A 54,755-nucleotide genomic window follows, 5' to 3' on the forward strand; every position below is an offset into this window, starting at 1 on the left:
TACTGCCGCCTCCTCAAAACTCAAACCTTCACGTTCTTTGATTTCCAATACTTTCCGGCGAAAATCTACTGAATAGGCCATAAGATTCAACTCATAGGATGAAAATGATTGCTTGATCATTTTATATCGCTGCGGCTATAGCGGCCCGGATGGCGCGGAACAACCCTGGCTTGACTCCTGCTCAGGCAGAGGCAAACCTGCGGGCAGCGAGGCAGGCCATACTGGAGGAGCTGACTGAGGGCAATCGTGTCACCTTGGAAGACTGGTGCACCTTCACCCTGTCGTTCACCGCTCGCTTGGACACCCCGGATGACCCGCTGCCACCGCTGGAAGACTGCCTGCAAGTGCGGGTTTTTGCTTCCCGACCCGCTGTGGACGCAGTGCGCAAGACTGTGCAGACTGAACGCCTGGCCATGAACGAGAAGCTGCCCCAGATCAACACGGCCGAAGACACCGTGCTCAAGCTGGCTGATGTCCTGAATGCAGACGGCGCACTGCGCTTGAAGGGCACTGACCTCTTCTTTGACAGCGAGCTGTACGGCGGTGAATGCGTCATTGCCGGAACACGCAGCGGCAGCAAGGTGCAGACCCGCTTTGTCTCGACATCCGACAGCGAGGTGGTTATCCTACCGAGCATTCCCAGCCAGACCGACCCGTGGAACAATGAGTACACGGTGTCGATCTCCACCCGCTACACCGAGCACGGCACTCTGCGCACCGGCATCTACCGCCGCAGGCTGCGCACCCCATTGGTGATCCCGACTTTAGAGCCAGGGCAAGAGACTGGCATCCTGACTGGCGCAGAGGATACTGCCTATGTCACTGTCACTGGTGGCACGGCTTCCGGCGAGGCAACCCTGCGCATCCAGGTGCTCTTGGATCTGCAAGCAGACTGCCTGCGCTTTAACCTGCTGGATATGACTGAAGGTGGGGTGGCAGGCGCAGCCATAGCTGTCACCACGAACGGCGATATCACCCTGCAAGGTTTTGCGGGTTCGCCAGTTACTAGCCTGGATATCCGCGTGCTGGAGTACGCTAGTTTGAAGGAGATGCTGCGGAATACTTACAATTGCCGCTTGGTGGATGTGCTGGTGGTGCAGTGAGGAGGGCAGACACAGGGGCCTGCCCTCTTGTTTGCCAGAAAATTACTCCACCGTCACGCTTTTGGCCAGATTGCGCGGCTGATCCACATCACAGCCACGGCGGCAGGCGATCTCGTAGGCCAGCAGTTGGGCCGGGATAGTGTAGAGGAGCGGATTCAGCTCCTCATGCACCTTGGGCAGATAGAGCACATCCTCAGTCAGCGTGGCAAGGTGCGTGTCGCCTTCGCTGCCGATCAGGAGCAGGCGGCCTTGCCGCGCCCTGATCTCCTCGACATTAGAAATGCTCTTGTGATACACTGCGTCCTGCGGCACAATGGCCAGCACCGGCATGTCCTTGTCAATCAGGGCAATCGGGCCGTGCTTCAGCTCGCCTGCCGCGTAGCCCTCAGCGTGGATGTAGGAAATCTCCTTCAGCTTGAGTGCGCCTTCTAAGGCAATGGGGAAGTTGAGGCCGCGCCCGACAAAGAGGAAGTCCCGCGCGTCGTAATACCGCTCCACCAGAGCCTGAATCTGCTGCTGCACCGCAGGCAGCACCGCGTTGATCACCGGCGGCAGACTGATCAGGGCCGCTCCCAGCTCCTTGAGCTGCTCTGGTGAGGCCGTGCCGCGCACCTGCGCCAGATGCAGCGTCAGCAGAAAGAGAGCCGAGAGCTGGCAGGTGAAGGCCTTGGTTGAGGCCACGCCGATCTCTGGCCCGGCGTGGGTGTAGATGATGCCGTCTGCCTCGCGGGTCATGGTCGAGCCAACGACGTTGCAGATGGTGAGCACCTTGGAGCCAAGCGAGGCGGCGCGGCGCGTGCCAGCCAGCGTGTCAGCGGTCTCGCCAGACTGAGAGATGGCCACAGTCAGCACCCGCTCGTTGAGCAAGAGGCGGCGGTAGCGGAACTCCGAGGCAATATCCACATCCACCGGCACACCCGCCCATTGCTCCAGCCAGTATTTCGCCACCAAGGCGGCGTGCCACGAGGTGCCGCAAGCAACCAGAGCAATGCGCTCGACTTTGCGCAAGTCCTCGTCAGTGAGGCCGATCTCCGGCAGGTTGACGCTGCCGCTCTCCGGGTCTATCCTGCCGCTGATGGTGTTGAGGATGGCCTGCGGCTGCTCGAAGATCTCCTTGAGCATGAAGTGTCTGTAGCCGCCCTTCTCCGCCATCGCCGCGTTCCAGTCAATGGTGCGCACTTCCTTGTCGATTTGCGCACCGTTCTCGATGCTGATGACTGAGTAGGTGCCTTTGTCCAGGATGGCCAGTTCGTGGTCATCAAGGAAGATCACCTTGCGGGTGTAGGGCAGCAAGGCCGGAATATCCGAAGCGATATGGCAGGCATCGTCGCTCAGACCCATGACCAGCGGACTTTGATTGCGGGCAGCCACCAAGCGGCCTGGCTCCTTGGCCCAAATCACGCCAAGCGCATAGGAGCCTTCCACCCGCGCTAAAGCCTTGCGCACAGCCGCCACGAGGTCATCTGCCAGATACTTCTCAATCAGATGGGCCAGCACCTCGGTGTCTGTCTGCGAGGAGAAGACATGCCCCTCAGCCAGCAGTTCCTGCTTGAGGCTGCCGTAGTTCTCAATGATGCCGTTGTGGACAACCACCAGCTCGCCGGTGCAGTCGGTGTGCGGGTGGGCGTTGATCTCGGTGGGCGCACCATGCGTGGCCCAGCGGGTGTGACCGAGACCTGTGTGCGCATCCATGCCGATCAGCTCGTCCACCGCCTTTTCCAGGTTGATCAGCTTGCCTGCCGCCCGGAAGCGCACCAGCTTGCCGTCCTGCTGACAGACCAGACCAGCAGAGTCATAGCCCCGGTATTCCAAACGACGCAAACCTTCCAGCAGCACCGGAATCACCTTCCGGCTGCCTGTGTAGCCAACTATTCCGCACATGATGACCTCTCTGCGATAATCGTGTTGTCAAGGCCGGACACTCTTACCCGGCAGTTGTGGGAATGGTAGCATATATCCCTGATGAAAAACACTCAACAGTTTGAGATAGGGAAAATAGTGCCTAGCAATGCCGACGAAACTCGGCTCGAATACTACTCGCTGGGAAAGGAGTGCGGCTTGGCCGCAAAGGAGTTCTGCCGACTTAGAGAGGAGTTGTACCGATTAGGAAAGGAGTTTTACTCGGCAGCAAAGGAGTCTTGCCGAGTAAGAAAGGAGTTTGGCCAAGCCGCAGAGGAGTTTTGCCGACTAGGAAAGGAGTTTTACTTGGCAACAAAGGAGTCCGGCTCAGTTGCCAAGGAGTCTGGCCGAGCAGGAAAGGAGTTTGGCCGAGTACAACTCCTTTCCAACCGAGCAGAAAAGGTGCGTCTGTCCTGGCTATTCCTCCACCTTGACCCCCAAGGCTTTCAGTTTCTTGTGCAGGTGGCTGCGCTCCATGCCGATTTTCTCCGCTGTCTTGGAAATGTTGCCGCCACAGTCCTCCAGTTTCTTGCAGAGATAATCATGCTCAAACTGCCGCCGCGCTTCCTTGAAGCCAAACTGGCACCAGTCGGGCAGACTGATAGGCCGGGCGGGCCGAAACGCCCCTGGCTGAAGAAAAAAAGACACATCCTCGGCGGTAATCAGCTGGCCAGGAGTCATGATCACCAGGCGTTCGACCATATTGCGCAGCTCGCGGATGTTGCCCGGCCAAGAATGGCGCATCAGGATGGCCAGCGCGCCGTCATTCAGGCGTTTCTCGTCTAAGCCTCGGCTGCGGAACTGGCGGAGGAATTCCGCAGTCAGCAAAGGGATGTCTTCTAGGCGTTCCTTGAGATCGGGAATGCGCAGCGGAATGACGTTCAGGCGGTAAAAGAGATCAGCGCGGAAGCTACCCGCCTTGATCTCTTGCTCTAAGTCCTTATTGGTCGCTGCCAGGATGCGCACATCCACCTCGATCATCCTGCCGCCGCCCACCCGCTCGAAGTTCTTCTCTTGCAGCACCCGCAGCACCTTGGCCTGGCTCTTCAGGCTCATGTCGCCGATCTCATCAAGAAAAAGGGTCGAGCCGTCAGCTTGATCGAATTTGCCTTTCTTGGCCTTGTCCGCGCCAGTAAAGGCCCCTTTCTCATAGCCAAACAGTTCGGATTCAATCAGCTCCTCTGGGATGGCAGCGCAGTTGACTGCCACCATCGGGCTGGGCGCGCGGACTGACTGACGGTGGATGGCTTGGGCAGCCAGCTCTTTGCCAGTGCCGTGGCCACCGAGGATCAGCACCGAGGCATCGGTGGGCGCAACCCGCTCGATCTGTCGCCGCAGCTGCCTGATGGCTGGAGATTCGCCGATGATCGCGGCTCCGTCGGGCGCAGCTTCGCGCAGGAGGCGGTTTTCCCGCTCTAAGCGGGCTACGCGCAGTCCTTGGTTGACCGCAAGAACTACTTTGTCATACGACAGGGGTTTTTCGATAAAGTCAAAGGCCCCAATGCGGGTGGTCTGGACTGCGGTTTCAATGCTACCGTGGCCGGAGATCATAATTACCGGTACATCACTCCACTCTTGCCGGATACGCTTGAGGGCTTCGATGCCATCCATGCCAGGCAGCCAGATATCTAACAGAACAAGGTGGATGTCCAGCCGCGCCAGTAGAGCCAACCCCTCTTCGGCGGAAGCGGCGGTTAACGACTGAAAGCCCTCGTCTTCCAAGATACCAGACAGGGACTCGCGGATCGCGCTTTCGTCGTCAATGATCAGGATGCTTGGGGACAACATGATGACTCTTCTCCTCGCAGAGGAATGGCAGCTCCACAATGACGGCTGCGCCAGTCGGCGCATTGTCCTGGACTCGGATGGAGCCGTTGTGTTCGGAAACGATGGTGTTGGCGATGGCCAAGCCAAGGCCAGTACCTGATTTGCGGGTGGAGAAATAGGGTTCAAAGAGCCGCCGCTTGACCTCCTCTGGGATGCCAGGGCCGTTGTCACTGACCATAATGCGGACTATCTGCTGGCTCTGGTCAAGACAGATGCTGATATTGACCGTGCCGCCGCTGCTCAGGACGCTGACCGCATTGTCTAAGAGGTTAATCAGCACTCGCCGGATTTGCACTGGATCAAAAGAAAAGGGCGGAATCTGCTCATGCTCGAGTTGGAACTCAATATGTTTGCAGCCCTCGCGATACAGCACCAAGGTATCTCCAGCCAGTGCGACAAGATCCGCCTCTACTTTCTTGATCCTCGGCATTCGGGCAAAATCGGAGAACTCTGTCACCAAGCGTTTGATCTCATCGACCTGATTAATGATCGTGGCGGTACATTGGTCAAATATCTCTCGGTCTTTGCTGATGGTTTCCAGATAGCGTTTGCGCAGCCGCTGGGCAGAAAGCTGAATCGGGGTGAGCGGATTCTTGATCTCGTGGGCGATACGGCGCGCCACCTCCTGCCAGGCTGCGAGCCGCTGGGCCTTTTCCAACTTGGTCAGGTTGTCAAAAACAATAACATAGCCGATAGGATATTCTTTGTCATCTAACAGCCTGGTGATGTTAACCAAAAGGGAATAGGTTTCACCTTTACGGATAGTCAGGCTGAGGTGTCGCTCTATTGATCGCTGGCCAGATTCACGCAGGTCGCTGAAGAACTGTTCGATCACCGTTGCATGAGAGAGTGGCAGCACTTCATGAAAATCGCGGTTGAGGAAGAGCGCGGTATCGACCCGGAGTAGCTTTTCGGCAAAGGGATTGATGATGGTGACATGGTGCTGCTCGTTAATTGCAATGACTCCGGCGGCTACATTCCGCAGAATAGCCTCCAGATAGCGGCGGTGCTGTTCAGAGAGCAGATTGGACTGCTGGAGGGCCTGATGGGCCTCAGCCAGCTGCTGATTGCTGGCCAGGAGATCAGAGGTCATCGAGTTAAAGGAATCCACCAACAGGCCCATCTCGTCGTCTGAGTCCTTTTCAATGGTGAAATTCAGCTCACCGCCCGCCACTCGCTGGGTGGCCTCGGCCAGCTTGTTGATTGAGGCGGTCATGGAGCGGGCGATATAAAAACCAAACCAGATTGCACCGAAGAGGATAAGGAGAGTGATGATCAGCAGCATGATGATCAGACTCAGCTTAATCGGGGCTTTGAGTAGGATAAGCTGTTTGTACCCGGTAATCCCCTGCGAGACCGACTGCATGAGGGCTAACTTCTCTGTCGGAATCAACAGGCTGGTGACAAGAAAGGCCCGCTGCTGATCTTTCAGCCGCACAGGCACAATGGCTTGCACCAGCTCGCCGCTGCCAGTCTGCCGGGTGATGATCTCTGGGTTGCCACTGCTCTCTGCCCGGCGCAAGGCCTCGCTTGGCATGTCTGGTAGCGTGGCCGCAGCCAGTCGCTCGCCTTTAGCTGCTGCCCGGACGCGCAGACTCTGGTCGATCAGCATCAGGGCATCGGGCGTGCCAGGCGGAGCCATCGCCAGAGTTTTGTTAAAGAGCTGCTGGAGACTGCCGCTGTCCTCCAGATTGATGTCAACATTTTCTAGCAGCAGACCAAGTTGCCTGCCCATGTTGGCGGCTCGGTTCTCAGTCTCCTGAAACATATCCTGGGCCAGCTCCAGTGAGGATTCCAGCGAGTCCTCCACATTGGTGTTGAACCAGTAGTCCATCGAGGTTGAGACTGAGCCGAGGGCGAAGAAAAACAGCACAGCAGTGGGGATAATGGACAAAGAGACAAAGGCGGTAGCCAGCTTGGTGCGCAGACGTGCGCCGACGATCCGATTCCGGCGCTCGAAGAGTAGCTCTACCAGATTGCGGAGAATCAGATAGAGCATCAATAACAGGAGCAGACCGTTAATGTTGATCAGAGCAAAGATCAACACCGTACTCGACACTGGCAGGTTTAACTCACCCTGAAGCAGCTGCCGCTGGAGCCAGATCAGCAGAGGGATAAGGAGTAGGCAGAACCCAATGACTAAGCGGATCAGCCGCTGTTTGTGCTTACGCTGTTCAGGGGAAAGTGCCCTAAAATGGCTATCAGTAGATGAATTCGATGACCCGCCAGTCAGTTTCAAAATTCCAAAGCGAGGTAAAAGGAATGATTGAGTGAATACCGAGCGGAAAAGTGTTCTCTTCTAGTGTGGCTTTAACATGGAGAATATACGATGCCCCAGAATAAAGCTGCGTCAGTTGGGCGATGTCTATTCTCTTCAGCTCGGCCATCATTCGTTGCGCCTCATCTAGCGAACGCGTGATGGAGGGCTGTTCTTTCTCAGAACAAGCTACCTGATATTCTCGCCGGATAGGGTCATAGCTCAGGGTATGGTTGATGCCAAGTTCAGCAATGCTTTGATCAAGCCAGTAACTACGGACACGTTCCAAACTGACTTTGAAGCGAAAGGTGATCGGGAGGGCGTTATGGACACCTTCCAGCATCTCTTTGGTGAAACTGTGTTTGACAGCGGCAGAGAGCAGCAGCTTGCCGCCAGAGGCCGTGAGCGTGATGTCGGCAATAACCGGCTTATCCTCGTCAGATCCTGCTGCAGGCCAGGCCAAGAGCAGACAAAGGAGCAACGCGAGCAGGGGGAAAAAACGTGTGCGCATGGGATATAATGGAGGTTCAGGAGCGGATAGCCCGGCCCTGCTTAACACATGAGATGCTGCAAGGTACACTATCCTGCTGCGCTTGTCTATGCGCTGCTACCGGATTCATGCGTTGTAGTATAAAGCGTCCAGCCGATGCCAGGCAGTAGATAGAGCAAAGCCAAGACAAAGACAATGTGGCGTGGGTCAGTACCGGCATCCATGGCTGCGCCAGTAAGCCAGATCGACAAGCTCAACACCAAGGTCAGCATGGCCATCTCAGCTGAAAAGACCCGACCCCGAAAGCGGTCTTCCACGCTGCGATGAATCAAGGTGGTACTGAAGACCCATTGCACGGAGCCACCTGCATGGCCGCAACAAACCCAAAGGGCAGCCCAAAGCATAGTGGGTGCTTGACTAAAAAAAACATAAGCAAGCGCAGAGAGGAAGAAGGCCCAGCCAATTGCTCGCCGCATGGCTGTTGACCCTTCGCCCATGAGTCGCCACGCCAGAATAGGGCCGATGGCTGCGCCTAAGCCCCGCATGGCAAAAAGGATGCCACTGCGTCCGCCTTCGCCTCCTCCGGCAAAGACTTGCTCCCCAAAGACCGCCAGCATCACCAGTATGCCACCCGCCAAGGACCAGCCGCTTTTCACCAAGAGCAGCACCGCAATCTTTGGTTGGGACAGCACATAGAATACGCCTTCTTTCAGATCATCATACCCAGTGATCCGGCCTATGAAAAAACCTTGCCCTGGCTTTTTCTCCCAGCGAGGCAACGCGACAGAAGCCATCACCAAAGCTGAAAGAAAGAAGCTAACACTATCAGCCACAATAGCCGCTTGCCAGCCAAGGCGGTGGGTGAAAAAGCCGCCCAAGGCTGCACCCAAAGCCAGCATCACTGACCACGATGCACCGGACAAGCCATTGGCAATGCCCAGTTCCTCTTTGTTACATAAATTAGGGAGCGAGGCTTGGCGGGCTGGGTTGTAGAACGTCCAGATGGCTTCTTGGGTAAAGGCAAGCAGGTAAATCAGCCAGACCTGTTGCGTGTTCTGCACGAGCAGATAGCCCAGTACCAACACCGCCCGCAGCAGGTCGCAGCTGATCATCACCACCTTGCGGTTGTATCTGTCCGCAATCACACCCGCTGCTGGGCCAAATACAGCCGGAGCTAGATGCTTGGCAATTAAGAACCAGCTCACCGCTTTCCCCGAGCCAGTTAACTGGTTGAGCAGAACAAAGATGGCAATATAATTGAACCAATCACCAATCTGGCTTACACAGCCAGATAACCAGTACCGGCGGTAATGCGTGTTCGTGCGCAGGATGAGGCAATAAGAAGAAAGATGGCCGGCAGTGTAACGCGAGGAGGCTGGTGCTGCCTCAGTTTTTTTGGCCTGCATGGAAGGCAGATTGTTCTTAACAAAGAGGTTAAAGAGGGAGAGCGAGAAGAATTGGACTGCCTTTCTTGATAAACTCTCGCAGAATCATTTGAGTTTGGCTCGGCCAAAGAGGAGTTCTACTCGCCTGTAAAGGAGTTTTGTTAAGCCGCCAAGGAATCTTACCGAGTTGGAAAGGAGTTATAGTCGGCCAAACTCCTTTGCGGCTTAACAGGAAAGCAGTTTGGCCAAGCCGAACTCCTCTTCTGCCGACTAAAACTCCTTTCTGGCCGAGCCAAACTCCTTGGCAACCGAGTAGTGCTTGTTCCTTGCTTAGTTGCACTTCAGGCAGGGTAAGCACGAAGCCCGTGCCTACATGGCATCCAGCATAACGGCAACGTCTATTTGTTTGTCGCCCCGCAAGATCGTCAGGGTTACGGATTCACCGGCCTCGTGCTTCTCCATCTCATCGCGCAGCTGGTTCCAATCCTGTACTGGCACCTTGTCCACAGCCAGGATAATATCACCCAGAATAAGTCCGTCGCGCACCTCGCGGGTGCCACGCAGATCTGCCTGCGCAGCTGAGGAGCCTGGCTCTACGCTTAATATCAAGAGGCCTGGTAAATCCAGTTCCCGCTGGATTTGCGGTGGGGCCAAGTTGAGACCCAAGCCTGGACGTAGCAGCTTGCCGTGCCGGATGAGCTGCGGCACCACCCGATTGACCTCGTGCACAGGTACAGCAAAGCCCACCCCCACGCTGGCTCCAATCCCTGACGGACTATAGATGGCGGTGTTGACACCAATCAGTCGTCCGGCACTGTCGATCAGCGGGCCACCTGAGTTGCCCGGATTAATAGCTGCATCTGTCTGAATCACGTTGCGGATAGTTCGGCCTGTATCTGATGAAATTTCCCGGCCTAAGGCACTGACTACGCCGGTTGTCAGGGTCTGATCTAAGCCAAAAGGATTACCAATGGCAAAGACTTTCTGGCCTACTTGGAGATTCGTTGACTCACCCACCATGATCGGATGCAGTTTATCAGCTGGCGCAGCAATCTGGAGTACAGCCAGATCACAATCCGGGGCAGCCCCGACTAAAGCAGCCTTCCAGTTGCTTCGGTCAGCCAGAGTAACCACAATCCGATTTGCATCTGAGATGACGTGGTAATTCGTGACAATCCGGCCCTTGTTATCCCAAACAAAGCCAGAGCCTGTGCCTTTGGGAATCTCATGCACATTTAGGCTGAAGAGGTTGCGTCGCAGTTCAATGGAAGTGATGAACACCACAGACGGAGAGGCTGCCTTAAACACATTAATGGTGTTCTGCTCATCTGCTCCAAGATCGCTGCGAGGCACGACTGGCCGGGGTTCGGCGTGCCGATCCAGCAAACCTGGATCAGGGTGCAGGGTGTGGTAGAGCAGGTACAGCCCGGCAAAGACCAGCAGCAAGGTGAGCGGATTGGCTGAACGCAAGAAGCGCATGGCCTCACTCTAACCAAAGATCCCGCTACGCTGGGCAATGACGCAGAGGAAGAGACCAATGGCCATAGCAGTCAGTCCCATTGCCCGGAGCTTATCAGGATGGGATTCGACGAGCTGCTTGAGCCATTGCTGCATGGCTTCAGGCGAGGCAACATAGGGGATGCCTTCAATGATCAGCACTAGGCCGATCAGGGTAATCAGTGTTTTCATACGCATCAGCCTACCAAAAGAAACAAACTGCTGCAATCCTCTTGCAAAGATATTGACAATCTCCATGAAAAAAGTAATGTTGACAGGCCGCTTGAGCGGCACAGTCGCGCTCTGATAGTGCTCCGATAGCGCTGTCCCCAATGGACTCAGCATTCCCAACGACATGACCACACCAGAAGTTTCTAGCTCCCGCTACAGTGACGCAGGGGTTGACATCGACAAGGGCAACGCCTTTGTCTCCCGGATTAAAAAGATTGTCCGTGACACACACAGTCGCGCTGTGATCGATGACATAGGCGGCTTTTCCGGCTTGTTTAGTATCGGCAATGCCAACTTGAAGGATCCAGTGCTGGTGGCTTCCACTGACGGCGTGGGCACCAAGCTTAAGATCGCCCATCTCTGTAATAAGCACGATACCATCGGCATTGACTTAGTGGCGATGTGCGTCAATGATGTGATCGTCTGCGGGGCAAAGCCGCTCTTCTTCCTTGATTACTTTGCTTCGTCTTCGCTGGATTTAGAGGTAGCAACGGACGTGATTAAGGGCATTGCCGCAGGCTGCAAAATGGCAAACTGCTCCCTGATTGGTGGAGAGACTGCGGAAATGCCAGGTATGTATCAGCCAGGTGATTACGACTTGGCTGGCTTCACGGTTGGCATGTGCGACCGCGACGCGATCATTGATGGCACCAGTGTCCGCGTAGGCAATAAGATCATTGGCCTTGCCTCAAGTGGTTTGCACTCGAACGGCTTTTCACTGGTGCGGAAGATCGTCTTTGACGAGCTGCAGTTGCATGTAAATGACCACGTGCAGGAACTGGGGAGCACCTTGGGCGAAGAACTACTGAAGCCGACCAAGATTTACGTGGAAAGTGTGCTCCGGGTCATCCGCAATGTCAAGATCAATGCGATGGTGCATAACACTGGCGGCGGCTTTTACGACAACATCCCCAGAGTATTGCCCAGTGGCTGCAAAGCAGTGATCAACAAAGGCAGCTGGACCATGCCGCCCATCTTTCCTTATTTGCAAGCCAAGGGTAAGGTGCAGGAAGTCGAGATGTATCGCACCTTCAATATGGGCATTGGCCTCATGGTTGTGGTCAATGAGGCCGATGCAGAGACAGCCATGCAGCAGTTTCGGGCCATGGGCGAGCAGCCTTTCCTGATTGGCGAGATCGCGGCGGCGAAAAAGGATGAAGCCCAAGTAGTCATTAACGGATTAACTGCTTGATCAAGTCTGTTTGAGCAAGTCGGCGCAATCCACGGTGCTGCCCTGAATCTTGTCAATGCCGTGTGCGAGCACTGGTAGCACGGCTTCCAGATTCTCTTTGGCTGCCTTGGCACTGCCAGGCAGATTGATGATCAGGCATTGGCCACGAATCCCAGCCAGACCCCTTGACCATACGGCCTGGCTGGTCTTGGCCAGGCTGGCCAAGCGCATGGCCTCGCCTATGCCAGGGATTTCCCGCTCAATGACTTGGCGGGTGGCCTCTGGAGTACGATCACTGGGCGAGACACCTGTGCCGCCAGTGGTCACAATGAGATCAAGCTGTTCTTCATCAGCCCAAGCAATCAGGGTGGCAGCAATCATCTCCTCCTGATCAGGGAGCATTTGGTAGGCTGTCACCGCAAAACCCTGAGCGGTTAGCAGCTCCTTGAGCAGAGGGCCAGAAGTGTCCTGCCGTTCGCCCCGTGAGCCTTTATCGCTCAAGGTGAGAATGCCGCAGGTGTAAGAGGAGAGCTTATTAGGCATTTTCTTGCAAAGTTAAAAGAAGCAAGGGAGGAGTACAGTTCGTTTCCAAAGGAGTTTGGCTCGGCAAGAAAGGAGTTATACCTGGCAGCAAAGGAGTTCTGCTTGGCCAAACTGCTTTCCTAGTCGGCCATAAAGGAGTTTTGCCGACTACAACTCCTTTGCAAGTCGGCAAAACTCCTTTTCGGATTAGCCAGACTCCTTTGCTGCCGAGTACAACTCCTTTCTGAGTCGGCAGAACTCCTCTTTGGCCAAGCCAAACTGCTTTGCCAGCGAGTAAAAAAGGAGTGTTTTTAACAGGCAGATGAAAGGTGCGTTCTCTGCTTCAACCTGCTTGCTGCACCAGAAAATGCAACGCTTCTTGTTGAGTTATGGAATAGGGGTCTAGTCTGTTCGCAGGAGCAGCCAATCAGCATACCTATCTTAACGAAAGAAAACAAGGTACCCGTCTCGCTGCTGCCTTGCGCCTGAAAATTCATTTTACAGGTTCTGTTTTCCGTTTTACAATTCGGAATCTCATTTTATAACGGTATTACTGGTACAGAACAGGAAAATATGGCTGACAACATCCTTCTGATCGGCTTCATGGGCGTGGGCAAGGGCAGAACCGCCCGTGCTCTGGCTGCACTAACAGGCCGCTTCACCGTGGACACCGATGACCTGATTGAAAGTATGACCAAGATGAATATCCGGCACATCTTTGCCGAGCAGGGAGAGGCTTATTTTCGCCAGCTGGAACAGCAGACCGCTGATTGGTTAGAATATCATGTCAGCGGCACAGTGGTGTCAGCCGGAGGCGGCTTTTTCATGGTGAAAAACCTGCGGCGGCTGGGACAGGTGGTCTATTTGCATTCCCAGTTGGAGAGTATTTTGGAGACTATGCGCAGCCATCCCAACGCTGCGGCCAAAATGAAGAAGCGACCTCTGCTTCAGGATATGGCGCGGGCAGAGGCCCTGTTTGCCGAACGGCTGCCATTCTACCGTCAGGCAGCGGATATGGAAATTTCTGTCCAAGGCCGAGACAGTGGCGACATTGCCGCTGAAATAGCCACCCGGCTGCGCAGATGAGTACAGACCTTCTCAATATCCTGGTCAATATGCCTAAACCAGGCCAAGATTGGCAGCCACTCCTGAAAATTTTTGATGCGCTGACCTGCCATGCTATCCTGCTCAACCGCAGCGGCACAGTTCGTGCCGCTAACCGGACCTTTCTCGACACGGTTGGCCTGAGTAGCAGTGAGATGGCAGACATGTCTCTGGAGATTCTGGAGGCGCATTTTACCGGTCTCAAGGAGCAGCTCACTGAACTGGGCGGACACAGCTCGCGCGCTTTCCATACCCGCCTGACTGATCGGCGTGGTAAGACCTTTATTGTCGAGCTGACGTTGATCAGTTTGGAGGAGTCAAGCAGTGTGCTTTGTATCGGCCAAAGCCTCCACAAGCTGACTGGCTGCCAGGAGGCAGCGCTCCGGCGCACGGAGCAGCAGCTCATCGCTGCTAACCGCCTGAAGCGCAAGTTCATCGCCAACATCAACCACGCGATCCGCACGCCGATGAATGCCATCATTGGCTACGCGGAAATTCTGGCTGAATCTGGTCTCAATGAGCTGCAACAGCGTTTTGTCAGCACAATCCGCAAGAACGGCACGGCCTTGGTCTCCATCATTAATGATGTCATGGAGCTGTCCAAGTTAGAAAGCGGCAGTGTCAAGGTGCTCAAATCAGCGGCCAATCTACGGGCAGTGGTTGAACAGGCTGTTGACCTCTTTACGGATCAGATCCGGGCTAAGAAGCTGGAGTTCATCTGGGCAATTGAGCCAGGCTTGCCGGAAATGTACGTGATAGATGCAGATCACTGTCGCCAAGTCTTAATCAACCTGATCAGTAATGCCATCAAATTCACCGAGAGAGGTCGGGTATCCCTAACCGTAAGCGGCGCAGAGGCAGCCCAGGGCTGCTGGGAGTTATCCTTTCGAGCAGAGGACACAGGCATCGGTCTCTCCGCTGAGGAGCAAGAGTCGCTGCGTGAGCTGTTTGAGCAGCAGGATGAGCAGGTCAGCATCCAAGACGGCACTCGTCTCGGCCTCACCCTCTGTGCCCGGCTGGCCCGGATGATGGGCGGCGGCCTCCGGCTAGAGAGTGTCAAAGGCCAGGGGAGTGTCTTCGTCTTTACCATGCCTGCTCAGGCTGCGGACAAGTCCTGTAGCATAACGGCGGCAGAACAAAGCTGCGTCAAAGTAGTACAGGAGAAGAAAAGCAATCCGGTGATGCTGGTGATTGATGATATGCCGGAGATGTCGCATCTCGTCAAAATCTATTTTGCTAATTCGCCCGTCAAAGTGCTGGAGGCCTCTACCCCGGATGACGGTTTTGCCCTGGCTCTTACTGAACAGCCGGATCTGATTCTGATGGACCTGGACTTGGCCGGTGTTGACGGTAGAGACCTGGCCCGTCAGCTCAGGGAAGATCAGCGTACCGCTCATATTCCCATCGTGGTCATGACTGGCTTCATGCTGGAAAAAGAGGGACTCCAGCCGCTCTTTGATGACTTTCTCGCCAAGCCCTTCCATCTTCAGGAATTGCAGCGAGTGGTAAGCCGCTACATTCATATTGACAGAAATGGCACAGACCGTCCAAACTGGACTGCTCCAAAGGAAACACTTGACTTAAACGATCTCCAGACAGCGTGGGAAGGCGAGCTGGAGGCAGCCTATTACCAAGCACAAATGAGCGGCAATCTGGAGGATGCATTCGCCTTAGGCCGGAAGATGGAAGACTGCGGGCAGAAGACAGATAAGCCAGAGCTGACAGCAATGGGCAGGGAGATGAAGCGGTTCGCGCAGGACTTAGACATTCGGGGTGTTGAACAGGTATTGGCTGCTCTTCGCAACGTTGCTGAGGCAGAACGATGAGCCGACCAGGCAGGCCACGCATCTTTATTGTTGATGACGTACCAGAAAACATCCAGATCGCCTTGGCCCATCTCAAGAGCCTGGATCTTGAGTTTGCCTATGCCACCTCAGGTGAACAGGCTATCGAGCGCATGCGGAGCCGCACACCCGACCTTGTGCTGCTGGACGTGATGATGCCAGGTATGGATGGCTTTGAAACGCTTCAGGAGCTTCGTACCATTGAAGCAGCGCAGTCGATACCGGTCATCTTCCTCACGGCTCGTTCAGAGCCAGAGGACGTGGCCAAGGGCTTCGAGTTGGGCGGAGTGGATTACATCACCAAACCCTTTCACGGGGTGGAGCTGCGCTCTCGCGTGCGTAACCATTTAGAGCTACACCGCTACAGGATGGATCTCGAGCAGACCGTGCGGGAACGCACGAAGACCTTAGAGGAGCGGACGAAAACCTTGGAAGAGCGCACTCGAGAAGCTGATTTGCTCAAGGATGTAACGATTGTGGCTATGGGAGAGTTAGCCGAGCACCGGGACACTGATACAGGCGGTCATATCCAGAGGACGAGCGACTTTGTCCGAGCCTTAGCACAGAACCTGTATGATACTGGTAAATTCTTGGAGGTCCTGACCCCAGCCTATATCACCCTCCTACACAAGACGGCACCACTGCACGATATTGGTAAAGTGGGCATCCCGGATGCAATCTTGCTCAAGCAGGGTCGCCTTGATCGGCTGGAGTTCGAGATCATGAAGAAGCACGCCGAATATGGTGAAGAGGTCATAGACAAGCTGATTCTGAAGGCGGGCCAGCAGATGGCATTTCTCCAATGCGCTAAGGATTTAGTCGGCAGCCATCATGAGAAATACGACGGCAGCGGCTATCCACGGGGACTGATTGGCACAGCCATTCCCTTGGCAGGCCGCATCATGGCTGTGGCCGATGTCTATGACGCGCTGCGTACCCGGCGTGCCTATAAACCAGCCCTCACCCATGAGCAAACCATGCGGATCATCGTCAATGAAGAAGGCCGCAGTCGCCATTTCGATCCAGAGGTCTATGATGCCTTGATCCGGGTCGAAGAGGAATTTGCAGCCATTGCCCAGCGCAACAAAGATGAGATGATGTGCTAGAAGGACAACTCCCCTCCGCTGTATAACCAATTGTCATCATCCTGACCTAAGTATTCCAAGTAGCTTAGGGAGAGCGAAGCGATCCCTAGTCCCTGCGTTTTCAGAGATACTCAACCCCATCTTATGAGGCTTACATGAAAAAACGAAACGTCTCGTTCCTGACCACCTTTGCTCTGGCTGCCTTATTCTTATTCTCCTCTATCAATGATGCCTTTGCCCTGAGTGCCAATGTCTGGTACACGAAAGCATCGGAGTATGAAGAAGTCTATGAAGGGGCTAAGAAGGAAGACAAGCCCTTCTTCCTGTTCTTCTATGTTGATTGGTGCGGGTACTGCAAACGATTCAAAGCAGATCTGCTGGATAACGCCAAGGTGGAACAATTCCTCTCCCCATATTATAGAGTCAAGATCAACCCTGAACATGGCAGCAAGGAGGATATCATCGCGATGAAATATGGGGTACAAGGATACCCGAACTTCCGTGTAGTCTTTCCCGACGGCAGCAGTACCAGGATTCACCCGTTTAAGAAAGACGGTAAAGTCTCCACTCCCGACGAGTTTATCGCCGAAGTAGAAAAGACCTTGGCAGAGAAGAACTGAACGTATTGCCATCAAGCTGCTCATCAACGTTAATCAGCACCCGAAAAGAAGAGAGATGAACTACATCAGCACACGAGGCGGCATTGCGCCGATTGCCTTTGACCAGGCCGTCATGATGGGCTTGGCGCGGGACGGCGGTCTGCTTTTGCCCGAACGCCTGCCCTCAGTCGAACCTGCCCTGCTGAATGCTTGGCAGACCCTTTCTTACCAGAATCTAGCTTTGGAGGTACTGTCGTTATTCACTGGCGACATGCCGCGTGCGGACCTCGACGATCTCATTGATCGGGCCTACAGCAGCTTCCGACATCCGCAAGTGACTCCTCTGCGTCAGTGCAGTGGCGGTATCTATATCCTGGAGCTGTTTCATGGCCCAACGTTGGCCTTCAAGGATATTGCTCTGCAACTCCTCGGTAACCTGTTTGAGTATGAGCTGAATAAGAGTGGTGGCTTCATGAACATCATTGGTGCGACCTCCGGTGATACAGGGAGCGCGGCGATCTATGGTGTGCGTGGCCGGAAAGGGATTAACATCTTCATCCTCCACCCGCATGGTCGTACCAGCCCGATTCAAGCTCTGCAAATGACCACGGTCACAGACCCGAATGTCTTCAACCTTGCTGTACGTGGCACCTTTGATGATGCCCAGGCCATAGTCAAGACGCTCTTTAGTGATCTGGCGTTCAAGGATACCTATCAGCTGGGAGCCATCAACTCGATCAACTGGGCGCGGGTATTAGCACAGGTGGTCTATTATGTCTTTGCTTTCCTCAAGCTCCGTAAGAGTGGCTACGACTCCGTGGATTATGCTGTGCCAACAGGCAACTTCGGGGATATCTTTGCGGGCTATGTAGCTAAACGGCTGCTGCCGCAAGGTTGTATCAACCGGCTCATCTTGGCTACCAACGCCAACGATATACTCAGTCGCTTTGTGAATCAGGGTGAGTATGCGATTGCCGGGGCGGTAGTGCCTACGTCCAGTCCCTCAATGGATATCCAGATTGCCTCTAACTTCGAGCGCTACCTCTACTATCTCCATAATGAGGATGGCGGCAAAGTGAAGGCAGCGATGCAGCATTTCACTAGCACGGGGCGGATGAATTTAGGATGCTTCCAGGAGCAGGTACAGGATGATTTTGCCGCCCGTGCCGTGTCTGAGGAAGAGACGCTGGCTACGATCCGCCAGGTCTATCATGAGCAGAACTACCTACTTGATCCGCATACCGCAGTTGGTGTGAAAGCAGCACAGGAGCTGAAGCAAGATCGGCCTATAGTCTGTCTCGCTACGGCGCATCCAGCCAAGTTTGGTGAAGCAGTGCGCAAGGCGATTGGTAAAGACGTGGAACTGCCGCCGGTACTGGCCGGGCTGTCCCAGTTAGAGAGTCGCTGCGAGGTGATGGATGCAGATACCGAGCTGATCAGGCAGTATGTCCAAAAGAATGCCCTCCTAGCATAATCCCCCTACTCTGCTGAGTACCCTACCCAATTCGCGATCCGTATCATGACAGCTTCATGATACGGTTTGCGGTCAATCAACAGTACATACTGTTGCCTATCAACTAACAGTACTGTTGCCTATCAACTAACAGTACTGTTGCCACCCTTCAGTACATACTGTTGCCAACCCCCAATCAGTATTGCAACCTTTGCGTCGTAGGGGCAGGCCCCTGTGCCTGCCCTTTTTCAAGGACAGATGGTGGTATTGGTACAGGGCAACCACAGGGGGTTGCCCATACGATGCGGTGGAATTGATTCGGAACAGATGGTGGGATTAATTCAAGACAGATAACTAAGGTCTAGCGCGTAATTTGCTCATGCACGCTGCGCTTGATCTCATCATAGTTTTGCTGATACAGCGCAACCTTGGGATGGGTAACGGGAAGACGTTCTTTGAGGATGCTCAGGGCACGTTGAATGAGGGGGATTGCTTCTGTAGATCGCCCTCGTGCGTAGAGGAGTATGGCCAGGTTGTTCAACGAGGTTGCCACCTCAGGATGATGCTTACCCAGCATCTTCTCTCGTATAGTCAGGGCACGGCGGTAGAAGCCTTCTGCCTCTGCATAGCTTCCTTCTTCAACATGCACCGCTGCTAAACTATCCAGGGTGTTGGCTAAACCGATATGGTCTTTGCACAATGCCTTTTCTTCAATGGCCAGAACCCGGTTAAACAGGGCCACGGCCTCACTATGCCGACGCTGCTGGAAATAGCACCAGGCTAACTCGCCTAATGTAGCAGCCAGATCAGGATGCTCTGATCCCAGTGTTTTCTCCTTCGTAGCGATGATGCGCTTGAATAGAGCTTCAGCCTGGGGATAAATACCGAGCGAGCAGAGCTGGACAGCGGTATCATCATCTGCTTCTAACTGCTCTAAGGCGACAGCCGCATCAACTGCCGTGGCAGGCTGCTGTACCTTTGCCGCCAGGCTCTGATCACTAAAGAGGAGCAGGCTGAGAACAAGAACCGCGATGCTGCTCCGTAGTGCCTTCATGGCTTCACCTCTTCTGGATACGACCTTGCAGCCGAGCGCATTGCTCCTGGGTGGCTGCAATGTCAGGATGCCCTTCAGGTAACTTAGTAACAAAGATGTGTGCTGCTCTTTGGCAGAGTACTTCGGCCTCAATCAGCCTGCCCTGTTGCTCACGAAGCAAGGCCATGCTGCGTAAGCTAAAGCCCGTGCCCGGATGCTCTTTGCCTAAGTATTGCTCTCGGATTACCAAGGCCCGCTGATGCAACTTCTCGGCCTCGGCCAATTTACCTTGCTGTTGATACAGATCACCTAATCCGCTTAACCCGGCAGTAACTGCGGGGTGCTCCTTGCCAAAGAAGTTCTCCCAGATCCTGATAGCCCGTTGATAATCCCTCTCTGCCTCGACAAACAAGCCCTGCTTACGCAGTTGCTCGGCCTGATTGAACAGGGTCGCGGCAGCCAGCGGATGCTCTAAGAGGGCAGGCGGTGGAGTAGTATTATCACCAGTGCCTTGCCCTTGCACAACTCCGGCTAGACCCAGATAGGCCACCGCGCCTAATAGTAGAAGTACGTTCCTCATCATGCCTCTCCCATGATGTTGATATTAGCAGTTAACAGATCCTCGGTAACATCTCGCCAGGCAGCATGTCAACCAGGCGAGTACCACCAATGGTTGTGCATAAGCGCACCTGCGCTTTGCCTGTGCCAATCACCCTGCCAATGATAGCAGCCTCTTGGCCGTATTGGGTTTGCTGCATAGCCGCTAAAATGGCTGCGGCATCACTGTCTTTGACTAAAGCCACCAGCTTGCCTTCATTAGCGATAAAGAGCGGATCGAAGCCCAGAAGCTCGCAGGCAGCCTTAACCGCAGGCTTGCAGGGTAGCTTATTCTCCTCCAGCTCAATCACTACCTGCGACTGCTCGCTAATCTCTACCAGGGAAGTCGCCAGACCACCACGAGTAGGGTCGCGTAACACGTGCACTTCCCCTGCGGCAAGCATAGCCTCAACCAGATGATTAAGTGGCGCAGCATCACTGGTCAACGTGGTTTCAAAGCCCAGGTTCTCACGAGCAGACAGCACCGCAATCCCATGATCGCCTATCGTGCCAGAGATGATCACCACATCCCCTGCCTGGGCATTTGCGCCAGAGATGTTTATACCATCTGCAATCAGCCCAATCCCAGAGGTGTTGATGAAGAGCTTATCTGCGCTGCCTCGCTGCACTACCTTGGTATCACCTGCCGCAATCTGAATCCCGGCCTCTTGCGCTGCGGCTTGCATGGAAGCGACAATGCGTTGGAGGGTCTCGAAGGGTAATCCTTCTTCTATGATCAAGCCACAGGTAAGGGCCAAGGGTTTTGCACCCATCATCGCCAGATCATTGACTGTGCCACAGACTGCCAGCCGTCCAATATCCCCGCCGGGAAAGAAGAGTGGCGAGACCACATGCGAATCCGTAGTCAGGGCGAGCCGCTGTCCACCTATCGCAAGCACGGCAGCATCATCGAGCGAATGCGGGGCAACAGTACCCAGACCAGGGAGAATAAGCCGTGCCAGCAGGTCACGGCTCAAGATGCCGCCTGAGCCGTGACCAAGCAGCACGGTTGTTGTCGAACGGAATGGCGCAGGGCACGCAACACCTTCAAGATGCAGCGCAGTCATGCTTCTGCGTCCTGGTGGTATCTATAATAGGCAGCGCAGGCTCCTTCTGCTGAGACCATGGGCGCACCGAGTGGTGTCTGTGGCGTGCATTCTTTACGGAAGGCAGGGCATTGCTTGGTCTTCTTTCTGCCCTGTAAGATATCACCGGCAATGCAGAGCGGTGATTCCTGGGCAGTAAGATCAGCAACCGCGAACTTCCGCTCTGCATCATAGTCGGCAAACTCTGACCGTAGTCCCCAGCCACTCTGCGGGATAATGCCAATGCCGCGCCATTGCCGATCAATAGATTGGAACACCGTTTGAATCGTCCGCTGCGCAGCTGCGTTGCCCCTGAAGTCAACTACCCGTTGATACTGATTCTCTGCCTCTGCTTGCCCGGCTTCCAGTTGCTTGACTGCTGCACACAGGCCATACAGTAAATCAACCGGCTCAAAGCCGGTCACGACAATCGGCACGTGATATTTCTTGGCAATGGGCTGATACTCATGAAAGCCCATCACCGCACAGACATGGCCAGCAGCGAGAAAGGCTTGGGTGCGGCAGCCTGTACTAGCTAAGATGGCTTCCATTGCTGGTGGTACCCGCACCTGGGCAGAGATAATCGAGAAGTTCTTAAGCTGCTTTTTCTTGGCTAGCACTACAGCCATCGCATTGGCTGGCGCAGTAGTTTCAAAGCCGATGGCGAAGAAGACTACTTCCTTGCCCGGATGAGCTTCTGCCAGCTGCACTGCTTCCAGGGGCGAATAGATCACCCGCACATCAGCACCGCTGGCTCGTACCGTAAACAAGTCCTTGGTCGAACCAGGTACCCGCAGCATGTCACCATAGGAAGTAAAGATCACCCCTGGCTGTTCGGCAATGGCAATGGCTTTATCAATCTGCTCCAGCGGGGTAACGCATACCGGGCAGCCTGGACCATGCACCAGCTCAATCTGCGGTGGTAGTAGGGCATCCAGGCCATGCCGGAGAAAGGCGTGGGTCTGACCACCGCAGATTTCCATGATCACCCAGTTTTGCGTTACCAGGGATGCAATCTCACGGAGTAGGGTCTGTACCTGTTCCGGGCTACGATATTCCTCAAGATAGGGCATGGCCAGCACCTGCAACGTCTTTAATCAGCTGTAAGGTTGCCTGCGCCTCGTCTTCATTCATCAAGCTGATGGCAAAGCCAGCATGGACAAGGGCATAATCCCCAATCTTCGCTTCAGGCATATAAGCAAGACAGATCTCTCTGGCTATACCACCAAAGTCAATCTTGGCCATGCTCAGGCTATCTTTCTCGTAAATATCGGTCAGTTTGCCAGGAACGGCGAGGCACATGATTCACCTTTGCTTGGGGATTGCCTGAGTTTCAGGGATTGCGATCTCTCTGTGAGGGTACACCCTGCTGCCTGCTTGTGCAAGAGGAGCATGGAGTAAAGCTGCGTTAGGCGAGAAAAAGGATACTCGATGCGAATCTGTCGTGATACGTATCACGACGTTGGCATGATACGTATGATGAACCTGCCATGATACGTATCACGGCATCGGGATGATACCTATGACGGCACAGGCATGATACCTATCACGACGCAGAAAGGATCAGTATCCTTTTTATAGTGGGATAGGAATCGTGGTGGGGGCGAAGCTACCGTCTCACCTGGCAAGAGGTAAGACAGTAGCCAAGCTCAGTTACTTGGACAGAACTCTGCTGCGGTCAGTACGCCGTCGTTGTTGAGATCTTTTGTAGCGAACATCTCCTGCGCGTAGTCACTTCCCCGAGGATGCTGGACAGCGAGAAACTCTGCCAGCGTAACTTGGCCGTCTTTGTTAGCATCAAGCTCAGTAAAACGCTGGGGGCATCTCATGCCTCTGCCTTGCCTACCCATAGGTTGGGCCAAAGCAGAGCCTGCAATCAGGGTGATGCTCAATGCAACCACTGCTGTCTTCAAAACCTTCATAGCGTCCTCCGTCTGTTTGGTGATCATGGCGCAGCGTGACTGCTGCTGCGTCTCTTTCCTTGCGGCTGTAGAGTACACTATGAATGTAAAGGAATTCTTTCAGCAGACCAGGATATTGTAAAGGCATTGTAAAAGGTAGGCTTGGCTCATCATCGGGCAAAGCACCATATTAACGCTCTGTCATCGCCAAGGCCACTACTGCCTGCCCCAAGGCTAACCCACCATCATTGGCAGGCACCTGCTGATGCACGTACACTGTGAAGCCTGCCTCGGTAAGTCCCTGACGGACAAGCTGAAGCAAGGTCTGGTTCTGCCACACACCGCCGGATAAGGCAACTTCGTTCAGGCCGGTTACGTCACGGGCCTGCTGACAGAGGTCAATGGCCAGCCAGGCAATAGCTTGATGAAATCGTGCTCCGATCAGGCCAACAGGCTCGTTGGCACGGAGATCGCGGATGATCGCCTTGAACAGTTCCTTGACCTGGATGATGTCGTCAATCGTGTAGGGGTATGCCGCTGCTGAGTCTATGAATGGCTTGGATAGCACTTCCAGTTCCATTGCGGCCTGAGCTTCATAGCAAACATGATTGCGAATGCCAATTAAACTGGCAACCGCATCAAAGAGCCGCCCGATTGAAGAGGTAAGCGGAGCATTGAGCTGTTTGTCCACCTGGTGCTTGATGACGCTTGCTGCCTGCTTGTCTATGTTGAGCAGGAAAGGCAGACCATCAAGGTCAAGGTCGAGCGTGTACGCATAGCCGAGAGCAATACGCCAGGGATGCCGGATAGCTGCATCCCCGCCAGGCAGGGGCAGGTATTCCAGATGGGCCAATCGCTCAAAGCCTGCGTAGGAGACAAGCAGTACCTCCCCGCCCCAAATCTTGCCATCAGTGCCGTAGCCTGTGCCATCAAAGGCCAGGCCAATCAGGTTTCTCTCGGTCAGGCCATTGTCTGCCATGCAAGCAGCAATATGGGCATGATGATGCTGGACCGCAATCTTCTGGAGGTCTAACTTCTGCGCGTAGCGGGTACTGAAATAATTGGGATGCAGATCATGGGCCACGAGTTCAGGCTGAATGCGGAAGAGGCGGGAGAAATGATCAACGCTCTGCTCAAAAACCGCGCAGGTTGCTGCATCCTCCATCTCGCCAATATGCTGACTGAGAAACGCCTGCTGGCCATCTGCAAGACAGAAGGTGTTCTTCAGTTCACCACCCACAGCCAGTAAAGGCCTTGCTGCTGCAAAGGGGAGCCGCACAGGATAGGGTGCATAAGCTCGGCTGCGGCGCAGGAAGATAGGGGTTGGCTGTGTTCGGTCAAGCTGCACTACCGAATCATCGCAACGCATTGAGATGGAACGATCATGGAGCAGGAAGGCATCTGCTAAGACGAGAAGGCGGCTAAGAGCTTCGTCATTCTCTGCGGCAAGAGGTTCGCCACTGCGGTTGCCACTGGTCATCACCAGGATGGCAGGCGCAGGCGACTCCTGGTTCAGAACCGCATCGGTTTGATTGAGTAGCAGGTGATGCAACGGGGTGTAAGGCAGCATGAAGCCGAGCTGATCCAGCTTAGGGGCAACATCAAAGAACGCATCGGGCTGCTTCTTATCCAACAAGACCACAGGCCGTTTATACCCTTGGAGCAGTTCTGCCTCTAGCCTACTGACCTGGCACACTGCACTAACCGCCTCGATATCTGCGGCCATGAGAGCAAAGGGCTTGTCTGGTCGATGCTTGCGGCGGCGAAGCTCGGCAACCGCAGCGGCATTCCCTGCATCACAGGCCAGATGAAAGCCGCCTAAGCCTTTGACCGCTAGAATACCGCCCTCGCGCAAGATGCGCCGTGCCTTAAGGATAGATTCGAGCGAGGACAGCCTCTTGATCCCAGTATCCTTCTTCCATAAGAGAACACGTGGGCCGCAGTGCGGGCAGGCAGAAGCCTGGGCATGGAAACGGCGATCAAGTGGGTTGTCGTATTCGCTCTGGCACTCAGGGCAAAAGGGAAAGGCAGCCATCACGGTATGCTGCCGGTCACAGGGCAGATCATTGATGATGGTAAAGCGTGGCCCGCAATTGGTGCAGCTGAGGAAAGGGTACAGGTAGCGTCTGTTCGTAGGATCAAACAGTTCCTGTTCGCAGTTGCGACAGATGGCTGCATCTGGGGGCACAGGTTGCCTGTATCCAGGTTGCACTACTGACGGTAGGATGGTAAAGGCCGTCTCTTCACTACGCACTGCTTCAGGCTGGATGATCAATGAATCAATCCGGGCTAACACAGGTGCCTCTTCTTGCAGACAGCGCAGGAAATACTCGATATCCTCGGTTTGCCCTTGGGCTGTAATCTCTACGCTACCCGAGGTATTCCGTACCCAGCCGCATAGCTGTAGTCCTTTGGCCAAGCCATAAACAAAGGGCCGGAAGCCAACCCCTTGCACTATCCCGCGCACATGGATACGGACTGCCTTGGTGTTGCGCAGAATCGTTGGTTCAGACTCGCACATCCAATACATCTATCAACCGTCCATAGTAATAGTCCCGCACCAACGCAGTCAGGGCGGTATAGTCAGCCACGTTGATGACAATGCTGCTCACTGCTGACCCAGCAAAGCCTGACAGGCCACCTGAGCCATTGCCAGTAATCGTCATGACCTCGCCCACAGGCCCATCTTCCTTCATGCTGATGAGATTCAAGCGCAGCCAGTTATTCTTACTATCAAACACCGCCTGAATGCGCAGCATCTCCGAAGCAGAGGCTGTGCCGCTGATCAAACTCACATAAGGCAGGTTAGCCTCACTACTGCTCAAAATACCGATGCCACTGGGGTGCGAGAGACCGTTAATCAATAAAACCGAGCGCAGTCGCCGCCGGTAGGTGCCGCTGCGCGGAGTACCGTGGCCAGTGTAACGGGTTGAGAGAGAAACGGTATATTCATTCTGCCATGCCTCGTTCTGGGCAGGTATGTCTGGCACTAGGACAATGCTTGAATCGGAAATCGGCCCGAACTGCGATTGCACCTGCCTGCCACTGCGCAGCCCCTCAATCACGCATTCATTTCCCTCAAGCTCTGGATTAAAGAGCAAGTTACTGCCGTTCAGCTGAAGCACGCCCTTGTCGTACAGGACATCCTTGAGATGCAGCCGAGTGTCTTCGGTGCTTTCGATCACTGGTACTTTCTCGACCATAGGCCGTTTCTCAAGGTCAGCCTGATAGTGAATCTCCTTGTGGAAATTCGCTGTCGCATGAATCTGCACATGCAGGGTTTCAGCAACTGGCGGCAACGGGTCATCTGGGCTATCTAAGCGGCCTGTGAAGGAAAGCGTAAAGACAAGGCTATCGTCTAAGTTGATGTGATCACCGTTGATCAGCCCTTTCTGCACAGTCTGGATAAGCGCACTGATAGCGGACTTAGCCAAATCCGGGGTCAGGGCTGGATTGATGGCCGTCATGCCTGCGGCAATCTCGTCCGTACCAAGATAATTGTTGGGCACAAAACGTATTCTGTAGGACTGGGGCACAGTCAGGGCGTTGACCTCAAGTTTGCAGCGGATGGCAACAGGCATGGCAGTTCTCCATTGCAGAGGGGGAAGGTGATGAAAAAGATAGGATTTATCAGCAGCCAACTTAAAAAGCTGGGCATATTCTGTCAAGCCTTTTTTTGACCTGTCGGATGGATGCTGCTCCAGAAAAAGTACCACCGTTCTTTTTTTAAAAGTACTACCGTAAAGTGATCTAAACTACGGTAGTACTTTGACCCAATCTACTACCGTAGATTGATCCAGTTTACGGTGGTACTTTTACCTAAACTACGGTAGTACTTTTATCCAATCTACTACCGTTATTTTTTTGAGAGAGGAGCGGTGAGGTCTTTGGGAGATGGGAATCAGTGGGTAACAGCCGAGATAATTAGTGCTTTTTAACTGCGGCGGTAGCCAGAAAAAGAAACCGAGCAGCCCGACTATGCGTTGTCAGGCTGCTCGGTTGTAGGAATCATCGTGCGTTGTTACTTCCAGGTTGCTGGATCCCAGAAGCGCATTTTGCTGAAATCGCCATGCTCCTGCGGTTCTGTTATTAGGCAATTTTCCTCATCCTTACATTCCTCGGATTTATTGATGCCGAAGATCTTGAAGTGCATATACCTCTTAACCTCTTTAGGAAGATACGGGATTGTTTTCTTGATATTATCCCATCTTCCAGAGCGTCTGTCGAATACGGTCTCAGGGGTGGTGTACTGCTCATCAATCCAAGTGAGTAAGCTGCCGCTTGGCACCAAACCACCCCATGCTTCCTCCCTGTTTTCGTTATCAGGATGGAGCATCAAGCTGTAGAACTGAACAGCCTCTTCATTGCAGTCACCGTCTGGATTAGATTCCTTACATTTTGCATTCTCCTCATTTTTGTTTTCAATATCGTAGGATATATATGGGGCAACAATATTGAAGAGGTTGTTGATGGAATCTGCGGAGGCCATGTGTACGATGTTCTTGTACGGAAGCTTAGGCTCTAGCAATACAATTTTGTTAACAACAATCGCTCCCATGCTGTGACCAACTAGTGTTATCTTGATCCCAGGCATGTTTAGTTTTTCAAGGAAACTGTACAACGCTCCAGAGCCTGGTTGACGTTTAGGCAGAGCACTAGTATATTCTGTTGTTTTTGTACATGCTTCTTCTAATTGTTTCAAACCCAAATCACTTGGAGTGTAAAACAAGGTATTGGTGCGCCGTAGCATGATATCCCAGGCTGATTTAGGCATGGTGTAGGCAAAGGGGGTGGTGATTGCCTTGATTGGGCTGCTTAGAATCCAGCGTGCATTCCTGCCAAGATTGCGTGGCAAGTCATCGCTCTTTCCTGCATAGGAAACATTAAAACTTTCATTTGTAGCATAGCAAATCTCCTGGTTAAACTCATTCTCTTTTCTAGTTATGGCATCTACCATATGTTCCCCAGTAACAAACCATGATTTAGGTGCATTCACAATGGAGTTCCCAATATCTGTCAAAAGGTAGAACGGAGAGCTGAACCAGGTGAATGCTTTGTTTTGAGACTCTTCCCCTTGCCTGATTCTTAACAGATGATCTTGATACGTTGACCATCCACGAGAATCCCAGTTGACAAAGATTGGATATATCGGGTTTTGCTTCTGATTGTCTTCCTGTATATCCTTATATATTCTTTCCGCCCGCTCCAACGACTCCTCTGGGTTATTCAAACCACCATGAACAAACAAGAGCACTTCAGCTTCTTTCCCAGCTTGCTGTTGCTTTTGTTGAAATTCCTTTATTCCTGTTATAATATTATTCAAATAGGTCTCTTGGATACAAGCATCTCCATCGCACCCTATAGGCTTCAGTTCTCCGTCTCGGTCTATCGAGATGACATGCTTAGCAAGATCAGGTGACAGCGGTGGAGCATTCTTGTGCAACGCCCCACATCCAGAGAGTAGCACCGCAAGAGCGCAACTCAGCAATGTATGCTTTTTCATGATACAGCTCCTTCTTCGGGTTAGATGATAAGTAGTTTTGCTACAAGTAAAGCATCACAATGAAGGATATGTCAATTTGTTTCTCCAGCATGGTTCCCCCGCACCTTATCCACCAACCAGTCTGCCCGCGCCGCGCTTCAGAGCCGTACATGGAGAGGTGTTGCCGAGAGCTTAATGCCCAAGGCATGAAGCAGCTTGAGCATCGTGTCATAGTGCAGCTTCACGCCAGGCGCGAGCAGCTTATGTAGGTTCTCGCTGCCAAGGTCGGCATCTTTGGCAAGCTGTGTCATGCCGCGAGCGTGCGCCACGTCACGGACAGCGGCAAGGAACACATCGGGATTGGCATCTTCCAAGGCAGCGGTCAGATACTCCGCAATGGTCTCCTCATCGTCGAGGTAGTCAGCAGCATTAAAGGGAACAGGTTGTGCCATAGCTCACTCCGCATCTAAAGCCCGCGCCATCTCAATGGCACGTTTGATGTCGCGCTTCTGCGAGGACTTGTCGCCGCCCAGCAGAAGCAGATAGATCACGTCGCCGCACCGGGTGTAATAGATACGGTAGCCAGGGCCGACATGCACCCGCATTTCCGATACCCCACAACCAACTGCCTCGCAGTCGCCGAAGTTGCCATGTTCGGCAGCCCGGATGCGGTGGGCGATGCGGGCGCGGCCAATCTTGTCTTTCAAGGCGGAGAGCCAAGCGTCGAACTCATCCGTCCGCAGAAACGTGTTCATTCGTTCAGTGTAGTCTGTGCAGACATGTCTCTGCAATGGCTAACTGTACTCTGATTCCCCCGCACCTTATCCACCAACCAGTCTGCCCAGGCAGCCATACCTTCACCAGTCTTGCTTGATACTGGGAAGACCGTCAGGTTAGGGTTGAGAATCTCCACACCTTGCCTAAAGTAATCCATATTGAACGGCACGTAGGGCAGCAGGTCGGTCTTGTTGATGATCAGCACCTGCATTCCCATGTACATACCAGGATATTTATACGGCTTGTCATCGCCTTCTGGGATCGAGGCAATCAGCACATTGAGATGCGTACCCAGCTGGAAGTTGGCTGGACAGATCAGGTTGCCGACATTCTCTACCAGCACTAAATCCAGATCGTGCAGGGGCAGCGAAGGCAAAGCATTGGCCAGCATCACTGCATCTAAATGGCATTCGCCACCGGTGTTGATCTGCACTGCTGGTAGGCCTGCGGCCCGCGCCTTATCAGTATCAATGGAGCTGGCTAAGTCACCTTCAATCACTCCGAACTGCAAGCGTCCCTGCAAGGCCTCCAGGGTTTTGAGGATAAAGCTGGTCTTGCCTGCGCCTGGCGAGGCCATGATGTTGATGCCATACACCCCTGCATGTTCGAGCAGGTGGCGATTACTGGCTGCGATGGTGTCGTTAGCGGACAGGATTTTCTCGACAACTTGCACTCGGGTGGTGGCGGTGCTACTGCACATTATGCAATCTCCAATGAATTATTCAACGTCAATACTCTGTACATAAAACTCACGACCTTTACTTACGTGCACCGAGAGGCTAGCGCAAACCGGGCAGGTAAAGGTCACACTATCTGGCTGGAAGAGATGACCGCAGGTATTGCAGGTCATCTCACCAGGGATGCGCGTAAAATGCAATAATGCGCCTTCCGCTAAGGTGTCTTTGGCTATAATGTTCCAATACAACTGCACCGAGTCATCTACAATGGAAGAAAACTGGCCAATCACCAGACTAATCTGCTTCACCATTCTGGTGCCAGCGTGTTTGAGCACAATATCAAGAATGCTCTGGGTGACGGCAAGCTCGTGCATGGATTACTCTGGCCAGGTGATCAGGTCAAGGGAACAATGAGGACGTTGGTTAGCATAACCTGCTCCAATGCCAAGGGAAACGCTTCCTGGCAGCGTAAAGTATGACTGCGCTCTTGTCAAGGGCTTTGCTGCGAGGAAGGGACTGCTGTCAGGCGGGAAAAAGGTTACTCGATGCGATTGGAATCCTACGGGCGATGAAATGGAAAAAGGTTACGTAACCCAGGAGGCATTCTACGCTCGATGAAATAGAAAAAGGTTGAGTAACCTTTTTTATATTCTACGAGCGATGAAACCCAAAAAGGTTACGTAACCCAGGAAGCATTCTACGCCCGATGAATTGTAACTGGGTTGAGTAACCTTTTGGGCGGGGGATGGGAATCGTTAGGTGGAAAGGAAAGCAAGGTCGGTTTACGAACCGACCCTGCGCATCTTATATCCCCAACGCCTTGGCCACGCCCGCGCCATAGGCGGCATCCGCCTTGGCGCAGTTGGCAATGTGCCGCCGTTTGACTGCTTCCGGCGCGTCGCCCATCGCTCTGGCGGTGTTGTCGAAAAGCACTTGCTGCTGCGCCGGAGTCATTAGACGGAAGAGATTGCCCGGCTGCGTGTAATAGTCGCCGTCATCCTCGCGGTGGCTCCAGTGATCCGCCGCGCCGCTGATGGCCAAAGCAGGCTCGCGGGCCTCTCGCTGCTCCTGCCACTCGCCGTAGCTGTTTGGCTCATAGCCCAGCGTGCTGCCGAAGTTGCCGTCCACCCGCATCGCCCCATCGCGGTGGTAGCAATGCACGGGGCAGCGGGCGCGGTTGACCGGTATCAGATGGTGGTTCACGCCCAAGCGGTAGCGTTGCGCGTCGCCGTAAGAGAAAAGCCGTCCTTGCAGCATCTTGTCTGGCGAGAAGCTGATGCCCGGCACGATGTTCGCGGGATTGAACGCCGCCTGCTCGACCTCAGCGAAGTAGTTGTCCGGGTTGCGGTTCAGCTCCAGCACGCCCACGTCGAGCAGCGGATAGTCCTTGTGCGGCCAAACTTTGGTTAGGTCAAAGGGATTGAACGGGCAGCTCTTGGCCTGCTCGTCGCTCATCACTTGGATCTTCATATCCCATCTCGGAAACTCGCCCTTCTCAATGCTCTCATACAAATCGCGCTGATGGCTTTCGCGGTCTTTGCCGATGATCGCTTCCGCCTCCGCGTCCGTGAGGTTCTTGATCCCCTGCTGTGTCTTGAAGTGGAACTTCACCCAAATGCGTTCGCCCGCAGCGTTGATCAGGCTGTAGGTGTGGCTACCGAACCCGTCCATGTGCCGGTAGGATTGAGGAATGCCGCGCTCGCTCATGGTGATGGTGATTTGGTGCAATGCCTCAGGCAGGTTCGTCCAGAAGTCCCAGTTGTTGCGCGCGCTACGGAGATTGGTGCGCGGGTCGCGTTTCACTGCGTGGTTGAGGTCAGGGAACTTGAGCGGGTCTTTGAGAAAGAAAACCGGGGTGTTGTTGCCCACTAAATCCCAGTTGCCCTCCTCGGTGTAGAACTTGATGGCAAAGCCGCGAATGTCGCGCTCTGCATCTGCCGCGCCGCGCTCGCCCGCAACTGTGGAGAAGCGGACGAACACCTCGCTTTGCTTGCCAATCTGCGCGAAGATATTGGCCTTGCTGTATTTGCTGATGTCATGCGTGACGGTGAACGTCCCATACGCGCCAGAACCTTTGGCGTGCATCCGCCGCTCCGGGATCACTTCGCGGTCGAAATGAGCGAGCTTCTCCAGGAACCACACGTCTTGCAGGAGCATCGGCCCGCGTGGCCCGGCGGTTATCACATTCTGATTGTCCGCGACTGGTGCGCCCACGTTGCTGGTCAGCTTCTTCTCGTTGCTCATTGTGTGACTCCTTCGTCAACCTGAATTCCCAGATGCTGCTGAAGACATTGGCTCAATGCTGTAAGCTGCTCCAATGCCAAGAAAATGCTGTTTGGCAGCGTAAATCTCAATGGCAGCGTTGTCAAGAACTTTGTTGAGGGGGAGGGATTGTTATCAGGCGGAGAAAAGGATACTCGATGCGAATTTGCCGCGTGCTGATAGCCCCTACGACGCAAAGGTTTTTAGCATCAGCACCGCGTGCTCAGTCCTCAATGACTGCCTTGCTCTCATAAGCCAGCTCCTCTTCGCCAATTGTCAGCACCTTGCCATCCTTCCCTGTAATGCGCACCTTTGTCCCGTCGTGCTCAACCTTGTCCGCATACAAGGCTGCCCCTGAACGCAAGATAATCACTTGGGTCTCGGTTCTCGTTTTGATGCCCAACGGCTTCAAGACCGCCCGCTTCAGCGCATCACGCTTACTGCCTGGCAGGAACAGCACCAGCGAGGCCATTACCAGTACGCTTAGTCCAGCTAGAAGCACAGCTTTGCCGACCTGTCTTCTCCCATGTTTGGGCCGGATTTTGCCTCTGCGTACCTCAAAGTGAGTATAGACTCGGTTGTCAAGCCTGCATTCTTCTGGCAGCCTTTTGAGAGCTGGAATACAAGAGAGGCAAGTACCGCTTTCCTCATGCACTAGGCTATCGCATTGTTCACAGATGCGCTTGGAGTTCTTGCTGGCTGAGGAGAAGGCAAGGTCTTTTTGGAACATGAAGATATTGCCGCAGTCTGGACAACGGAGCTTCTGCTGGCTGCTAATCTGATCGGCATGTTCAATCAAGTAGTATTTACCGCACATGCCACACTGGAATTTCATGGGGTGCTTCTCCTATTCTGCTGCTAACTCCGTCAGTATGACGCTCTCCCTCCTAAATCCAGAAGGGAAAAAGAACCTTGAATGCAAGGCTACTTTCAACGTACAATGGCCCATCCGCAATTGCAAGACCCTTTGTACACAAGAGAAGCAGACGATGAGCTTTCCTATAGATACAGTTGTTGCCCTCCTGCAAAAGGAGGTGGCTGGCTATCAGGTACCGATTGTTGACCTGATTGCCGCTCAGACTGAAGACCCCTTTAAAGTGCTCGTGGCCACGATCCTCTCAGCCCGAACCAAGGATGAGGTTACAGCAGGAGCAGCACGGCGGCTCTTTGCTCGCGCTGATAGTGCAGAAGCCCTGGCCCAGCTCTCACCCACCGAACTGGAAAAGCTGATCTATCCTGTTGGCTTCTTCCGCAACAAGGCCAAATATCTGGCGGTGCTACCCGGTGTGCTCCAGCGCGACTACCAGGGACAGGTGCCAGGCACCATAGAAGAGCTACTCCGTTTACCAGGTGTGGGCCGTAAGACCGCGAACCTGGTTGTGGCTGTCGCCTTTAAGCAGCCTGCTATCTGCGTCGATACCCATGTCCATCGAATCATGAACCTCTGGGGCTATGTGCAGACCACTACGCCGACCGAGACCGAGTTTGCCTTACGCGCCAAGCTGCCTAAGCAGTATTGGCGCAGCATCAATGCCCTGTTAGTCGCCTTTGGCCAAGGCACCTGCAAGCCCCGCGCGCCGCACTGTGATTGCTGCGTGCTCACCGGAATCTGTCCTCGCCTCGGTGTGGTACCGCGCAAGGTGCCAAGTCGCTCCGAAGCCCTGCGCCTGGTTTCCTGGAACGTCAATGGCCTACGCGCAGTATGGGAAAAGGGCTTTCTTTCTGCTGTGCAAAGCCTTGATCCAGACATCCTCGCTGTGCAAGAGATTAAAGCCCTGCCAGAACAGCTGCCTGAAGCCCTGCGCAGTCTGCCTGGCTACCAGGTCTGGTGGTATCCAGCCTGGAAGAAAGGCTACTCTGGGGTCGCGGTCTTCAGTAAGAAGCAGCCGCTCAAGGTGCTCTACGGTCTTGGCCAGGAGGACTTTGATAGCGAAGGGCGGGTGCTGACTTTGGAGTTTGCGGACTTCTACTTGGTCACAGCCTACTTTCCCAATGCCCAGGATGGACTACGGCGTTTAGCTTTCAAGCTGGCGTTCAATCAGGCGATGCACGCGCATCTCAAGCAGCTGCTCGCGACAGAGAAAACCGTGCTCCTCTGTGGTGATCTCAACGTAGCACACCGGGAGATTGACCTGGCTCGACCAGGAGACAATGGGCAGAATCCGGGCTTCTCGCCTGAGGAGCGCGCAGGGTTAGATGAGATCCTGCAAGAGGGATACCTTGATACCTTCCGCCTCTTCCATCCAGAGCCGCATCGCTATACCTGGTGGAGCTATCGTGCTGCTGCGCGAGAGCGGAATGTGGGATGGCGGATTGACTACTTTCTGGTTGACGCGAAGAGTCAGAGCAGAGTGCGAGCAGCAGAGATTCATGCGGAAATCCAAGGCTCAGACCACTGTCCGGTGAGCATTACCTTGAGGTAAAAGAGAGGAGCGGGAAGAAGCGTCACTCGCCTAGCGCGCCTTCCTCGATACCTACTACCGCGATCCCTGCTTTATTCGCTGCGGCGAGCATGGCCTCGCGGTCAAAGATGAGGGACTGGCCTGCTTCCACAGCCAGCACTGCTCCTTTGACTGCGGCCAGCGTCTCGATGGTGCGCGCGCCAGTGGCAGGGAGATCAAAACGGAAGTCCTGACCTGGCTTCTTCAGCTTGACAACCACAGCCCCAGAGCCTGCTAATTCTCCACCGCGCCGGATCGCTGCGTCAGTGCCTTCAATGGCCTCTACCGCGAGCACGCTGCCCTCTCGTACCACTACACACTGGCCAATATCCAGCTTGCCGATTTCCCGCGCTATCCGCCAACCAAAGCGGATGTCTAGCCATTGCTCTGCTGTTGGCTTGCGCTTACCCAAGATACCTTTAGGGAAGAGCAGATGCTCAAGATAACAGGTTGAGGCCAGCACGCTGATGCCCTCTTCTTCGAGGGCCGCAGCCACAGCTCTGAGGATCGAATCATCTAGTTTGCTATCAATCTTGTTCCATAAGCTCAGCCCTTTGAGATCAGGGAGAATGTCCCGGAAGATCCTGGTCTTGGTGATCGTGCCACAGAATACGGTCTCGGTCACGCCTTGCTCATGGAAGAACTTGATGATCCGGCCTAACTGCCCCAACTTCACCCAGCAGGAGGCCGCAGCTAGATGCTCGAGTTCAGGCTGGGTCTCATGCTGATGGCAGATCGCCATCACGCGGCGACCACGTGCCTTGGCAGCTTCAGCAAAGAGGAGCGGGAACTGGCCACCACCTGCGATGAGACCGATGGTATCTGCCATCACCCCTCCTCTGTCCGCTTCACCACCCCTCGCCTGCTAGTTCTAAAGAACTCTACCAGATGCAGCACTTCCGGTGAATCTGCCAGCTCCTGCTCGGTTTGGGTGAGTGCGTCTTGCAGCACCACATCTGGCGCAGCCCGGAAGATGAGCTTGAAGGCCTGCTCGATCCGCTCGATGGTGTCACGGCTCATCCCGTTACGGCGCAAGCCGATCTTGTTCACGCCAGTAATCCGCATCTGATTGCGGGTACCAGCGAGGATCACGTAAGGCGGCACGTCCAGCGAGATGCCAGACATCCCACCAATATACGTGTAGGCACCAATCCGGCAAAACTGATGCACAGCCACCAGTCCGCCCAAGTTGGCATAGCTGCCAACCTCAACATGCCCGGCCAGCGTCGCCACATTGGACATGATTACATGGTCGTGGAGAATGCAGTCGTGCGCCACGTGACAGTAGGACATCAACATGCAATGGTTGCCGATGACCGTTCTCGATCGGCCTGCCACGGTTCCCCGGTGAATGGATACGTATTCCCTGATATGGTTGCCGTCACCAATGAGCAACTCTGTGGGTTCGCCTTGATAGTGCATATCTTGCGGTGGCGAGCCTATCGAGGAGAAAGAGCCGATGTGATTGCCCTGGCCGATACGAGTGGGGCCAGATATGACTGCATGGGCATCGACAATCGTGTCCGCGCCAATGACTACCTCTGCGCCAATCACGGCGTAGGCTCCGATGGACGCGCTAGGATGAATCTCTGCCTTGGGGTCAATCACGGCAGCGGGATGGATAGGCATGTTCTGTCTGTACAGGGGATCAGGTAAAGGCGGCCAGCAGTTCAGCTTCCACTGCCAACGTGTTATCAACATAGGCTTTGCCCGCCATCTTGGTGAGTTTGCCCTTCTGACGCAGCATCTCCAGCTTGTAGATGATTTGATCACCCGGACGCACCATGCGGCGGAAGCGCACCCCGTCAAGCCCAGCAAAGTAGAAGAGCTTGCCCGTAATATCATCAGCCGAGAGATAGGCCAGCACTGCCCCGGTTTGGGCCATGCCTTCCAGCATCAGCACACCGGGCATGACAGGCTCGCCAGGAAAATGCCCTTGAAAGAATGGTTCACCCATGGATACGTTCTTCAGGCCAGTAATGGTTTTCCCGCGCTCATAGTCCAGTATCCGGTCTATCATGATGAAAGGATAGCGGTGCGGCAGCAGGTTGAGTATCCCTTTAATGTCCAAGGAAGACACGGCTGCTGCCGTTGCGGTTGTGTCGGTCATAGTGCTCTTGATACAGATGTGTAGGGTTTCTATGAAGAGAAAGGGCGACCCCTCGGCTCGCCCTTACCTTGTATATTTTCTCGCTCGACGTTTTCTCAAAACATCGGGCGACATTTTCCAGAAACGTCGCTCGACATTTTCTCAATTTCTCGAGCGACGTTTTTTAAAAACCTCGAGCGAGGTTTACTCACACTCTCGCTCGATACTGGTACCTACTCTCGCTCGACAGTGGGAGGAAGTGTCGCTCGACACTCGCTGCTTCCCTCGCTCGAGTCTCTGTCATTACCTCGCTCGACATTTTTTCAAAACATCACTCGATGTTTTCCAGAAACGTCGAGCGACATTTTCTCAATTTCTCGCTCGAGGAATTGGCCCAGCCTCACTGTTGGCCGATCAACTCTGCCACCTGTTTGCGCAACTGCCGCAACTCCTTGAGCATTTCTGGTAAACGACTGAAGACCGCAGAGGCTTTACCCCACTGCTTGATCTCAATCGCAGGCACGCCGCCCACCACAGCCCCCTTTTTCTGATCATTATGCACGCCTGCCAAGCCCGCGACCATCACCCCGTCTTCTAGGTGCAGATGCCCGCTGACAGCAGCCCTGGCTGCGAGCACCACGTTGCGGCCCAGTGTACTGCTCCCGGCAACACCTGACTGGCCTACCAGGATCGAATTTTCGCCAATCACGCAGTTATGACCCACCATGACCTGGTTATCCATGCGCACGCCTTGCTTGATCCAGGTCACGCCAAAGGCAGCGCGGTCAACACAGGTGTTGGCCCCGATCTGCACGTCGTCATCAAGGCGGACAGTGCCCACTTGCGGCTTGCTGACATGTGCACCAGTGGCTGGATCAGTGGCGAAGCCAAAGCCGTCGCTGCCAATAATGGCTCCGTGATGCAGCACCACCCGATTGCCCAGAGTGCAGCCGTAGGCAACCACGGCATTAGCATGAAGGACGCAATCATCGCCGATCTCCACATCATCACCAATCACCACGCCCGGCTCGATCTGCACCCGATCCCCGATGCGCACCCGGTTGCCAATGCAGACCAAGGGGCCGATAGACACTTGGGCGCTGATGATGCAAAAGCGTCCGATCACGGCCCGCTCGTGAATGCCAGTTGCGCGGAAATCCTCAGCCAAGAGATGGTTGTGAATCCGAGCCGCAGCCAAATCCACGTTGCTGACTTTGAGCAGCGGTAGCTCAGGGCCGCTCAAGTCGAGTGGGGCAATGCAGGCCGAGGCCTTACTCTTAGCTAATTGAGGAGCCAGCTTTTTGCTGTTAATAAAGGTCAGCTGACCAGGTTCAGCCAGCTCGATGCTGTTGAGGGCGGTGATAACCAGGCTGCTGTCGCCTTCCACTGTCCCACCAACCAAGGCGGCCAAGTCCGCAAGGCGTACTGTTTTCATGTTATTCCTGATAAAACGTTTGCCTGTCACCGTAACAACCGGACGAACCCGGCCTACTCAAAGTGACAGTCAGAAGTAAAGGCCTGCGTAACGCTGTGCGCTTGCATCACCTCGAAGCTGAGGCAGTCAGTGAGTCCCCATTCTTTATCCGCCCGCGAGCGGTGCAGATGCAAGCCCAGCTGCCATAAGGCAGCATCAATATGCACAACTTTAGCAACTCCCAGCACAACGGAGGCCTGCACTGACTCAAGAATGTGCCAAGCAGTTGGTCTCCAGGCTCTCTTACTGAAGGTATTGGCAACTTCGGTCAGCACAGCATCGGTGGTCAGGACAAGTGCCTTTGCTCGTGCCAAGGTCATGCTCACCTGCACGGCCTGCTGATGAAGCGCATCTTGAGCGTTGCTCAGGGCAACAAAAGCAGCAGTATCCCAGAACACCGTCTCAGGCATCGCGCTTTGCTGTTCCGTAGAGATAATGATCGTGCTGGCTCGCTAGATCAGCAAGACCGGTGTCTATTGCCTGATGAGCGAGTTGATAGATCGGGGCTACAGGCGTAACTGCCTCTGGCTTAACCGCTTCCCTGAACTGCTGCAACAGATGGAGCAGTTCAGGCAGTTGCTCTGCAGGAAGCGCGTCAATCGTTTGGTATATCTGATGCTTGACACTCAGTTCAACGGGCATGGGCTACTCCTATCTACTCACAAGTGCTGCGGGATACGCTATCAAGTAGAATAGCGTATTGAGTGCTCAGGGTAAAGGAAAACAGTGCGCCGTTGTTCCTCGAAGGCAGCCAGTTCTTCCTGCCAAGACTGTTCCAGTTCGATGAGGTCTGCGCCTTGCTGCACAGCCTCGCGCACACGTTGATCTCCCAGGATTAAGTCGATGGGCAACTTATGGTATTCGTACTCATAGGGTGGCTGTTTCCAGGCAAAGTCGTTTGGGTAAAGGTGCAGCAGGGCCTCGAGCAAGGCAAGGCTGAGGCGATAGGCAAGGAAGCGGCGCGGTTCCGTGACATGGAGATGAAAGCCTGCGCAGGTCTGGCCAGCCCATTTACCAGAAGTCGGCTCAAAGCAGATTGGGCGAAGCACGCAGCCGGGCAAGTCGGTGCGGCTTAACCGGGCAAGCACCTGCTGCGGCTTGATGAATGGAGCACCAACCAGCTCAAAGGGCAGCGTGGTGCCGCGCCCTTCAGAGATGTTGCAGCCTTCCCAGATCACCTGACCAGGATAGACCAGAGCGGTCAAGGGCGTGGGCATGTTAGGCGAAGGAAAGACCCAGGGTAAACCGGTATCGGCAAAAAACATCTCGCGCGTCCAACCGCCCATGCGTACCACGTCAAGATCAGCGTGAATCCCCAGTTCGCGGTTGCAGAGCATGGCCAATTCACCCATCGTCAGACCGTGGCGCATCGGGATCTCATACAAGCCAACAAAGGAGCGCAAGTCGGGCTTGAGCAGATTGCCCTCAAGCAGCTGCCCACCAACCGGATTCGGGCGATCCAGCACCACCACCTTTTTGTTGCTCGCGGCCGCTTGTCGCAGGCAATGCACTACTGTCCAAATGAATGTATACACCCGCGTGCCCACGTCTTGCAGATCAATGAGCAGGATATCAAAGCCCTCGAACATCGCCGCAGTCGGCTCGCGGCTCTCGCCGTATAGGGAGAAGACCGGCAAGCCCGTGACTGCATCCCAGCCATGCCCGGACTCGACCATGTTGTCCTGCTTTTCACTAAAGAAACCATGCTGCGGGGAAAAGAGGCAGGCAAGCTGGTGGGGAAAGGCCTGCATCAGGAGATCGCGGCTATGCCGGAAACGGCTGTCTGTGGAGGCCTGATTGCAGAGCAAAGCCAGCCGCTTCCCAGCAAACGAGGGCGGTGGTGCAGCGATGAGTTGTTCAATACCAAAGGTGATCATGATCTATCGTAAAAGAAAGGCGAGCAACTTATTGTTCTCGTAACCAGCAGCCTGGGTCGCCAGCAAAGGGATCGCCGGACACAGCGTAGGCAAGGCATTTTAACCCGCCTCGACAGAGATATTGATAGAGGCAGGCAGTGCAGCCAGTAGGAATTTTCCTCCTCTCTCTGAGCTGCTGCAACAGTTCGCTGTGTTGATATAACTCAGCCAGCGAGTGTTTTCGTAGGTTGCCTATAGGAATGGGCATCCGACGGCAAGGATACAGATCGCCATTGGGCATGACCGTAACCAGAGTGTCTCCAGCTGCACAGTGGTACGGTTGCCCACCTGCAACCAGGAACTGAAGAGCGCGGTGCATGGCTATCTCTGTCCTTTGCTTGCCGAACCATCTGACCTTGCGTCGCTCTTTGTCCATTAACCGCAATAAGCTGCGATGCTCGTCTGATCGCAGGATCTGCTCTTCCTGCCTTGCGTGATGCGGAATCAGCCGATCTGCCCATACCCGCGCCACGCCCAAGCGTCGTCCTACTTGAGCAACACGGGTAAACTCTTGGTAATTCCCCTGGTGCGCAGTAAAGGAGATATAGGTGCGGATGCCCTGGGCAACCAGTAGCTTGATCGCCTTGATCGTTTGACTGTAATTACCGATGCCCCTGATGCGGTCATGCGTCTCTGGCGTACCTTCCAGGCTCACCTGCACGAAAGCAGGGCAGAGCCGTTTCAGTTCCTTGGCCAGTGCGCTATCCATGCAACTGCCGTTGGTAAGGATAGCAAAGCTGAACAGCTTCCTCGAGCGCGAGAAGACTGCTAGCAGATCAAGAAACCGGTCATAGAGAAAAGGCTCGCCGCCTGTAACCGTGATATGGCCTCGTCTTATAGCGTGTTGCTGCAAAAACGCTTTGAATTGCTCCAGAATCGCTAGCAGCATGGCAAAGTCTGGCTCGTCGCCGCTGTACGTTTCTTGATAACAGTGTGCGCAGCGTTGATTGCAGCGGTTGGTGATATGCCATTGCAAGAGAAGATGCTGCGGGCTATACGATGGACTCAACCTCCACAGCCCCCGCAACCACCTCCGCCGCCACAACCGCTGCTCCCACCGGAATCGCCGCTACTGGAGTCACTACTGCCGCCACTGCAACCCCCGCTCGAAGGCGGCGTGAAGGCTCCTTGGAAGATACTGTACGCTGCTATACCAGACAACACCGCAGTTCCGTACACGGCAATGAGATACGCAGGCTCAACCCCGTCGGCTATTTTCTCCTTATGGAGCTTTTTCATAGCCCCTTGAAAATGCGAGGCTGCTTGAGCGAGATACCACTTTCCCAACGAGGACACAGTATTCCAGGGCTTGAGCACGCTCAACAAGGCAATAAGAGCGACCACAAGAAAAATGACAAGAAAAACCACAGGACGAGCTCGAGTGAGGCCTAAATATAATTTCGTGCCACCCACACCGCCAATAACCGTGATTGTCATCCAGGTTATTGCCCAAGCACGAAGATGTTCCTCTTTTGTTCGCAGTAGGTGCAGTCGGCGGAGTTCATCCTGCGTTGATCTCAGTTTCTGCTCTATTTTGTTCAGCAAACTCGTGTCGTTCAATAAAGCAGGAGGCGTAAGCCCTTGTGGTTTTGCCTTCAGAAAGGCATAGACCGTTGCTTCTACAGGATCAGGCAGGGGTTCAGAGAAGTTGCTGCACTGAACAACCGCATCACTGCCGTTCCCTGAAAGGACAACAACACGCTTTTGCCATAAACTGAACATTGCGGTTCGGATAACCTCAGGCAAGCCGCCGCGCAGATAGGCATAAGCAGAAGGCTTGAAATGCGAAACAGGCGGCAGAGTTAACTTGTCAGCCCCTTCAAGCTGTTTGAGTACCAGCCTGGCGAGAATGATGCAGACAATGGAGAAGATCAGGAAGTACAGAAGAAAGACTGGCCCTGGAATGCGTACAAGAAAGTTGATCATTTGTACCTCATCACGAGAGATGCTTGCAGAAGAGGAAGAAAGCAAAATCCTTATGCCAATAAATCCACGAAGTACCTAGCTCAATATCTCCATCCGATGGTCGAGCTTATCTCCTCGTTCATGCTAAGAGTTACTCTGCGAGGAAGTCAGTGTATATCTCAGAGACGTGAAACGTATTCAGCAACGTATCTTTTTCCTTCTTGGCGTTAATCGTATGCACATAGGACGGAATACCTTTCTTCCGCAGGTTCTCGGGCAAGGCAGTCATGCCTCGATGTTGGGGCATGGTAATCGCAAAAGGAGGAGTAAAGGCATCAACCCATTTGAGTACGCTCTCATTATTACCAGAATACCTGTACAGCGTCCAGATGATCTGTTTGTAACCCAGCTCCTTTACTTTCTTAAACTCATGCGGGTTGTAGACCTGCGGGATTACACGGGATGCGCTGTCTTCGATGGCTTCCGCCACCATTTTGAGTGCCTTGTAATTATCTTCTTTGACATCCGTGACAAGATACGCAGAAGGATTCTCTTTCATCCAAACCGCCAAGCCATCAAGCGTGCATTTGACGAACTTCGATTTTTCTTGCACAAGCCGTTTGTATTCAGCCAAGGTGAGTTTGCTCTTCACAGAGAATCCAAAGGATTGTTTGAAATTATCCTGCCAGTCATGCAGACAGACAAGGTGTTCATCCTGAGTGAAAGAAAAGTCAATCTCAAAATATCTAAACCCCTTCTTCAGGTTCAGGTTAAGCGCGTCGTAGCTGTTGGTGTAGGTTACACCCTTAACCTCGCCTCCAGCATGGGCAATCCTGTACACCTTAAAGACCTTGCTCGCAGCATTCTTTTGGGAAGCGTAAAAATAAGCAGCAAGTGTTATCACTACTATTGCTGATAACAGCAAGACGATTACGGTTTTCTTCATAAAGAACCCTCTGCTTTCCTCCAGATGAATCTTGCTTGATCAGCTCTCATTGCTTCGTCCTTTCCTTTTGCAGAGAGAGGAGCTGATTTACCCTGTTGGCGTGCAGTTGCTTATCTACAGGATAAGCAGCAATCCCCCGGAGCTGATCGGCGGTCAGTCTTGCGTTCCTGACAAGATGAACTGTCTGCATGTTCGCTGATCCTAACTTGCCACTGACCATGCACCGGCCTTGCTTTTGTCCCTCCTGCCACTCTGCTGGAAGACGATTACAGGCAATCAGCAGTAAGAAGGGAGAATCTGGCTCCAGTTCTGCGAGATGTTCAGTCAACTGTTTATGGCCTGGATCACTGTTGCGGCCAAACCATAACTTGGTCTCTAGCTGTCTGTTGTATGCAAGCAAAAGCGACGCACTGAACGATCTACCGTCAATCTCTATACTGAAATCACGCGCATTGATGGCGATAGCTTGCCTAACCTTGGGGAATAACCAAAACTTCATGATGTCTTTCCGCCAGCCTTTCAATGCCGCTTTAACATTCTCAGTGCTGTCCAAGATGGAAGACTCTGTGAGCAGGTTACGCCCTAAACCAAGATAATTTTCATATCCGAGCACGCTCAACAGCGTCGAGCCAATATCTAAAGTCGAGCCGTTTTTCTCTACAGAAAAGCCTGGTTGCGCTGGATCAAGAATAAAGAACAGGTTTTTCCTCTTCTCCCTCTGTTCAAGAAGAGTGGAAGCCGAGTTTCGCATGGCGAGATGATCAGAAGCAACAGCAATGACCGTATCTCTGAACAAGGGAGATTGGCGCAGACGATCTATAAAATTACTTATGAGATAATCAGAACACGCCGTAGCATTTAAGGTGCCGTTACTACCGTCTCCATAAGAGATATGCTGGCAGCTTCGTGATAACTGATCGCTGCCATGTGTGTCCAAGGTGAGGAGAAAAAGACCAAAAGGCTGGTCTGGATTACGAGACAGCTCGGTAAATTTCTTTACTGCAAGATCAAACAACGTGTCATCATATAATCCCCAGCCGGAGTTGTATGAAGTATCAGTCAGTAAAGGGGAGAGTTCTTTCCGACCAAGAACTTCAGCAAAACCGTGGGTGGTATGAAACTTGCCTTTCCCGGCAAACTGCAATGATGCGCCGCCCATAAACACCAGGTGATATCCTGCTTGCTTGAGTAAATCTCCCAGGCAAACCGCACCAGCGAGAAAGGAATCCATGCCACCCATTGAGTTGCCATGTGAAGGGGAAACCAGCGGCAAGCCGCATTGACTCGCAACCAACCCGGCAATAGTCCAGCCAGTTTCAGGATATCCTCCCAGATTGGTAAAGGCGATTCCCTCGGCCTCTTTTTTCTTCAGATGGGTGATCAAGCCAGGAAAGATCTGCTCGTCGAAAAAGGTCCGTTCCAGACTTTCAGCATAAATAACCACAAAGTTCTTCGGCTTCTTCTTGGTGGCCTGAAGATAGGGAGTCCTGTAATATTTCAGGAAGGCGATATCTGCATTCCCTTGGGCAAGGGAAAGTAGATCTACTGTGGCAGGATGTGCAATTCCGGCAAGAGAAAAGAGCAAAAACAGCAGGAGAACAGAATGGCTACCCGATTGCGTTCGCTTCTTGGCGACTTTAAGGAGCAAAAAGAGGCCGAGAAGAGAAAACACCACGATAGACCCGATACTGAACACGATCAAGCCGCGATATTCGCCAAAGCCAGCTCCCTCCAACCCATATTTCACATGATAGAGAACAGAGTGATCAATCCCTTGGCCGGTGAAATAATGACAAGCGATGTAGAAAACAGAGTACAACAGATAGAGGAATCCGTAGCCAAAGATGCTGATTAAACACCAACGGTTGAATGGTGCTTTTGCAACAAATCGCCTTATCCCTATGACGAAAAACAGGAGCGACAGCGCGGTGCAGACTTGCTGGACAATACTCATTCTGAACAAGCAACCTATTACTTCTCAATCGACAACACAGCGATGTAGGAATCCATCGCCACGGGCTGCCCAGTTTCAGGATACGGCTTCAGTTCCTTCAGGGTAATGGTGCGGTCGTTGTAGGGATAGCTCTGTTGATACTGGGGATTGGTGTTTAACACCGCTGCTTGATTGCCATCACCTGTGAGTTCCAAGACAATTTCCGCATTACCTTGCCAAGAACATTGTTCCCCGCTCGGACAACGCGAATCACTGGTGACAGCACTAAAATTGATGCGCATTCCGTCCTCTTCATGCGAGGTATTATACTTTAATTCGATGAGTTTGGGCGGAGTTGGTTCTGTAGGTTTGTCTTGCACACAGGAAGTTATCAATACAGCCAAACAACCACAGAAGAGCAGAATCTTGTTCATTTTGTTCTCCTATCAATTCGTTAAGTGGAACTTTTGTCTAAGCCAGCAAGAAGGATTTACAGTAAAATGCAACTCAGTTACAGAGAAATGCAACTCAGTAAGCAAAGAGTTGTACTCGTTTGCCAAGGAGTTTGGCTCGGCCAGAAAGGAGTTGTACTTGGCAGAAGAGAAGTTCGGCTTGGCTAAACTGCTTTCCTGTTAAGCCGCAAAGGAATTTGGCCGACTATAACTCCTTTCCAAGTCGGCAGAACTCCTTTCTTGCCAAACCAAACTCCTTTCCTACTTAGCCAGACTCCTTTTCTGCCGACTCCAACTCCTTTGCAAGTCGGCAAAACTCCTCTGTGGCCAAGCCAAACTCCTTTGCCAGCGAGCAAGAAAGGAGCCAATTCGCTCGCCGCTGCAATCTAACTACCCTGGATTAGGCGGCGCAGCGGGCGGCAATTGCCAACAGCTCACTATATTGATTTTCTATCGAGCGCACCAGCGCAAACTGTACTCTGGCGCGAAAAAGGTTTTGCTCTGGATGATCAACCTTGAAATAGCAATTCCCTGCCAGGTAATCGCTGTAAAAACGCAGCCCCAACTCCAAGCTGATTAAGTGGGCACTGGCGACCAGCAGTCGCTGGTCTTCAGGTGTGAGCAGAGGCGTTTGATGTGAGAAGTAGCCAGTCAGGACAGCCGCAAAGATCTCCTGGTCAAAGAGCACCTGTGCCAAATTTGTCACTTCCTCTCCCAAGGTATTGCAGCAGGAACGCAGGCAATCGCCAAGATCATGCAGAAGCAGGCCCGGCTTAACTGTGTCTAAATCCACTAAGCTGATGACCTGTGCCCCATCCTGGGAGAAAAGAAAGTTCCCTACCTTGGGATCACCATGAATCGTCTGCACCGTAATTGTTCCCTGCTGGCGGGCTGCTTCGAGCACGTTCATGCTTTCCCGCCGCGCATGAATAAAATCAGCGCAGTCAGGTACTTCTGGCAAACAGGCGGTCAGGCGCAGCGCATCATACTTGGCCAAATACAAAGGGGTATTGTGAAAGCCAGGTAAGGTGTCGGCGAGAGGAGGCTGAGGCAAGGAGGCCAGCAAGCGGTGAAAGAGACCGAGGGCTGTGCCGATCGCTTGGGCTTGGCTGACTTCGCTGATTGCTTCAATGGCTTGCGTAGCATCAAGGTAGGAAAGCATTCGCCACCATGCGCCATCGCTGTCAAGCCAAGCTGTTTGCCCTGTTGCATTGGAAAGTACCTGAAAAACCTTGAATCTATGGTCATTTACCAGACAATTCTGCAAATGCTCTGTGACCCGACAGAGATTAGCTTGCACCAAAGCAGGTTCAGGGAAAACCGTTGGATTGAGTCGCTGAACTACATAGTGTTGTCCCTGTTCTGTCTCAGCCAGCCAGGTGTCATTTACTCTGCCTTTGCCGAGTGGAGCGAGTGAGGCCAGCTTTTCGTCAGGACGAAAAAAGGCAAAGGCTTGACTGCAACGGGTGGTCATGACTGTCTTTTCCTTGCTAACCAGAAGATCTCTCCAAAAACAAAGGGTAGGCAAAGAAGCCTGCCCTTACCGAGTTATCAGGAAACTTTTTCCTTACTCTTCATACTTCAAGGCCACGTATTTGCTGTACTCACCAGCCCGCACCCGCAGCAGCACCTGCTTAGAACCGCTGCCTTTCTTGAGAGCATCTTTCAGCTCTGCCAGTGTGCGCACCCGTACCTTATTGACCTCCTCAATCAGCTGCCCTGGCTCAATGCCCACATTGTCCGCAGGGCTGCCTGCCTCAACTTCAGCGACAATTACGCCCTGGCCTTTGCTGTAACCAAACTGATCAGCCAGTTCAGGAGTCAACTCTCGCAAGGTCAGGCCGAGTTTATCTAAGACAGAACCGCTCTGGAGCTTCAGTTTGGCCTTTGCACCTTCGCTGAAATCGGAAGGCTGCTCGGCAATCAGTACGCTTATTTGCTGTTGACGGCCCTCGCGGATAATGTCTAACGTGACAAACGTACCAGGCGTAGTCATAGCGATCCGGTTGCGCAGATCACTCACATCGGTCAAAGGTGCACCGTTCAAGGCCAGCACCACATCGCCTTGTTTGAAGCCAGCCTTTTCCGCTGGGGAATCAGGCGTTACTTCAGAGACCAAAATGCCTTCTGTTTTCCCTAAACCAAAGGATTGGGCCAAATTCTCATCTACATCCTGAATGATCAGTCCCAACCAGCCTCGGACAACTTTCCCGTGGCTGCGGAGTTGCTCCTCCACTGATTTGGCCATGTTAATTGGGATGGCGAAACCAATCCCCATATAACCGCCAGTACGCGAGAAGATGGCGGTATTAATCCCCACAGCTTGGCCACGAATATTCAGCAGCGGCCCGCCAGAGTTGCCAGGGTTGATCGCAGCATCGGTTTGGATGAAGTTTTCGTAGTCATTGATCCCAATTCGGTTACGACCTTTCGCTGAAACTACGCCTACAGTGACGGTTTGACTCAGCTCAAAGGGACTGCCGATAGCGATGACCCATTCGCCTACTTCAAGTTGATTGGAGTCTCCTAGGGGCAGAACAGGTAAATTCTTTGCTTCAATCTTGATCAAAGCTACATCGGACTGAGGATCAGTACCAACTACCTTAGCGGTGAACTCGCGCTTGTCTGCGAGCTTGACTGTAATCTTGTCCGCATCTTCAACCACGTGATTGTTAGTAAGAATCAGGCCGTCCTCAGCAATGATGAAGCCTGAACCAGCTCCTTCCTGCTTGGGTATCCGGCGTTGCGGCTGTGGTTGTTGCTGCTGGAACTGTTCAAACTGATCGCCAAAGAACCGCTTGAAGAAAGGATTGTCGAAAAGTTCTTCCATCTCTCTGCCGCCAGGCCCTTTGAGGCTTTTCTCTACGCTGATATAAACCACCGCAGGCCCGGCCTTCTTAACCACTGAAGTAAAGGCCTTGCCGGAACGCTCCAGCATGGCAATGTCGTTGTCCTGCGCGGCAGCGGGGGGAATTGCCGACAGAACAAAACAGAACAAACAGGCGGCTATTACTTGCAGCCGCGCCAACTCGTGCTTCTGTCGCATCATTTGTGCAGCTCCACGGATTAAAGGGTTGTAAATGCAGGATGCAGGGGAAGAAGACATGTTTCTCTCTCCTAACCTGCGAACAGACTATACTGTGATACGCCCTACCCGAATCGTCAAGGACGATTGCGCAAATTCGCGTTGTTTTTCAACTCACATTAATGTGGAATACAGCGCAAGAATTTACATTTTTGCAGGAAACAAGCAGGAACAATAAAACGCTTTATCGTTAGAAAACGATTAATTATCAATGTGATTTGAGTGTTTCAGGAAACAGGCATGGACTTTGCTTATGTTGCTTGAAACAGTGATCCTCAAAGCAACAGAGCGCGGCCTGCTGGACAACGTTCAGTGTCAATTAGGCCAGAGAGAAAAATTATGAACAAGGCAGACACCGCTTTCATCCTGGCGGCAGCAGGATTGGTTTTGCTGATGACTCCAGGGCTTGCGCTGTTTTACGCTGGAATGGTGCGCAGTAAGAATGTGCTCGGCACGATCATGCAAAGCCTGATGATGATCGCCATCATCTCGATGGAATGGGTCTATATCGGCTACACTATGTCGTTTGGCCCGGACGTAGGCGGCGTGATTGGCAGCTTATCGTGGTTTGCCCTGCGGGGTGTCACTAATGCGCCCAGCGCGGACTACGCAACCACCATCCCGCAAACGGTATTCATGATCTACCAGTGCATGTTTGCGGTGATCACCCCGGCACTGATTGCCGGAGCTTTTGCAGAACGGGTCAAATTTGCTCCGTTTGCGCTGTTCAGTCTGCTTTGGGCGGTGCTGGTTTACAACCCGGTCTGCCACTGGATTTGGGGCAAGGGCTGGATGGCCAGCCTGTCGGTGCCGGTGCTGGATTTCGCGGGCGGATTGGTAGTGCATGTCACCTGCGGCGCAGCGGCTTTGGCAGCGATTCTGGTGATCGGCCCGAGAAAAGGCTATGGCCGGGACAGCTTCATGCCCCACAACCTGCCGATGACCATGCTGGGCACTGGTCTGCTTTGGTTCGGCTGGTTTGGTTTCAACGGCGGCAGTGCCTTGGCAGCGGACGGCGTGGCAGCCACTGCCTTTGTTGCCACTCATTTAGCGGGAATGGCTGGCATGGCCGCTTGGACATCGGTAGAATGGCTCAAGCTCGGCAAACCAACCACCCTTGGCGCAGCTTCTGGGGCCATTGCTGGCTTGGCGACCATCACTCCAGCAGCCGGTTTTGTCGGGCCAAATGCAGCCATCGTCATTGGCCTGATCGCTGGCGTGGTCTGTCATTACGCAGTCAGCATGAAAGGCAAGCTCGGCTATGACGACTCATTGGACGTGGTTGGCATCCACGGCGTGGGCGGCTTGATCGGCAGCCTGCTGCTCGGCGTTTTCGCCTCGAAAGCAGTGAACCCAGCCGGAGTTGATGGTCTTTTAGCCGGAAGCGCGAGCCAGCTCCTTGCGCAAATCATCGGCGTGGTAGTGGTTGGGGTGTATGCCTTTGTCGTTTCTTGGATTCTGGTGAAAGTCATCAACGCGATGATGGGAATGCGCTTGTCCGAAGAGAACGAAGTGCAGGGCATGGATTACAGCGAACACGCGGAGACTGCCTACAATTAACTGTTTCCATTTTTCGTGCTGCGCTGTATGGTGTGCCGTTTGCAGGCGGACGGCAGCAAGGGCCTGAACAATAACAGATGAGGTAGCGATGAAAAAGGTTGAGGTTATCATCAAACCTTTTAAACTTGACGAGGTAAAAGAGGCCCTGAATGCCATCGGCATCAAGGGGATGACCATTTCCGATGTCAAGGGCTATGGCCGCCAGAAAGGGCATGTCGAAGTCTATCGCGGAGCAGAGTACCGGATTGATTTTCAGCCCAAAATCAAGCTGGAAATCATCGTCGAAGCCGAGCTGGTGGAGCGCGTGATTGAGGTAGTGGTCAATGCCGCCCGCACCGGCAAAATCGGCGACGGCAAGATATTTGTCCTACCTGTGGAGCAGGTTGTGCGGGTGCGGACAGGAGAAACCGGCAGTCAGGCGATTTGATGGCTTTGGAACTGCGCAATCGGCAGCAAGTGCAGGAAGACCTCTGGCAGCAGGGATTGAGCGGTCATGCGCTGCTGGCCCGGCACACTGAGCTGGTCGATGCCTTTCTTATTGAGCAGTTCCAGTCTGCCCCGGCGGTGCGGCAGGCAGGCGGGGCAATTGCCCTGATCGCTCTGGGCGGTTATGGTCGCCGCGAGCTATACCCCTTTTCCGACATTGACCTGCTTCTCCTTCATGATCGGGCGGCGGAAAAGAAGATACGCGAGGCGGCGGAATCTATTCTGTACCCGCTCTGGGACGCAGGCTTTCAGGTTGGTCACAGTGTGCGCACAGTCAAAGATGCAGTACGCTTCGCCGGTGAGGACTATCTCTTCCAAGTCGCTCTGCTTGATGCTCGCCTGCTGGCCGGGTCTGAGGTGCTGTTTCAGGACTTGCTGAATCTGTACCGAAAGAAGATTATTGAAGGCAGCCGGGATAAGTTTGTCCGCACCATGCACAATCTGCGGGCCGAGCGGCGGCAGAAATACGGCACCCACTCTTACCTGCTGGAGCCGCAGATTAAGGAAGGCAAGGGCGGCCTGCGCGACATTCAGGCCATGCTTTGGACAGCAAAGGCGGTCTTCGGCTTGGACGGCCTGACTGCACTGGAAGACTCCGGGATGCTCACTGCCGAGGAACGGAGCGGCTTTGCTGCTGCGTGGGATATGCTGATCAGCATCCGCGTTCAGCTGCACCGCCTTAGCCGTCGGCAGAATGATCGTCTGTTCTTTGAATATCAAGAGGAATTGGCCGCTGTCTTTGGCTGCCAAGATCAGGATGGAATGCGGGCGGTGGAGCATTTTATGCGCCAAGTATATAGCTGCCTCCAGACTGTGGCCGTGACCACTGACCTCTTTTTCGAGCAGGTGCAGGAGAATCTTCGCCTCAGCGGCAAAGACAGCCGCGAGCAGGAACTTGAGCAGGGCATCGTCGTCCGGGCAGGCAGCCTCCGCCTGACAGCGGCTGATGCCCTGCTCGCTCAACAGCCCCATCTGCTGCTGCGCTTGTTTCTGCACGCCGGACGCAGCGGCCTGCCGGTGCATCACCGCACCCGGCAGATGCTCACCCGCAGCCTGTTTATGGCGGATGAGGCGTTCCGCAGCTCCAAGCGGGCATTCAAAGCCTTCAGCGGCCTGCTGCTGAGTGACAATCCGCAGCCCGCCTTGGAGACCATGCTGGAGACCGGCCTGCTCACCGCCTATCTGCCGGAATTCGCTAAGGTGGAGTCGCTGGCCCAGCACGATCTGTATCATATCTGCACGGTTGATCGGCATCAGCTCCAGACCGTGGCTGAATTAGCCAAGCTGCGCCGCAGCGAACCAGAGCTGTCAGCTGCGGTGGCCGAGCCGCAGCTTCTTTGTTTGGCCGGGCTGCTGCACGACATCGGTAAAGGCCGGGGCGCGGATCACTCGGTGTTGGGCGCGGAATTAGTCAACAGCATCGGCCTGCGTTTGGGTCTCGACAGCAAGGAACGTGAGCGGCTCGCCTTTCTGGTACGATGGCATCTCTTTCTGCCGGAGAACGCCCTCCGCCGCGACTTGTCTGACCACGCCTTTATCCGCGAGGCAGCCCGGCTGATCGGCGACCAAGACATGCTGACCATGCTGTATCTGCTGTCGATTGCTGACTCCAAAGCTACCGGCCCTTCGGCGTGGTCAGATTGGAAGGCCGCCTTGATGGCCAAGCTCTTCCTGAAGGTGCGGGCCTGTTTGGAATCCGGCTGCACGGCAGAGGAATATTGCGGCCAAAGCGAAGCGCAGGGCGCGGCTTGGCTGCGCGAGCAGGCGGCGGCCCGCCTTCTTCCCAGCGAAGAGATCAAAATGCCGCTGGCCGAGCTGCCTGCCGATTATCTGACCAGCTTCAGCCCGGAGGAAGTGGTACGGCATCTGCGTCTGCACCGTGATCAGGCCGCGCTGCTCCAGCAGAAGGTGCTGCTTTTCCCGGAAGAGCGGCAGGGCCATTGGCCGCTGCTGATTCTCTGTCGTGACCGGCACGGGCTGCTGGCAAAGATATGCGGTGTGCTGTCGCTGCACAACCTTTCTGTGCTGGCGGCGAAGATATTCACTTGGCCGGACGGCACGGTCGTGGATGTCTTGGACGTGAAGCCGACCGCGCAGATCACCTTTGCCGAGCAAAACTGGCAGGCTTTGGCAAACGACCTCAACCGGGCCGTGAATTACCACTTGAATGTGGGTCTGCAACTGCACAGCAAGCTGGAAGGCTTGAGCCGCAGGCCCGCTGTGCAGCAGGCGAAGACTGAGGTGGTGATCAGCAATGCTGCTTCAGATCAATACACGGTGATTGAGGTTTATGGCTGCGATCATCTGGGTGCGCTGTATCAGCTCACGCAGACCTTGTCTGATTTCCGCCTGAGCATTCACCGGGCGAGAATCGCCACTGAGGTCGAGCAGCTGATTGACGTGTTTTATGTGACCAGCGAAGACCGCCGCAAGATTGAGGATGCGGCTTTGCTGGCGGCAATCAATCATGCCTTGCTTCATATCCTCGGCAACGAGGCGCGGTAGGGGCAAAGATTTTTCGCCCATACTATTATATATTGCACCTGACTGTCTGGCGAGCCAGACGTTATTATTCACCAAGCACAAGGAGACACAAGAGATGACCCGCGACGAGATTATGCAAATCATTGAGGAACAGAATGTCCACTTCTTCCGCCTTCAGTTCGTTGACATTCTCGGCTTCATGAAGAACATCGCTGTGCCTTTGAGCCAGATTGAGAAGGCTCTGGACGGCAAGATGATGTTCGACGGCTCCTCCATTGACGGCTTCGTCCGCATCAACGAGTCCGACATGTACTTGAAGCCGGACTACAACACCTTCACCGTCCTGCCGTGGCGGAACCAGAACGGCACCAACGCCGCCCGCATCATCTGCGACGTGTACAACCCGGACGGCACCCCGTTCTCCGGCTGCCCGCGCAACAACCTGAAGCGCGTGCTGGCGGATGCAAAGGCGATGGGTTACACCATGAACGTGGGCACCGAGGCTGAGTTCTTCTTGTTCGAGAAGGACGAGGAAGGCCGCGCCACCACCAAGACCAGCGACGTGGCCGGCTACTTCGACGTTGACCCGGACGACTGCGGCATCAACTGCCGCCGCGAGATCATCGAGACCTTGGAGGCGATGGGCTTCGAGATAGAGGCTTCCCATCACGAGGTTGCCGAGGGCCAGCACGAGGTCAACTTCAAGTACGCCGACGCACTGACCGCCGCAGACAACACCGTCACCTTCAAGTGGGTTGTCCGCTCCATCGCCGCCGAGTACGGCCTGCACGCGACCTTCATGCCGAAGCCGGTTTTCGGCATCAACGGCTCCGGGATGCACACCAACCAGTCGCTGTTCAACGCCGACGGCACCAACGCCTTCTTTGATCCGAACGGCCCGCTGCAACTGTCTGAAATCGCCTACAAGTACATCGCGGGCATCAGTAAGAACGCCGCTGGTTTCGCCGCTGTCACCAACCCGCTGGTCAACTCCTACAAGCGGCTGGTGCCTGGCTACGAGGCCCCGGTGTATATCGCTTGGTCTGCGTCCAACCGTTCAGCAATGATCCGCATTCCGGCTTCTCGCGGCCTTGGCACCCGGACTGAGGTGCGCTGCCCGGATCCGGCCTGCAACCCGTATCTGGCCTTCGCCATGATGCTGAACTCCGGCTTGGACGGCATCAAGAACAACCTCCAGGCTCCGCCGCCAGTCAACCACGACATCTTCGAGATGACGGCTCAGGAGAAGGAAGCTGCGGGCATTGCAAGCCTGCCGGGCAGCCTGAAAGAGGCCATCGAGGCCCTGAAGGCCAACCCGCTGGCCAAAGCGACGCTCGGCGAGCATATCCTCAAGAACTACATCGAGAACAAAAAGAAGGAGTGGGATGACTACCGCATCGCCATCACCGACTGGGAGATCAAGCGGTATTTGAGCAACTACTAAGCGGCAAAGTCTTTTGGGGCGGTAATCAATACCGCCCCGTCTTTTTGTCCTCTGCACCCTCCCCTGTTGCAAGCCAGCCTTTCCGTATTTCCAGCACGTTTCCTCTGAACCCAGCTATTAGCCCCCTTGCATAAGTCGAGCCTGCCGTGTACCTTGTGTGAATGAGATACGAAAGTGTGCAACGTTTGAGTGATGAGGATTTTAAGCGATCGACAGGTGTTGAGCGTTCGACCTTCGCCAGGATGCTTGAGGTTGTCGA

The 54,755-nt window shown here is 54.0% G+C and carries 50 protein-coding genes; 12 read left to right on the forward strand and 38 right to left on the reverse strand.

Features of this window, described 5'->3' with window-relative positions:
- Nucleotides 1–149 precede the first annotated feature (149 nt).
- Nucleotides 150–1,103 carry a hypothetical protein gene (locus tag ACNKIB_RS00760; RefSeq protein ID WP_417908627.1) on the forward strand — a complete coding sequence of 318 codons (954 nt, stop codon included), beginning with the start codon at nt 150–152 and terminating at the stop codon, nt 1,101–1,103.
- Nucleotides 1,104–1,145: 42 nt separating this feature from the next.
- Here the strand turns inward: ACNKIB_RS00760 and glmS are convergent, their stop codons facing one another.
- The 7 genes from glmS to ACNKIB_RS00795 form a co-directional block, all read right to left on the reverse strand.
- A complete protein-coding gene (gene glmS, locus ACNKIB_RS00765; protein ID WP_417908628.1) occupies nt 1,146–2,984 on the reverse strand; it encodes a glutamine--fructose-6-phosphate transaminase (isomerizing) in 1,839 nt (612 codons plus the stop codon).
- A gap of 435 nt (nt 2,985–3,419) precedes the next feature.
- Nucleotides 3,420–4,787, reverse strand: a complete 1,368-nt coding sequence (locus ACNKIB_RS00770; RefSeq protein ID WP_417908674.1) for a sigma-54-dependent transcriptional regulator — start codon at nt 4,785–4,787, stop codon at nt 3,420–3,422.
- Nucleotides 4,762–7,068 carry an ATP-binding protein gene (locus ACNKIB_RS00775; RefSeq protein ID WP_417908629.1) on the reverse strand — a complete coding sequence of 769 codons (2,307 nt, stop codon included), beginning with the start codon at nt 7,066–7,068 and terminating at the stop codon, nt 4,762–4,764. Before ACNKIB_RS00775 ends, ACNKIB_RS00770 begins: the two co-directional genes overlap by 26 nt.
- Nucleotides 7,031–7,597 carry a DUF4390 domain-containing protein gene (locus tag ACNKIB_RS00780; protein ID WP_417908630.1) on the reverse strand — a complete coding sequence of 189 codons (567 nt, stop codon included), beginning with the start codon at nt 7,595–7,597 and terminating at the stop codon, nt 7,031–7,033. Before ACNKIB_RS00780 ends, ACNKIB_RS00775 begins: the two co-directional genes overlap by 38 nt.
- Nucleotides 7,598–7,683: 86 nt before the next feature.
- On the reverse strand, nt 7,684–8,982 hold the full coding sequence (locus ACNKIB_RS00785; RefSeq protein ID WP_417908631.1) for an MFS transporter: 1,299 nt from the start codon (nt 8,980–8,982) through the stop codon (nt 7,684–7,686).
- A 348-nt stretch (nt 8,983–9,330) separates the two neighbouring features.
- Nucleotides 9,331–10,440, reverse strand: a complete 1,110-nt coding sequence (locus ACNKIB_RS00790) for a S1C family serine protease (protein WP_417908632.1) — start codon at nt 10,438–10,440, stop codon at nt 9,331–9,333.
- Nucleotides 10,441–10,449: 9 nt separating this feature from the next.
- The gene (locus tag ACNKIB_RS00795; RefSeq protein ID WP_417908633.1) at nt 10,450–10,650 is read right to left on the reverse strand and encodes a DUF2065 domain-containing protein; all 201 of its coding nucleotides are present in this window, start codon (nt 10,648–10,650) and stop codon (nt 10,450–10,452) included.
- A 163-nt stretch (nt 10,651–10,813) separates the two neighbouring features.
- Here ACNKIB_RS00795 and purM point away from each other — a divergent pair, with 163 nt between their 5' ends.
- Nucleotides 10,814–11,881 (forward strand): phosphoribosylformylglycinamidine cyclo-ligase, encoded by a 1,068-nt coding sequence (gene purM, locus ACNKIB_RS00800; RefSeq protein WP_417908634.1) that lies wholly within the window; start codon nt 10,814–10,816, stop codon nt 11,879–11,881.
- Here purM and ACNKIB_RS00805 read toward each other — a convergent pair whose 3' ends face one another.
- Complete coding sequence (locus tag ACNKIB_RS00805) at nt 11,882–12,403, reverse strand: MogA/MoaB family molybdenum cofactor biosynthesis protein (protein WP_417908635.1); 522 nt, start codon at nt 12,401–12,403, stop codon at nt 11,882–11,884.
- A gap of 552 nt (nt 12,404–12,955) precedes the next feature.
- Here ACNKIB_RS00805 and ACNKIB_RS00810 point away from each other — a divergent pair.
- From ACNKIB_RS00810 to thrC, 5 genes are all read left to right on the forward strand, one after another.
- On the forward strand, nt 12,956–13,468 hold the full coding sequence (locus ACNKIB_RS00810) for a shikimate kinase (protein ID WP_417908636.1): 513 nt from the start codon (nt 12,956–12,958) through the stop codon (nt 13,466–13,468).
- Nucleotides 13,465–15,312 carry an ATP-binding protein gene (locus tag ACNKIB_RS00815; protein ID WP_417908637.1) on the forward strand — a complete coding sequence of 616 codons (1,848 nt, stop codon included), beginning with the start codon at nt 13,465–13,467 and terminating at the stop codon, nt 15,310–15,312. Before ACNKIB_RS00810 ends, ACNKIB_RS00815 begins: the two co-directional genes overlap by 4 nt.
- Entirely contained in the window at nt 15,309–16,436 is a 1,128-nt protein-coding gene (locus ACNKIB_RS00820; RefSeq protein ID WP_417908638.1) for a response regulator, read from the forward strand. The genes ACNKIB_RS00815 and ACNKIB_RS00820 overlap by 4 nt, the downstream gene beginning before the upstream one ends.
- A gap of 134 nt (nt 16,437–16,570) precedes the next feature.
- On the forward strand, nt 16,571–17,035 hold the full coding sequence (locus ACNKIB_RS00825) for a thioredoxin family protein (protein ID WP_417908639.1): 465 nt from the start codon (nt 16,571–16,573) through the stop codon (nt 17,033–17,035).
- Nucleotides 17,036–17,090: 55 nt separating this feature from the next.
- Entirely contained in the window at nt 17,091–18,488 is a 1,398-nt protein-coding gene (gene thrC, locus ACNKIB_RS00830; RefSeq protein WP_417908640.1) for a threonine synthase, read from the forward strand.
- A 340-nt stretch (nt 18,489–18,828) separates the two neighbouring features.
- Here thrC and ACNKIB_RS00835 read toward each other — a convergent pair whose 3' ends face one another.
- From ACNKIB_RS00835 to ACNKIB_RS00905, 15 genes are all read right to left on the reverse strand, one after another.
- The gene (locus ACNKIB_RS00835) at nt 18,829–19,521 is read right to left on the reverse strand and encodes a tetratricopeptide repeat protein (protein WP_417908641.1); all 693 of its coding nucleotides are present in this window, start codon (nt 19,519–19,521) and stop codon (nt 18,829–18,831) included.
- Nucleotides 19,522–19,525: 4 nt separating this feature from the next.
- The gene (locus ACNKIB_RS00840) at nt 19,526–20,083 is read right to left on the reverse strand and encodes a tetratricopeptide repeat protein (protein ID WP_417908642.1); all 558 of its coding nucleotides are present in this window, start codon (nt 20,081–20,083) and stop codon (nt 19,526–19,528) included.
- 28 nt (nt 20,084–20,111) lie between these two features.
- Nucleotides 20,112–21,164, reverse strand: coding sequence for a hydrogenase expression/formation protein HypE (hypE, locus tag ACNKIB_RS00845; RefSeq protein ID WP_417908643.1), 1,053 nt, complete (start codon nt 21,162–21,164; stop codon nt 20,112–20,114).
- Nucleotides 21,161–22,255: a hydrogenase formation protein HypD gene (hypD, locus tag ACNKIB_RS00850; RefSeq protein ID WP_417908644.1), complete on the reverse strand. Its 1,095-nt coding sequence runs from the start codon at nt 22,253–22,255 to the stop codon at nt 21,161–21,163. Before hypD ends, hypE begins: the two co-directional genes overlap by 4 nt.
- Nucleotides 22,242–22,484: a HypC/HybG/HupF family hydrogenase formation chaperone gene (locus ACNKIB_RS00855; RefSeq protein WP_417908645.1), complete on the reverse strand. Its 243-nt coding sequence runs from the start codon at nt 22,482–22,484 to the stop codon at nt 22,242–22,244. Before ACNKIB_RS00855 ends, hypD begins: the two co-directional genes overlap by 14 nt.
- A 347-nt stretch (nt 22,485–22,831) precedes the next feature.
- Nucleotides 22,832–23,104, reverse strand: coding sequence for an EF-hand domain-containing protein (locus ACNKIB_RS00860; RefSeq protein WP_417908646.1), 273 nt, complete (start codon nt 23,102–23,104; stop codon nt 22,832–22,834).
- A 169-nt stretch (nt 23,105–23,273) separates the two neighbouring features.
- Nucleotides 23,274–25,613 carry a carbamoyltransferase HypF gene (gene hypF / locus ACNKIB_RS00865; protein ID WP_417908647.1) on the reverse strand — a complete coding sequence of 780 codons (2,340 nt, stop codon included), beginning with the start codon at nt 25,611–25,613 and terminating at the stop codon, nt 23,274–23,276.
- Nucleotides 25,591–26,664, reverse strand: coding sequence for a hypothetical protein (locus ACNKIB_RS00870; RefSeq protein WP_417908648.1), 1,074 nt, complete (start codon nt 26,662–26,664; stop codon nt 25,591–25,593). Before ACNKIB_RS00870 ends, hypF begins: the two co-directional genes overlap by 23 nt.
- 440 nt (nt 26,665–27,104) lie before the next feature.
- Nucleotides 27,105–28,586, reverse strand: coding sequence for a hypothetical protein (locus ACNKIB_RS00875; RefSeq protein WP_417908649.1), 1,482 nt, complete (start codon nt 28,584–28,586; stop codon nt 27,105–27,107).
- A 137-nt stretch (nt 28,587–28,723) separates the two neighbouring features.
- Nucleotides 28,724–29,017: an addiction module antidote protein gene (locus tag ACNKIB_RS00880; protein WP_417908650.1), complete on the reverse strand. Its 294-nt coding sequence runs from the start codon at nt 29,015–29,017 to the stop codon at nt 28,724–28,726.
- Nucleotides 29,018–29,020: 3 nt separating this feature from the next.
- Entirely contained in the window at nt 29,021–29,320 is a 300-nt protein-coding gene (locus ACNKIB_RS00885; RefSeq protein ID WP_417908651.1) for a type II toxin-antitoxin system RelE/ParE family toxin, read from the reverse strand.
- Nucleotides 29,317–30,042 (reverse strand): hydrogenase nickel incorporation protein HypB, encoded by a 726-nt coding sequence (gene hypB / locus ACNKIB_RS00890; RefSeq protein ID WP_417908652.1) that lies wholly within the window; start codon nt 30,040–30,042, stop codon nt 29,317–29,319. The genes ACNKIB_RS00885 and hypB overlap by 4 nt, the downstream gene beginning before the upstream one ends.
- Before the next feature lie 18 nt (nt 30,043–30,060).
- Nucleotides 30,061–30,393, reverse strand: a complete 333-nt coding sequence (locus ACNKIB_RS00895; RefSeq protein WP_417908653.1) for a hydrogenase maturation nickel metallochaperone HypA — start codon at nt 30,391–30,393, stop codon at nt 30,061–30,063.
- A 430-nt stretch (nt 30,394–30,823) separates the two neighbouring features.
- Nucleotides 30,824–32,263: a catalase gene (locus ACNKIB_RS00900; protein WP_417908654.1), complete on the reverse strand. Its 1,440-nt coding sequence runs from the start codon at nt 32,261–32,263 to the stop codon at nt 30,824–30,826.
- A 241-nt stretch (nt 32,264–32,504) separates the two neighbouring features.
- Nucleotides 32,505–33,116: a hypothetical protein gene (locus ACNKIB_RS00905; protein WP_417908655.1), complete on the reverse strand. Its 612-nt coding sequence runs from the start codon at nt 33,114–33,116 to the stop codon at nt 32,505–32,507.
- Between the two features lie 154 nt (nt 33,117–33,270).
- Between ACNKIB_RS00905 and ACNKIB_RS00910 the strand changes: the two genes are divergently transcribed.
- Nucleotides 33,271–34,704, forward strand: coding sequence for an exodeoxyribonuclease III (locus tag ACNKIB_RS00910; RefSeq protein WP_417908656.1), 1,434 nt, complete (start codon nt 33,271–33,273; stop codon nt 34,702–34,704).
- A gap of 22 nt (nt 34,705–34,726) precedes the next feature.
- Here ACNKIB_RS00910 and ACNKIB_RS00915 read toward each other — a convergent pair whose 3' ends face one another.
- The 14 genes from ACNKIB_RS00915 to ACNKIB_RS00980 form a co-directional block, all read right to left on the reverse strand.
- Nucleotides 34,727–35,551 carry an LpxI family protein gene (locus tag ACNKIB_RS00915; protein ID WP_417908657.1) on the reverse strand — a complete coding sequence of 275 codons (825 nt, stop codon included), beginning with the start codon at nt 35,549–35,551 and terminating at the stop codon, nt 34,727–34,729.
- Nucleotides 35,551–36,351, reverse strand: coding sequence for an acyl-ACP--UDP-N-acetylglucosamine O-acyltransferase (lpxA, locus tag ACNKIB_RS00920; protein WP_417908658.1), 801 nt, complete (start codon nt 36,349–36,351; stop codon nt 35,551–35,553). Before lpxA ends, ACNKIB_RS00915 begins: the two co-directional genes overlap by 1 nt.
- Before the next feature lie 19 nt (nt 36,352–36,370).
- Nucleotides 36,371–36,832, reverse strand: a complete 462-nt coding sequence (gene fabZ, locus ACNKIB_RS00925) for a 3-hydroxyacyl-ACP dehydratase FabZ (protein WP_417908659.1) — start codon at nt 36,830–36,832, stop codon at nt 36,371–36,373.
- A 379-nt stretch (nt 36,833–37,211) separates the two neighbouring features.
- Nucleotides 37,212–38,246, reverse strand: coding sequence for a UDP-3-O-(3-hydroxymyristoyl)glucosamine N-acyltransferase (gene lpxD, locus ACNKIB_RS00930; RefSeq protein WP_417908660.1), 1,035 nt, complete (start codon nt 38,244–38,246; stop codon nt 37,212–37,214).
- 53 nt (nt 38,247–38,299) lie between these two features.
- On the reverse strand, nt 38,300–38,695 hold the full coding sequence (locus ACNKIB_RS00935; protein WP_417908661.1) for a type II toxin-antitoxin system VapC family toxin: 396 nt from the start codon (nt 38,693–38,695) through the stop codon (nt 38,300–38,302).
- On the reverse strand, nt 38,688–38,927 hold the full coding sequence (locus tag ACNKIB_RS00940) for a hypothetical protein (RefSeq protein WP_417908662.1): 240 nt from the start codon (nt 38,925–38,927) through the stop codon (nt 38,688–38,690). Before ACNKIB_RS00940 ends, ACNKIB_RS00935 begins: the two co-directional genes overlap by 8 nt.
- Before the next feature lie 41 nt (nt 38,928–38,968).
- Nucleotides 38,969–40,162 (reverse strand): exo-beta-N-acetylmuramidase NamZ domain-containing protein, encoded by a 1,194-nt coding sequence (locus ACNKIB_RS00945; RefSeq protein ID WP_417908663.1) that lies wholly within the window; start codon nt 40,160–40,162, stop codon nt 38,969–38,971.
- Nucleotides 40,163–40,190: 28 nt separating this feature from the next.
- Nucleotides 40,191–41,177 (reverse strand): radical SAM protein, encoded by a 987-nt coding sequence (locus tag ACNKIB_RS00950; protein WP_417908664.1) that lies wholly within the window; start codon nt 41,175–41,177, stop codon nt 40,191–40,193.
- A gap of 29 nt (nt 41,178–41,206) precedes the next feature.
- Entirely contained in the window at nt 41,207–42,127 is a 921-nt protein-coding gene (locus tag ACNKIB_RS00955; protein ID WP_417908665.1) for a TIGR04222 domain-containing membrane protein, read from the reverse strand.
- Between the two features lie 130 nt (nt 42,128–42,257).
- Complete coding sequence (locus ACNKIB_RS00960; protein ID WP_417908666.1) at nt 42,258–43,052, reverse strand: glycerophosphodiester phosphodiesterase family protein; 795 nt, start codon at nt 43,050–43,052, stop codon at nt 42,258–42,260.
- 46 nt (nt 43,053–43,098) lie between these two features.
- Nucleotides 43,099–45,006, reverse strand: a complete 1,908-nt coding sequence (locus tag ACNKIB_RS00965) for a sulfatase-like hydrolase/transferase (protein ID WP_417908667.1) — start codon at nt 45,004–45,006, stop codon at nt 43,099–43,101.
- A gap of 17 nt (nt 45,007–45,023) precedes the next feature.
- Nucleotides 45,024–45,419 (reverse strand): hypothetical protein, encoded by a 396-nt coding sequence (locus ACNKIB_RS00970; RefSeq protein WP_417908668.1) that lies wholly within the window; start codon nt 45,417–45,419, stop codon nt 45,024–45,026.
- 418 nt (nt 45,420–45,837) lie between these two features.
- Nucleotides 45,838–46,911: a phosphotransferase enzyme family protein gene (locus ACNKIB_RS00975; protein ID WP_417908669.1), complete on the reverse strand. Its 1,074-nt coding sequence runs from the start codon at nt 46,909–46,911 to the stop codon at nt 45,838–45,840.
- Nucleotides 46,912–47,004: 93 nt separating this feature from the next.
- A complete protein-coding gene (locus ACNKIB_RS00980; RefSeq protein WP_417908670.1) occupies nt 47,005–48,486 on the reverse strand; it encodes a DegQ family serine endoprotease in 1,482 nt (493 codons plus the stop codon).
- A 372-nt stretch (nt 48,487–48,858) separates the two neighbouring features.
- Between ACNKIB_RS00980 and ACNKIB_RS00985 the strand changes: the two genes are divergently transcribed.
- The 4 genes from ACNKIB_RS00985 to glnA all read left to right on the forward strand — a co-directional run bounded on the left by ACNKIB_RS00985 (nt 48,859) and on the right by glnA (nt 54,496).
- On the forward strand, nt 48,859–50,082 hold the full coding sequence (locus tag ACNKIB_RS00985) for an ammonium transporter (RefSeq protein ID WP_417908675.1): 1,224 nt from the start codon (nt 48,859–48,861) through the stop codon (nt 50,080–50,082).
- Between the two features lie 88 nt (nt 50,083–50,170).
- Nucleotides 50,171–50,509: a P-II family nitrogen regulator gene (locus ACNKIB_RS00990; protein WP_417908671.1), complete on the forward strand. Its 339-nt coding sequence runs from the start codon at nt 50,171–50,173 to the stop codon at nt 50,507–50,509.
- On the forward strand, nt 50,509–53,073 hold the full coding sequence (glnD, locus tag ACNKIB_RS00995; RefSeq protein WP_417908672.1) for a [protein-PII] uridylyltransferase: 2,565 nt from the start codon (nt 50,509–50,511) through the stop codon (nt 53,071–53,073). The genes ACNKIB_RS00990 and glnD overlap by 1 nt, the downstream gene beginning before the upstream one ends.
- A gap of 94 nt (nt 53,074–53,167) precedes the next feature.
- On the forward strand, nt 53,168–54,496 hold the full coding sequence (gene glnA / locus ACNKIB_RS01000; RefSeq protein ID WP_417908676.1) for a type I glutamate--ammonia ligase: 1,329 nt from the start codon (nt 53,168–53,170) through the stop codon (nt 54,494–54,496).
- Between the two features lie 25 nt (nt 54,497–54,521).
- On the opposite strand, the gene ACNKIB_RS01005 is transcribed toward glnA, so the two are convergent.
- A partial coding sequence (locus ACNKIB_RS01005) for a hypothetical protein (RefSeq protein WP_417908673.1) occupies nt 54,522–54,755 on the reverse strand: 234 nt, incomplete at its 5' end.

Origin of the sequence: Candidatus Electronema sp. PJ, from assembly GCF_048287395.1 — a bacterium.
Taxonomy (GTDB): Bacteria; Desulfobacterota; Desulfobulbia; order Desulfobulbales; family Desulfobulbaceae; genus Electronema.

Coding starts and splice junctions, on each gene's coding strand:
- ACNKIB_RS00760 (WP_417908627.1), top strand. CDS start 150: ATGGCGCGGAACAACCCTGGCTTGACTCCTGCTCAGGCAGAGGCAAAC.
- glmS (WP_417908628.1), bottom strand. CDS start 2,984: ATGTGCGGAATAGTTGGCTACACAGGCAGCCGGAAGGTGATTCCGGTG.
- ACNKIB_RS00780 (WP_417908630.1), bottom strand. CDS start 7,597: ATGCGCACACGTTTTTTCCCCCTGCTCGCGTTGCTCCTTTGTCTGCTC.
- ACNKIB_RS00785 (WP_417908631.1), bottom strand. CDS start 8,982: ATGCAGGCCAAAAAAACTGAGGCAGCACCAGCCTCCTCGCGTTACACT.
- ACNKIB_RS00790 (WP_417908632.1), bottom strand. CDS start 10,440: ATGCGCTTCTTGCGTTCAGCCAATCCGCTCACCTTGCTGCTGGTCTTT.
- ACNKIB_RS00795 (WP_417908633.1), bottom strand. CDS start 10,650: ATGAAAACACTGATTACCCTGATCGGCCTAGTGCTGATCATTGAAGGC.
- purM (WP_417908634.1), top strand. CDS start 10,814: ATGACCACACCAGAAGTTTCTAGCTCCCGCTACAGTGACGCAGGGGTT.
- ACNKIB_RS00805 (WP_417908635.1), bottom strand. CDS start 12,403: ATGCCTAATAAGCTCTCCTCTTACACCTGCGGCATTCTCACCTTGAGC.
- ACNKIB_RS00810 (WP_417908636.1), top strand. CDS start 12,956: ATGGCTGACAACATCCTTCTGATCGGCTTCATGGGCGTGGGCAAGGGC.
- ACNKIB_RS00815 (WP_417908637.1), top strand. CDS start 13,465: ATGAGTACAGACCTTCTCAATATCCTGGTCAATATGCCTAAACCAGGC.
- ACNKIB_RS00820 (WP_417908638.1), top strand. CDS start 15,309: ATGAGCCGACCAGGCAGGCCACGCATCTTTATTGTTGATGACGTACCA.
- ACNKIB_RS00825 (WP_417908639.1), top strand. CDS start 16,571: ATGAAAAAACGAAACGTCTCGTTCCTGACCACCTTTGCTCTGGCTGCC.
- thrC (WP_417908640.1), top strand. CDS start 17,091: ATGAACTACATCAGCACACGAGGCGGCATTGCGCCGATTGCCTTTGAC.
- ACNKIB_RS00835 (WP_417908641.1), bottom strand. CDS start 19,521: ATGAAGGCACTACGGAGCAGCATCGCGGTTCTTGTTCTCAGCCTGCTC.
- ACNKIB_RS00840 (WP_417908642.1), bottom strand. CDS start 20,083: ATGATGAGGAACGTACTTCTACTATTAGGCGCGGTGGCCTATCTGGGT.
- hypE (WP_417908643.1), bottom strand. CDS start 21,164: ATGACTGCGCTGCATCTTGAAGGTGTTGCGTGCCCTGCGCCATTCCGT.
- hypD (WP_417908644.1), bottom strand. CDS start 22,255: ATGCCCTATCTTGAGGAATATCGTAGCCCGGAACAGGTACAGACCCTA.
- ACNKIB_RS00855 (WP_417908645.1), bottom strand. CDS start 22,484: ATGTGCCTCGCCGTTCCTGGCAAACTGACCGATATTTACGAGAAAGAT.
- ACNKIB_RS00860 (WP_417908646.1), bottom strand. CDS start 23,104: ATGAAGGTTTTGAAGACAGCAGTGGTTGCATTGAGCATCACCCTGATT.
- hypF (WP_417908647.1), bottom strand. CDS start 25,613: ATGTATTGGATGTGCGAGTCTGAACCAACGATTCTGCGCAACACCAAG.
- ACNKIB_RS00870 (WP_417908648.1), bottom strand. CDS start 26,664: ATGCCTGTTGCCATCCGCTGCAAACTTGAGGTCAACGCCCTGACTGTG.
- ACNKIB_RS00875 (WP_417908649.1), bottom strand. CDS start 28,586: ATGAAAAAGCATACATTGCTGAGTTGCGCTCTTGCGGTGCTACTCTCT.
- ACNKIB_RS00880 (WP_417908650.1), bottom strand. CDS start 29,017: ATGGCACAACCTGTTCCCTTTAATGCTGCTGACTACCTCGACGATGAG.
- ACNKIB_RS00885 (WP_417908651.1), bottom strand. CDS start 29,320: ATGAACACGTTTCTGCGGACGGATGAGTTCGACGCTTGGCTCTCCGCC.
- hypB (WP_417908652.1), bottom strand. CDS start 30,042: ATGTGCAGTAGCACCGCCACCACCCGAGTGCAAGTTGTCGAGAAAATC.
- ACNKIB_RS00895 (WP_417908653.1), bottom strand. CDS start 30,393: ATGCACGAGCTTGCCGTCACCCAGAGCATTCTTGATATTGTGCTCAAA.
- ACNKIB_RS00900 (WP_417908654.1), bottom strand. CDS start 32,263: ATGAGCAACGAGAAGAAGCTGACCAGCAACGTGGGCGCACCAGTCGCG.
- ACNKIB_RS00905 (WP_417908655.1), bottom strand. CDS start 33,116: ATGAAATTCCAGTGTGGCATGTGCGGTAAATACTACTTGATTGAACAT.
- ACNKIB_RS00910 (WP_417908656.1), top strand. CDS start 33,271: ATGAGCTTTCCTATAGATACAGTTGTTGCCCTCCTGCAAAAGGAGGTG.
- ACNKIB_RS00915 (WP_417908657.1), bottom strand. CDS start 35,551: ATGGCAGATACCATCGGTCTCATCGCAGGTGGTGGCCAGTTCCCGCTC.
- lpxA (WP_417908658.1), bottom strand. CDS start 36,351: ATGCCTATCCATCCCGCTGCCGTGATTGACCCCAAGGCAGAGATTCAT.
- fabZ (WP_417908659.1), bottom strand. CDS start 36,832: ATGACCGACACAACCGCAACGGCAGCAGCCGTGTCTTCCTTGGACATT.
- lpxD (WP_417908660.1), bottom strand. CDS start 38,246: ATGAAAACAGTACGCCTTGCGGACTTGGCCGCCTTGGTTGGTGGGACA.
- ACNKIB_RS00935 (WP_417908661.1), bottom strand. CDS start 38,695: ATGCCTGAGACGGTGTTCTGGGATACTGCTGCTTTTGTTGCCCTGAGC.
- ACNKIB_RS00940 (WP_417908662.1), bottom strand. CDS start 38,927: ATGCCCGTTGAACTGAGTGTCAAGCATCAGATATACCAAACGATTGAC.
- ACNKIB_RS00945 (WP_417908663.1), bottom strand. CDS start 40,162: ATGATCACCTTTGGTATTGAACAACTCATCGCTGCACCACCGCCCTCG.
- ACNKIB_RS00955 (WP_417908665.1), bottom strand. CDS start 42,127: ATGATCAACTTTCTTGTACGCATTCCAGGGCCAGTCTTTCTTCTGTAC.
- ACNKIB_RS00960 (WP_417908666.1), bottom strand. CDS start 43,052: ATGAAGAAAACCGTAATCGTCTTGCTGTTATCAGCAATAGTAGTGATA.
- ACNKIB_RS00965 (WP_417908667.1), bottom strand. CDS start 45,006: ATGAGTATTGTCCAGCAAGTCTGCACCGCGCTGTCGCTCCTGTTTTTC.
- ACNKIB_RS00970 (WP_417908668.1), bottom strand. CDS start 45,419: ATGAACAAGATTCTGCTCTTCTGTGGTTGTTTGGCTGTATTGATAACT.
- ACNKIB_RS00975 (WP_417908669.1), bottom strand. CDS start 46,911: ATGACCACCCGTTGCAGTCAAGCCTTTGCCTTTTTTCGTCCTGACGAA.
- ACNKIB_RS00980 (WP_417908670.1), bottom strand. CDS start 48,486: ATGATGCGACAGAAGCACGAGTTGGCGCGGCTGCAAGTAATAGCCGCC.
- ACNKIB_RS00990 (WP_417908671.1), top strand. CDS start 50,171: ATGAAAAAGGTTGAGGTTATCATCAAACCTTTTAAACTTGACGAGGTA.
- glnD (WP_417908672.1), top strand. CDS start 50,509: ATGGCTTTGGAACTGCGCAATCGGCAGCAAGTGCAGGAAGACCTCTGG.
- glnA (WP_417908676.1), top strand. CDS start 53,168: ATGACCCGCGACGAGATTATGCAAATCATTGAGGAACAGAATGTCCAC.